The 56,258-nt window shown below is 67.0% G+C and carries 60 protein-coding genes and 1 other RNA gene (1 of these 61 only partly in view); 27 read left to right on the forward strand and 34 right to left on the reverse strand.

Annotated elements, in window-relative coordinates; all coding sequences use genetic code 11:
- Positions 1-123: 123 nt before the first annotated feature.
- Both K7711_RS42250 and K7711_RS42255 read left to right on the forward strand, forming a co-directional pair.
- A complete protein-coding gene (locus tag K7711_RS42250; RefSeq protein WP_222977883.1) occupies positions 124-1,101 on the forward strand; it encodes a zinc-dependent alcohol dehydrogenase family protein in 978 nt (325 codons plus the stop codon).
- Between the two features lie 86 nt (positions 1,102-1,187).
- Entirely contained in the window at positions 1,188-2,111 is a 924-nt protein-coding gene (locus K7711_RS42255; protein ID WP_222977884.1) for an alpha/beta hydrolase family protein, read from the forward strand.
- Between the two features lie 50 nt (positions 2,112-2,161).
- Here the strand turns inward: K7711_RS42255 and rpoB are convergent, their stop codons facing one another.
- The 3 genes from rpoB to K7711_RS42270 all read right to left on the reverse strand — a co-directional run bounded on the left by rpoB (position 2,162) and on the right by K7711_RS42270 (position 7,319).
- Positions 2,162-5,674, reverse strand: a complete 3,513-nt coding sequence (gene rpoB, locus K7711_RS42260) for a DNA-directed RNA polymerase subunit beta (RefSeq protein ID WP_222978049.1) — start codon at positions 5,672-5,674, stop codon at positions 2,162-2,164.
- Positions 5,675-5,998: 324 nt separating this feature from the next.
- The gene (locus K7711_RS42265) at positions 5,999-6,955 is read right to left on the reverse strand and encodes a slipin family protein (RefSeq protein ID WP_222977886.1); all 957 of its coding nucleotides are present in this window, start codon (positions 6,953-6,955) and stop codon (positions 5,999-6,001) included.
- Positions 6,956-7,091: 136 nt separating this feature from the next.
- Positions 7,092-7,319 (reverse strand): hypothetical protein, encoded by a 228-nt coding sequence (locus tag K7711_RS42270; protein ID WP_222977888.1) that lies wholly within the window; start codon positions 7,317-7,319, stop codon positions 7,092-7,094.
- A gap of 162 nt (positions 7,320-7,481) precedes the next feature.
- Here K7711_RS42270 and K7711_RS42275 point away from each other — a divergent pair, with 162 nt between their 5' ends.
- Positions 7,482-8,156, forward strand: coding sequence for a hypothetical protein (locus K7711_RS42275; RefSeq protein WP_222977890.1), 675 nt, complete (start codon positions 7,482-7,484; stop codon positions 8,154-8,156).
- Positions 8,157-8,231: 75 nt separating this feature from the next.
- A complete protein-coding gene (locus tag K7711_RS42280) occupies positions 8,232-9,137 on the forward strand; it encodes a D-alanyl-D-alanine carboxypeptidase family protein (RefSeq protein ID WP_222977892.1) in 906 nt (301 codons plus the stop codon).
- A gap of 39 nt (positions 9,138-9,176) precedes the next feature.
- Here K7711_RS42280 and K7711_RS42285 read toward each other — a convergent pair whose 3' ends face one another.
- Both K7711_RS42285 and K7711_RS42290 read right to left on the reverse strand, forming a co-directional pair.
- Positions 9,177-9,683, reverse strand: a complete 507-nt coding sequence (locus tag K7711_RS42285; RefSeq protein ID WP_308015198.1) for an HAD domain-containing protein — start codon at positions 9,681-9,683, stop codon at positions 9,177-9,179.
- 51 nt (positions 9,684-9,734) lie between these two features.
- Complete coding sequence (locus K7711_RS42290; RefSeq protein WP_222977894.1) at positions 9,735-10,706, reverse strand: SDR family NAD(P)-dependent oxidoreductase; 972 nt, start codon at positions 10,704-10,706, stop codon at positions 9,735-9,737.
- A 102-nt stretch (positions 10,707-10,808) separates the two neighbouring features.
- Here K7711_RS42290 and K7711_RS42295 point away from each other — a divergent pair, with 102 nt between their 5' ends.
- Both K7711_RS42295 and K7711_RS42300 read left to right on the forward strand, forming a co-directional pair.
- A complete protein-coding gene (locus K7711_RS42295) occupies positions 10,809-11,393 on the forward strand; it encodes a TetR/AcrR family transcriptional regulator (RefSeq protein WP_222977896.1) in 585 nt (194 codons plus the stop codon).
- Positions 11,394-11,407: 14 nt separating this feature from the next.
- Entirely contained in the window at positions 11,408-12,130 is a 723-nt protein-coding gene (locus K7711_RS42300; RefSeq protein ID WP_222977898.1) for a cutinase family protein, read from the forward strand.
- Positions 12,131-12,144: 14 nt separating this feature from the next.
- Here the strand turns inward: K7711_RS42300 and K7711_RS42305 are convergent, their stop codons facing one another.
- Both K7711_RS42305 and K7711_RS42310 read right to left on the reverse strand, forming a co-directional pair.
- Entirely contained in the window at positions 12,145-12,624 is a 480-nt protein-coding gene (locus K7711_RS42305) for a hypothetical protein (protein WP_222977900.1), read from the reverse strand.
- Between the two features lie 368 nt (positions 12,625-12,992).
- Positions 12,993-13,397 carry a pyridoxamine 5'-phosphate oxidase family protein gene (locus tag K7711_RS42310; RefSeq protein WP_222977902.1) on the reverse strand — a complete coding sequence of 135 codons (405 nt, stop codon included), beginning with the start codon at positions 13,395-13,397 and terminating at the stop codon, positions 12,993-12,995.
- Positions 13,398-13,591: 194 nt separating this feature from the next.
- On the opposite strand from K7711_RS42310, the gene K7711_RS42315 reads away from it, so the two are divergent.
- The gene (locus tag K7711_RS42315; RefSeq protein WP_222977904.1) at positions 13,592-13,927 is read left to right on the forward strand and encodes a hypothetical protein; all 336 of its coding nucleotides are present in this window, start codon (positions 13,592-13,594) and stop codon (positions 13,925-13,927) included.
- Positions 13,928-14,397: 470 nt separating this feature from the next.
- Positions 14,398-15,090, forward strand: coding sequence for a hypothetical protein (locus tag K7711_RS42320; RefSeq protein ID WP_222977905.1), 693 nt, complete (start codon positions 14,398-14,400; stop codon positions 15,088-15,090).
- Positions 15,091-15,188: 98 nt separating this feature from the next.
- On the opposite strand, the gene K7711_RS42325 is transcribed toward K7711_RS42320, so the two are convergent.
- Together K7711_RS42325 and rnpB are read right to left on the reverse strand one after the other, a co-directional pair.
- Positions 15,189-15,899 (reverse strand): hypothetical protein, encoded by a 711-nt coding sequence (locus K7711_RS42325; RefSeq protein WP_222977907.1) that lies wholly within the window; start codon positions 15,897-15,899, stop codon positions 15,189-15,191.
- A gap of 77 nt (positions 15,900-15,976) precedes the next feature.
- Positions 15,977-16,386: RNase P RNA component class A (gene rnpB / locus K7711_RS42330), an RNA gene on the reverse strand.
- A 137-nt stretch (positions 16,387-16,523) separates the two neighbouring features.
- Between rnpB and K7711_RS42335 the strand changes: the two genes are divergently transcribed.
- The 3 genes from K7711_RS42335 to K7711_RS42345 all read left to right on the forward strand — a co-directional run bounded on the left by K7711_RS42335 (position 16,524) and on the right by K7711_RS42345 (position 18,639).
- Entirely contained in the window at positions 16,524-17,411 is an 888-nt protein-coding gene (locus K7711_RS42335) for an alpha/beta hydrolase (RefSeq protein ID WP_222977909.1), read from the forward strand.
- Between the two features lie 73 nt (positions 17,412-17,484).
- Complete coding sequence (locus tag K7711_RS42340; protein WP_235748657.1) at positions 17,485-17,958, forward strand: GNAT family N-acetyltransferase; 474 nt, start codon at positions 17,485-17,487, stop codon at positions 17,956-17,958.
- Positions 17,959-18,120: 162 nt separating this feature from the next.
- Positions 18,121-18,639, forward strand: a complete 519-nt coding sequence (locus tag K7711_RS42345) for a TrmH family RNA methyltransferase (RefSeq protein ID WP_222977913.1) — start codon at positions 18,121-18,123, stop codon at positions 18,637-18,639.
- Here the strand turns inward: K7711_RS42345 and K7711_RS42350 are convergent, their stop codons facing one another.
- The 11 genes from K7711_RS42350 to K7711_RS42400 all read right to left on the reverse strand — a co-directional run bounded on the left by K7711_RS42350 (position 18,640) and on the right by K7711_RS42400 (position 28,537).
- Complete coding sequence (locus tag K7711_RS42350) at positions 18,640-19,827, reverse strand: bifunctional RNase H/acid phosphatase (protein ID WP_222977921.1); 1,188 nt, start codon at positions 19,825-19,827, stop codon at positions 18,640-18,642.
- Positions 19,828-19,834: 7 nt separating this feature from the next.
- Positions 19,835-20,572 (reverse strand): zinc ribbon domain-containing protein, encoded by a 738-nt coding sequence (locus K7711_RS42355; RefSeq protein ID WP_222977923.1) that lies wholly within the window; start codon positions 20,570-20,572, stop codon positions 19,835-19,837.
- Between the two features lie 203 nt (positions 20,573-20,775).
- Complete coding sequence (locus K7711_RS42360) at positions 20,776-21,546, reverse strand: ABC transporter permease (protein ID WP_222977925.1); 771 nt, start codon at positions 21,544-21,546, stop codon at positions 20,776-20,778.
- A 16-nt stretch (positions 21,547-21,562) separates the two neighbouring features.
- A complete protein-coding gene (locus K7711_RS42365; protein ID WP_222977929.1) occupies positions 21,563-22,342 on the reverse strand; it encodes an ABC transporter ATP-binding protein in 780 nt (259 codons plus the stop codon).
- A 13-nt stretch (positions 22,343-22,355) separates the two neighbouring features.
- The gene (locus tag K7711_RS42370) at positions 22,356-22,733 is read right to left on the reverse strand and encodes a DUF1048 domain-containing protein (RefSeq protein WP_222977931.1); all 378 of its coding nucleotides are present in this window, start codon (positions 22,731-22,733) and stop codon (positions 22,356-22,358) included.
- Positions 22,734-22,735: 2 nt separating this feature from the next.
- A complete protein-coding gene (locus tag K7711_RS42375; RefSeq protein WP_040820937.1) occupies positions 22,736-23,068 on the reverse strand; it encodes a PadR family transcriptional regulator in 333 nt (110 codons plus the stop codon).
- A 231-nt stretch (positions 23,069-23,299) separates the two neighbouring features.
- The gene (locus tag K7711_RS42380) at positions 23,300-24,424 is read right to left on the reverse strand and encodes a Nif3-like dinuclear metal center hexameric protein (protein WP_222977936.1); all 1,125 of its coding nucleotides are present in this window, start codon (positions 24,422-24,424) and stop codon (positions 23,300-23,302) included.
- Between the two features lie 106 nt (positions 24,425-24,530).
- A complete protein-coding gene (gene cobC / locus K7711_RS42385) occupies positions 24,531-25,580 on the reverse strand; it encodes an Rv2231c family histidinol phosphate aminotransferase CobC (protein ID WP_222978059.1) in 1,050 nt (349 codons plus the stop codon).
- 148 nt (positions 25,581-25,728) lie between these two features.
- Positions 25,729-26,742, reverse strand: a complete 1,014-nt coding sequence (gene dmpG, locus K7711_RS42390; protein WP_040820934.1) for a 4-hydroxy-2-oxovalerate aldolase — start codon at positions 26,740-26,742, stop codon at positions 25,729-25,731.
- Entirely contained in the window at positions 26,739-27,710 is a 972-nt protein-coding gene (locus K7711_RS42395) for an acetaldehyde dehydrogenase (acetylating) (RefSeq protein ID WP_222977938.1), read from the reverse strand. The genes dmpG and K7711_RS42395 overlap by 4 nt, the downstream gene beginning before the upstream one ends.
- Positions 27,707-28,537: a 2-keto-4-pentenoate hydratase gene (locus K7711_RS42400; RefSeq protein WP_222977947.1), complete on the reverse strand. Its 831-nt coding sequence runs from the start codon at positions 28,535-28,537 to the stop codon at positions 27,707-27,709. Before K7711_RS42400 ends, K7711_RS42395 begins: the two co-directional genes overlap by 4 nt.
- A gap of 95 nt (positions 28,538-28,632) precedes the next feature.
- On the opposite strand from K7711_RS42400, the gene K7711_RS42405 reads away from it, so the two are divergent.
- Positions 28,633-29,412 carry an IclR family transcriptional regulator gene (locus tag K7711_RS42405; RefSeq protein WP_222977949.1) on the forward strand — a complete coding sequence of 260 codons (780 nt, stop codon included), beginning with the start codon at positions 28,633-28,635 and terminating at the stop codon, positions 29,410-29,412.
- 36 nt (positions 29,413-29,448) lie between these two features.
- Here K7711_RS42405 and K7711_RS42410 read toward each other — a convergent pair whose 3' ends face one another.
- The gene (locus K7711_RS42410; RefSeq protein WP_222977951.1) at positions 29,449-30,408 is read right to left on the reverse strand and encodes an amidohydrolase family protein; all 960 of its coding nucleotides are present in this window, start codon (positions 30,406-30,408) and stop codon (positions 29,449-29,451) included.
- A 268-nt stretch (positions 30,409-30,676) separates the two neighbouring features.
- Between K7711_RS42410 and K7711_RS42415 the strand changes: the two genes are divergently transcribed.
- The 3 genes from K7711_RS42415 to K7711_RS42425 all read left to right on the forward strand — a co-directional run bounded on the left by K7711_RS42415 (position 30,677) and on the right by K7711_RS42425 (position 34,197).
- Complete coding sequence (locus K7711_RS42415; RefSeq protein WP_308015200.1) at positions 30,677-31,222, forward strand: low molecular weight protein-tyrosine-phosphatase; 546 nt, start codon at positions 30,677-30,679, stop codon at positions 31,220-31,222.
- A gap of 5 nt (positions 31,223-31,227) precedes the next feature.
- Positions 31,228-32,226: an SURF1 family cytochrome oxidase biogenesis protein gene (locus tag K7711_RS42420; RefSeq protein WP_372460253.1), complete on the forward strand. Its 999-nt coding sequence runs from the start codon at positions 31,228-31,230 to the stop codon at positions 32,224-32,226.
- Between the two features lie 489 nt (positions 32,227-32,715).
- A complete protein-coding gene (locus tag K7711_RS42425) occupies positions 32,716-34,197 on the forward strand; it encodes a cation:proton antiporter domain-containing protein (RefSeq protein ID WP_222977956.1) in 1,482 nt (493 codons plus the stop codon).
- A gap of 126 nt (positions 34,198-34,323) precedes the next feature.
- On the opposite strand, the gene K7711_RS42430 is transcribed toward K7711_RS42425, so the two are convergent.
- Both K7711_RS42430 and K7711_RS48745 read right to left on the reverse strand, forming a co-directional pair.
- A complete protein-coding gene (locus K7711_RS42430) occupies positions 34,324-35,259 on the reverse strand; it encodes a cobalamin biosynthesis protein (protein ID WP_235748680.1) in 936 nt (311 codons plus the stop codon).
- A gap of 73 nt (positions 35,260-35,332) precedes the next feature.
- Complete coding sequence (locus K7711_RS48745; protein WP_222977959.1) at positions 35,333-35,953, reverse strand: TetR/AcrR family transcriptional regulator; 621 nt, start codon at positions 35,951-35,953, stop codon at positions 35,333-35,335.
- Positions 35,954-36,016: 63 nt separating this feature from the next.
- Here K7711_RS48745 and K7711_RS42440 point away from each other — a divergent pair, with 63 nt between their 5' ends.
- A complete protein-coding gene (locus K7711_RS42440; protein WP_222977961.1) occupies positions 36,017-37,486 on the forward strand; it encodes a carboxylesterase/lipase family protein in 1,470 nt (489 codons plus the stop codon).
- A gap of 99 nt (positions 37,487-37,585) precedes the next feature.
- Complete coding sequence (gene sigJ / locus K7711_RS42445) at positions 37,586-38,515, forward strand: RNA polymerase sigma factor SigJ (protein WP_222977963.1); 930 nt, start codon at positions 37,586-37,588, stop codon at positions 38,513-38,515.
- 114 nt (positions 38,516-38,629) lie between these two features.
- Here sigJ and ald read toward each other — a convergent pair whose 3' ends face one another.
- A complete protein-coding gene (gene ald / locus K7711_RS42450) occupies positions 38,630-39,742 on the reverse strand; it encodes an alanine dehydrogenase (protein ID WP_222977965.1) in 1,113 nt (370 codons plus the stop codon).
- A gap of 429 nt (positions 39,743-40,171) precedes the next feature.
- Between ald and K7711_RS42455 the strand changes: the two genes are divergently transcribed.
- Positions 40,172-40,903: a helix-turn-helix domain-containing protein gene (locus K7711_RS42455; protein WP_222977967.1), complete on the forward strand. Its 732-nt coding sequence runs from the start codon at positions 40,172-40,174 to the stop codon at positions 40,901-40,903.
- A 10-nt stretch (positions 40,904-40,913) separates the two neighbouring features.
- Positions 40,914-41,396 (forward strand): NUDIX hydrolase, encoded by a 483-nt coding sequence (locus K7711_RS42460; RefSeq protein WP_222977968.1) that lies wholly within the window; start codon positions 40,914-40,916, stop codon positions 41,394-41,396.
- On the opposite strand, the gene K7711_RS42465 is transcribed toward K7711_RS42460, so the two are convergent.
- The 3 genes from K7711_RS42465 to K7711_RS42475 all read right to left on the reverse strand — a co-directional run bounded on the left by K7711_RS42465 (position 41,372) and on the right by K7711_RS42475 (position 44,135).
- A complete protein-coding gene (locus K7711_RS42465; RefSeq protein ID WP_222977972.1) occupies positions 41,372-41,899 on the reverse strand; it encodes an HD domain-containing protein in 528 nt (175 codons plus the stop codon). The two genes, K7711_RS42460 and K7711_RS42465, sit on opposite strands and share 25 nt — an antisense overlap.
- A gap of 198 nt (positions 41,900-42,097) precedes the next feature.
- Complete coding sequence (locus K7711_RS42470) at positions 42,098-43,309, reverse strand: hydroxymethylglutaryl-CoA reductase (RefSeq protein WP_222977974.1); 1,212 nt, start codon at positions 43,307-43,309, stop codon at positions 42,098-42,100.
- A gap of 193 nt (positions 43,310-43,502) precedes the next feature.
- A complete protein-coding gene (locus tag K7711_RS42475; protein ID WP_222977982.1) occupies positions 43,503-44,135 on the reverse strand; it encodes an LURP-one-related/scramblase family protein in 633 nt (210 codons plus the stop codon).
- Here K7711_RS42475 and K7711_RS42480 point away from each other — a divergent pair.
- From K7711_RS42480 to K7711_RS42490, 3 genes are all read left to right on the forward strand, one after another.
- Entirely contained in the window at positions 44,134-44,649 is a 516-nt protein-coding gene (locus tag K7711_RS42480) for a gamma carbonic anhydrase family protein (protein WP_222977984.1), read from the forward strand. The genes K7711_RS42475 and K7711_RS42480 overlap by 2 nt on opposite strands.
- Before the next feature lie 149 nt (positions 44,650-44,798).
- Entirely contained in the window at positions 44,799-44,978 is a 180-nt protein-coding gene (locus tag K7711_RS42485) for a hypothetical protein (protein ID WP_040820912.1), read from the forward strand.
- An 87-nt stretch (positions 44,979-45,065) separates the two neighbouring features.
- On the forward strand, positions 45,066-45,686 hold the full coding sequence (locus K7711_RS42490) for a TetR/AcrR family transcriptional regulator (RefSeq protein ID WP_222977986.1): 621 nt from the start codon (positions 45,066-45,068) through the stop codon (positions 45,684-45,686).
- 39 nt (positions 45,687-45,725) lie between these two features.
- Here the strand turns inward: K7711_RS42490 and K7711_RS42495 are convergent, their stop codons facing one another.
- The 4 genes from K7711_RS42495 to K7711_RS42510 all read right to left on the reverse strand — a co-directional run bounded on the left by K7711_RS42495 (position 45,726) and on the right by K7711_RS42510 (position 50,271).
- Positions 45,726-47,669 (reverse strand): Eco57I restriction-modification methylase domain-containing protein, encoded by a 1,944-nt coding sequence (locus K7711_RS42495; RefSeq protein ID WP_372460250.1) that lies wholly within the window; start codon positions 47,667-47,669, stop codon positions 45,726-45,728.
- A gap of 111 nt (positions 47,670-47,780) precedes the next feature.
- Complete coding sequence (locus K7711_RS42500) at positions 47,781-48,656, reverse strand: MspA family porin (RefSeq protein WP_222977988.1); 876 nt, start codon at positions 48,654-48,656, stop codon at positions 47,781-47,783.
- 5 nt (positions 48,657-48,661) lie between these two features.
- Complete coding sequence (locus tag K7711_RS42505) at positions 48,662-49,267, reverse strand: MspA family porin (RefSeq protein ID WP_222977990.1); 606 nt, start codon at positions 49,265-49,267, stop codon at positions 48,662-48,664.
- Between the two features lie 200 nt (positions 49,268-49,467).
- A complete protein-coding gene (locus tag K7711_RS42510) occupies positions 49,468-50,271 on the reverse strand; it encodes a nuclear transport factor 2 family protein (protein WP_235748659.1) in 804 nt (267 codons plus the stop codon).
- Positions 50,272-50,388: 117 nt separating this feature from the next.
- Here K7711_RS42510 and K7711_RS42515 point away from each other — a divergent pair, with 117 nt between their 5' ends.
- Positions 50,389-51,102: a SanA/YdcF family protein gene (locus tag K7711_RS42515; RefSeq protein ID WP_222977992.1), complete on the forward strand. Its 714-nt coding sequence runs from the start codon at positions 50,389-50,391 to the stop codon at positions 51,100-51,102.
- 24 nt (positions 51,103-51,126) lie between these two features.
- Here K7711_RS42515 and K7711_RS42520 read toward each other — a convergent pair whose 3' ends face one another.
- Complete coding sequence (locus K7711_RS42520; RefSeq protein ID WP_222977995.1) at positions 51,127-51,696, reverse strand: TetR/AcrR family transcriptional regulator; 570 nt, start codon at positions 51,694-51,696, stop codon at positions 51,127-51,129.
- Between the two features lie 156 nt (positions 51,697-51,852).
- Between K7711_RS42520 and K7711_RS42525 the strand changes: the two genes are divergently transcribed.
- Positions 51,853-52,695: an oxidoreductase gene (locus K7711_RS42525; RefSeq protein WP_222977996.1), complete on the forward strand. Its 843-nt coding sequence runs from the start codon at positions 51,853-51,855 to the stop codon at positions 52,693-52,695.
- Positions 52,696-52,747: 52 nt separating this feature from the next.
- Here the strand turns inward: K7711_RS42525 and K7711_RS42530 are convergent, their stop codons facing one another.
- Together K7711_RS42530 and K7711_RS42535 are read right to left on the reverse strand one after the other, a co-directional pair.
- The gene (locus K7711_RS42530) at positions 52,748-53,275 is read right to left on the reverse strand and encodes a hypothetical protein (protein WP_222977998.1); all 528 of its coding nucleotides are present in this window, start codon (positions 53,273-53,275) and stop codon (positions 52,748-52,750) included.
- A 369-nt stretch (positions 53,276-53,644) separates the two neighbouring features.
- Positions 53,645-54,025: a winged helix-turn-helix transcriptional regulator gene (locus K7711_RS42535; RefSeq protein ID WP_222978000.1), complete on the reverse strand. Its 381-nt coding sequence runs from the start codon at positions 54,023-54,025 to the stop codon at positions 53,645-53,647.
- A gap of 76 nt (positions 54,026-54,101) precedes the next feature.
- Between K7711_RS42535 and K7711_RS42540 the strand changes: the two genes are divergently transcribed.
- The 3 genes from K7711_RS42540 to K7711_RS42550 form a co-directional block, all read left to right on the forward strand.
- The gene (locus K7711_RS42540) at positions 54,102-55,028 is read left to right on the forward strand and encodes an NADP-dependent oxidoreductase (protein WP_222978002.1); all 927 of its coding nucleotides are present in this window, start codon (positions 54,102-54,104) and stop codon (positions 55,026-55,028) included.
- Positions 55,029-55,071: 43 nt separating this feature from the next.
- Complete coding sequence (locus K7711_RS42545; RefSeq protein ID WP_235748660.1) at positions 55,072-56,016, forward strand: ADP-ribosylglycohydrolase family protein; 945 nt, start codon at positions 55,072-55,074, stop codon at positions 56,014-56,016.
- 196 nt (positions 56,017-56,212) lie between these two features.
- A protein-coding gene (locus K7711_RS42550) for a VC0807 family protein (protein ID WP_222978004.1) crosses the window boundary here: on the forward strand, positions 56,213-56,258 show its start. The gene runs 629 nt beyond the window's last position; only the first 46 of its 675 coding nucleotides appear in the window; the start codon lies at positions 56,213-56,215; its stop codon lies off the right edge, out of view.

Consider the following 56,258-nt stretch of genomic DNA (forward strand, 5'->3'; position numbering starts at 1 on the left):
GCATTGCTAAACGGGACAGTGTCCCGTATCGTTAATCGGGACAGCGTCCCGCTTATTCATGATGCCAGAGCAGCACCGGGCAGCCAACCGTCGCCCGAAACAGCCTGTCGGGAAGGGAATCCCATGCCACGAGTCGTGATCTTCGACGAACCCGGCGATCCGGAAGTGCTACACATCGTCGAGGAACCGATCGCCGATCCCGGCCCGAACGAGGTACGGATCAGGATCGAAGCGTTCGCGGTCAACCGGCTCGACCAGATGGCGCGCTCGGGCGCATCGCCCCGGCCCATTCGGCTGCCGCACGCCCGGCTGGGCATCGAGGGCACCGGCGTGATCGACGCAATCGGGCCGCAGGTCGAGGGGATCGCGGTCGGCGACGCGGTGATGATCGCGGCGCTGCCCGATGCGGATGTGCGCGGCAGCTACGCCGAATACACCGTCGTGCCGGCCACCGCGGTCGTTCCCCGGCCCGCGGGAGCGAGCGTCATCGATGCGGCCGCGTTGTGGGTGTCCTATTCCACCGCCTACGGTGCGCTGGTGGAGAAGGCCGGAATGCGGCCGGGCGACAGCGTGCTGATCACCGCCGCTTCCAGTTCGGTGGGCCTGGCCGCCATCCAGATCGCCAATCAGATCGGAGCGGTGCCGATCGCGGTCACCAGCCATTCCGCCAAACGTGACGCCCTGCTCGCCGCCGGGGCCGCCGTCGTCATCGCGACCGAGGAGGAGAACGTCGCGGCGGCCGCGCGCCACCACACCGGCGGGGCCGGAGTGGACATCATCCTCGATTCGGTCATGGGGCCGGGCCTTGCCGAACTGGCCACCGCCGCCGAGCTCGGCGGGACGCTGATCACGGTGGGCTGGCTGGATCCGCGGCCCGCGTCGTTCCCGTCGAACGCCCTGACCATCCATCGGTACATGAGTTTCGAACACACCCTCGATCCGGTGGCGGTGCGCCGCATCGCCGCATTCCTCGGCGCGGGACTGCGTTTCGGCGCACTGAAACCCACTGTCGACACGGTGTTCGCTGTCGAGGACATCGTCGAGGCGCATCGCCATCTGGAAAAGGGACAGCAGGTCGGCAAGATCGTCGTCACGGTCTGAATCCGGCTGCGTCCCGAGCCATCACATCGGCGGATGCGGTGAATCCGTTGTCCGCGTTGCCGATCCATCGAAAGGATCACGGTCTCATGGCCGAATTCGATACTCCCCCGGCCGCACCGGTCGTCTCGGTGAAGCCGATAGTGCTGCCCGCCCCGGGCCGCGGCGAAGATCTCCGGGTCCGGGTGTCCGCCCCGGCGACCGGGTACGACCTGCCGATCATCGTGTTCTCGCACGGCTTCGGCTCGTCGCTGGACGGCTACGGACCGCTGACCGACTTCTGGGCCGCGCACGGTTTCGTGGTCGTTCAGCCCACCCATCTGGACTCCCGAACGCTGAGCCTGGCACCGAACGATCCACGCACACCACGGATCTGGCGCTATCGGGTGGAGGATGTGCAGCGCATCCTGGACAACCTCGACTTACTGGAAGCCGCAGTACCGGGCCTGGCCGGACGCCTCGATCGCACTCGCATCGCCGCGGCCGGACACTCCTTCGGCGGGCAGACCGCCGGGGTCCAACTGGGTCTGCGAGTGCGGGATCCGCAGACCGGAACGGGCGAAGACCTGTCCGACCCCCGGATCAGCGCAGGCGTTCTGCTGGCCACGGCCGGGAAGGGCGGCGAGGATCTGACTGCGTTCGCGGCCGAGCACTTTCCTTTCATGAACCCGGATTTCTCCGCTATGCGCACACCGGCTCTGATCGTCATGGGCGATCGAGACGAGTTGCCGTTGACCGTGCGAGGACCGGACTGGATGGCCGACCCGTATCTGCTGAGCCCCGGCGACAAGAGCCTGCTCACGCTGTTCGACGCGGAACACTCCCTCGGCGGAATCCCCGGCTACGAGGCCAAGGAGACCACCGACGAGAATCCGGAACGAGTTGCCCTGGTCCAACATCTCACGTGGGCCTACCTTCGCTACGCGCTCGATATCGAGAATTCCAGCTGGCCCGCGGCGCAGAAGGCGCTGGCGGACAGCCGTAATCCGCTGGGGCGCATCGAATCCAAGTGAGGACGGGGTGCTGCGCACAGGCGAACCGGTGCGCAGCACCCCTGTTGCGATCAGCTCGACAGATCGTCGATCGTTGCGGATTCGTTGCGGGACAGAGTGATTCCCAGATTCGCGGCAGTGCGATCGAGATCGTCGTCGTCATGGTTCAACTCGACCGCGGATCCATCGGTGGAGAGCACCTCGACGTTCAGGCACAACGCCTGCAGTTCCTTGAGCAGAACCTTGAACGACTCCGGGATACCCGGCTCGGGAATGTTCTCGCCCTTGACGATCGCCTCGTACACCTTCACACGACCCACCACGTCATCGGACTTGATGGTGAGCAACTCCTGCAGCGTGTACGCCGCACCGTAGGCCTGCATCGCCCAGCACTCCATCTCACCGAAGCGCTGACCACCGAACTGAGCCTTACCACCGAGGGGCTGCTGCGTGATCATCGAGTACGGACCCGTCGACCGCGCGTGGATCTTGTCGTCCACCAAGTGGTGCAGCTTCAGGATGTACATGTAACCCACAGCCACCGGGTACGGGAACGGCTCACCCGAACGACCGTCGAACAACGTGGCCTTACCGTCCGCGCCGACCATCACCTCACCGTCCCGGTTGGGCAGCGTCGAGGCCAGCAGTCCGGCCAGCTCCTCCTCCCGCGCACCGTCGAACACCGGGGTGGCGAGGTTGGTTTCCGGCTCCGCGGACAACAACTCCTCGGGCAACCGCTGCGCCCAGTCCGGACGATCGCCACCGTCGGCGAGCTGAATGTTCCAGCCCGTCTTGCCGATCCAGCCCAGATGCGTCTCCAGGATCTGGCCGATGTTCATCCGGCGCGGCACACCGTGCGTGTTCAGGATGATGTCGACCGGAGTCCCGTCGGGCATGAACGGCATGTCCTCCTTCGGGAGGATCTTGCCGATGACGCCCTTGTTACCGTGCCGACCCGCCAGCTTGTCGCCGTCCTGGATCTTGCGCTTCTGCGCCACGTAGACGCGGACCAGCTCGTTCACACCGGGAGGCAGATCGTCGTCGTCATCACGGGAGAACACCCGGATACCGATGACCTTGCCCGACTCACCGTGCGGCACCTTCAGCGACGTGTCACGAACCTCGCGCGCCTTCTCACCGAAGATCGCACGCAGCAACCGCTCCTCCGGAGTCAGCTCGGTCTCACCCTTCGGAGTGACCTTGCCGACCAGGATGTCACCGTCACGAACCTCCGCGCCGATGCGGACGATGCCGCGCTCGTCGAGATCGGCCAGGACTTCCTCGGAGATGTTCGGAATGTCGCGAGTGATCTCTTCCGCACCCAATTTCGTTTCCCGCGCGTCGACTTCGTGCTCCTCGATGTGGATCGAGGTGAGCACATCCTCTTCCACGAGACGCTGCGACAGGATGATCGCGTCCTCGTAGTTGTAACCCTCCCAAGGCATCACCGCGACGAGCAGATTCTTGCCCAGGGCCATCTCGCCGTTCTGGGTACTGGGTCCGTCGGCCAGGACCTGCCTCGGCTCCACGCGCTGCCCCTCGTCCACGATCGGACGCTGATTCGCGCAGGTGCCCTGGTTCGTCCGGCTGAACTTGTGCATCCGATACGAACGCCGGGTGCCGTCGTCGTGCATGACGGTGACGAAATCGGCCGAAACCTCTTCCACCACACCCGATTTCTCGTTCACCACGACATCACCGGCATCGATCGCCGCCCGCAGCTCCATACCGGTGCCGACCACCGGCGACTCCGAACGAATCAGCGGCACAGCCTGTTTCTGCATGTTCGCGCCCATCAGCGCGCGGTTCGCGTCGTCGTGCTCGAGGAACGGGATCATCGCCGTCGCGACCGACACCATCTGGCGCGGCGAGACATCCATGTAGTCGACCAGCGCGGGATCGACCAGCGCGACCTCGGAATCCTTGCGGCGCACCAGAACTCGAGAGGAGGTGAAACGCCCGTCGGCATCGAGCGGTTCGTTCGCCTGCGCGACGACGTGCCGGTCCTCCTGATCCGCGGACAGATAGTCGACCTGCTCGGTCACTGTGCCGTCGACCACCCGGCGGTACGGCGTCTCGATGAACCCGAACGGGTTGACCCGCGCGTACACCGACAGATAGCCGATCAGACCGATATTCGGGCCCTCGGGCGTTTCGATCGGGCACATCCGCCCGTAGTGGCTGTAGTGCACGTCGCGGACCTCGAGACCGGCGCGTTCTCGGGTCAGGCCACCCGGGCCCAGCGCCGAGAGACGACGTTTCTGGGTGAGGCTCGCGAGCGGATTGCGTTCGTCCAGGAACGTCGAAGACTGTGAGGTGCCGAAGAACTCCCGGATCGCCGCCACGACCGGACGGATGTTCATCAGGGTCTGCGGGGTGATCGCCTCGACGTCCTGCGTGGTCATGCGCTCGCGCACCACGCGCTCCATCCGGGACAGACCCAGCCGCACCTGGTTCTGGATGAGCTCGCCGATGGTCCGCAAGCGGCGGTTGCCGAAATGATCGATGTCGTCGACGTCGACCGGCACCTCCTCGCCACCGGGCACGGTCATCGTCGCATCGCCCGCATGCAGATGCACGAGATATTCGATGATCGCGACGATGTCCTCCTCGGTGAGCACCCGGTCGGCGTCCGCGGCGGGATCGACGCCGAGTTTGCGGGTGATCTTGTGCCGGCCGACGCGAGCCAGGTCGTACCGCTTCTCCTTGAAGAACAGGTTCTCCAACAGAACCTGCGCGGATTCCTTCGTGGGCGGCTCACCCGGACGCAGTTTGCGATGAATGTCCAGCAGCGCCTCGTCGGTGCCCGCCGTATTGTCCTTCTCCAGGGAGGTCATCATGATCTCCGAGAAGCCGAACCGCTCGGTGATCTGCTCGGCACTCCAGCCCAGCGCCTTGAGCAGAACGGTCACCGGTTGACGACGTTTGCGGTCGATACGCACGCCGATGGTGTCGCGTTTGTCGATATCGAATTCCAGCCACGCGCCGCGGCTCGGGATGACGCGGGCACTGTGCAGTGTCTTCTCGGTGGTCTTGTCGACGGACTCGTCGAAGTACACGCCCGGTGAACGCACCAGTTGCGAGACGATCACCCGCTCGGTGCCGTTGACCACGAACGTGCCGCGATCGGTCATCATCGGGAAATCACCCATGAAAACCGTCTGGGACTTGATCTCACCGGTGTTGTTGTTGATGAACTCGGCGGTGACGAACAGCGGGGCCGAGTAGGTCAGATCCTTGTCCTTGCATTCCTCGACCGAGGCCTTGACGTCCTCGAAACGGGGATCGGACAGGGACAGCGACATCGTGGCGGCGAAGTCCTCGATCGGGCTGAGCTCATCGAGCACCTCCTCCAGGCCACCCAGGACCGAATCCCCTGCGGCGCCCGCCCGTTCCCGCCACGTTCGCCCGCCGATCAGCCAGTCGAACGACTCGGTCTGAACGGCCAGCAAATCCGGAATCGCCAGGGGTTCACCGAGTTTGGCGAACGAAACCCGTTCGGGTGCACCCGGAATCCGGGCGGTCGAGCTGACGGTGTCCACCTCGGTCTGACTCGAGATTGCCAAGATACATCCTTCCAGCACCTCGCGGCGACCACGCCTGTACGCCGTCGTCGCGGTAGTAGCCGTCCTGTGGGTTGCATTGCTCATGGCGCACCGTGCCGGATACCGACCTGACCTGACTCGACACCAACGGACGAAAAGCGACACGCAGACAGTGCGACTTTCCGCAGTCAATTTCATTTTCGAGAGCTGGACAGCATGCGCCCCGGCGCGAAAACCAAAATTACACCCGAAACGACGAGATGTCGAGGGCAGAAACAAACAGACACCACAATCCGAAGTGCCTTTCCCCTTTCAATAATGACATCCGGATATACGGCTCGTCAAGGACGATTCGGCGGGTTATTACGGCAGGTCGAGCCGGGGCCGAACGGTCGCGTCCTCGCGCGCGGGTCCCGGCTGCAGTATCTCGATGGTGTCGGACCTGGTGCGGGACTTCGGTTCCAGCGCTGGGGAATCCGGTCCGTCCGTCTCGGCGCTCGCCGCCTGCGGGGACGAGTCGGGTTCCGCGGACTCGCCGGGCTCCGCGGCTGCTTCGCCCGGTGTCGAACGCTCCAGGAAACGCAGCAGCTCGACCGGGAAGGGCAGGACCAGCGTCGAATTCTTCTCCGCGGCGACCTCCACCACGGTCTGCAACAGGCGAAGCTGCAATGCGGCGGGGGCGGCCGCCATCGTCTTGCCCGCATCGGCCAGTTTCTGGGATGCCTGCAGTTCGCCCTCCGCGGTGATGACGCGGGCCCGGCGTTCACGTTCGGCCTCGGCCTGACGGGACATCGAGCGCTTCATCGATTCGGGCAGGGCCACATCCTTGATCTCCACCCGATCGATGTGCACGCCCCAGGACAGCGCCGGGCTGTCGATCATCAGCTCCAGGCCCCGATTGAGGTGCTCCCGGTTGGACAGCAGATCGTCCAGATCGCTCTTGCCGATGATCGACCGCAGCGAGGTCTGCGCCACCTGCGCGATCGCGAACAGGTAATCCTGCACGTCGACCACGGCCTGCACCGGATCGATGACCCGGAAGTACACCACGGCGTCCACCCGCACGGTCACGTTGTCCCGGGTGATGCCCTCCTGCCCCGGCACCGGCATGGTGACGATCTGCACCGGCACCTTGCGCATCCGGTCGACCACCGGAATCAACACCCGCAATCCGGGCTCGCGCACCTCACGCACCCGCCCGAACCGGAACACCACCCCGCGTTCGAACTGCTCCACCACTCGCATACTCGCCCCGAACGCGATCCCGGTCAGTACCGCTCCCGCCCCCACCAGGACGCCGAAGATGCCCAAGATATCCATATCGCACCACCACGCGAATCGCCCGGCGCACGGAAAACCGGGCCCTGCATCGATCATGGCACCGAGGCGTCGCGCGTGCGAGCACGATTATTCCGCGTTACCGGCCGCATCCGATCGGTGCGCACACGGCGTTGCACTACTGGTCATTTCGGTCGAACCATGCGTCGGGCGCTCGCGAGAACAACTCCGCGGGCAGGTCGTCGACGACGGGATGACGGCCGACGCTCACGTACACATCGCCGAGCCGGGTGGGCACGATCAGATTCGCGGACTGGTCCAATTCGGTGTCGCACCACCGTCGAAGCAGCCGCAGGAGCTCCCGGTGCTCGGCTTCGGTGAACGGAGTGTCGTCGGTGTCCGCCATGCGATCAGCCTAAGGACGAGGTCCATCGGATTTCCCGCCGATCGACGGCCGATCGTGTCGGGCCGCCACAAAGATCCGTTAAGCACGTTGGAAGGTCGTCCGCCCAGAATTCCGAGCAGACGAGGCGATCCCGCCACGTCGGAAATTTCCCGGAGAGGCACCGTGGTGTCGCTGATCTTCCTGATGGCGGTACTGGTACTGCCATTCGTGGTTCTCATCGTCGTGCTGACGACAGTGGCGCCGGCGGTGGCGCGCCGAGAGCGGGCTCGCACCGCCGCACTGCACCAGTGGGCGATGGCCAACGGATGGACCTTCACGCCGAGTTGTCAGCCGCCCTGGACCGCGCACCTGCCCGGCCGCAACCATCGCGGGCTGGGCGCCACCCTGATCGGGCAGATCGGTGGGCGACGGGTGATCGTGTCCGAATACTCCTACAGCACAACATCATCCAGCGGCGATACGACGACCACCTCGACGCATCACTTCATCGTGGTGGCGGTGCTGCTCGATCGGATGCACCCACCGGTGTCCGTGCGACGCACCCCCGGCGCGCTGGCCGTATTCGCCCGGAAACTGTTCGGACAGAGCCCGGCGCCGACCGGCGACCCGGTCTTCGACTCGTTCTTCCGCATCGACTCCGCCGATCCGAACCATGCCCGGTCGCTCGTCGGACCGCAGCTGATGCACGCACATGTCACCGGCGGGCTGCCGCCCTGGCAGATCGTCGGATCCGAACTGCTCACCTGCACACCGACTTCCGGCCGCATCCACGACCCGAACCTGGTCTTCGCGTACGCCGGGCCGACGGTGCACGTCGCGGAACTGCTCGGCCGCTGAGCCCGGTGGTCGGCAGGGTGCTCCACGGCCGGCGAAATCCCGCTCGCCAGGCTCATCGAACGGCACAATGTGGCGATGCGACCAATTGCCCGAGTGATGCTGGCTGCCGCTTCCGGACTATTTCTCGTGACCCCCGGCCCCGCCGTGGCCGCCCCCGCCGTCTCGCACGCTCAACTGCCCACCATGTCCGCCGAACCGAACGGCATACAGGCCCCGTTCGCCGAGCTCGCCGACGGGAACACCGGTGCGGTGCGCTGGTCGCGTCAGCCGAACACCCGGGCCCCGATGGGCAGCATCACGAAGGTGATGACCGCGCTGGTCGTCCTGGAGGCGGGCAATCTGGACCGGGCCATCACCGTGCCGCAGGCGATCATCGCCTACGACCGCAAGTACGACGGCAGCACCGCGGGCCTGGTCCCCGGCGAGGTACTCACAGCCAGACAGTTGCTGTACGCGATGATGCTCCCCTCCGGCTGCGATGCCGCCTACACCCTCGCCGAGGCGTACGGCCCCGGCCAGGCCGCCTTCATCGCCGAGATGAACGCCACCGCAGCACGTCTGGGCCTGACGAACACCCATTTCACCGACCCCAGCGGCCTGCCCGCGCCGACCGGCCACGCCACCTATTCCACCCCGGCGGACCTGGTGAAACTCGGCATGCACGCGATGGCCCAGCCGGTGTTCCGCGACATCGTCAGAGCGCAGAGCTATCACCAGCCGGCCGGGCCCGCCAACCGCGACCACGTCTGGCGCACAACGAATCTCCTGCTCCGCGACTATCCCGGCACCGTCGGCATCAAGACCGGCTCCACCGACGCCGCGGGCACCTGCCTGCTGTTCGAGACGGTCCGAGCGGGCCAACGGCTCATCGGCGTCGTCCTGCACAGCTCCCCCACCAGCGACGCCGTCGCCGAATCCGACGCCCGGAACATGCTCGACTGGGGCTTCGGGCCGATCCTGAGCCTCATCCCCATCCCCTGACATCCTCCGAAAGTGGTTCCGCCGCACTGTGTCACGACATCACGGTGCGGCGAGCCATTCGGCGAGAGCGGTGAAATCGGTGTCCAGCAGCCCGGACATACCATCGACCCGATGCAGCAGGGCCCGGCCAGGATGGTTCCCGCAGACCCATATCTCGTCGTGATCTCGGATCTCGTCATCGATCCAGATGAATGGGCGACCGGCGGCCAGATCGACCAAAGTCCTGGTCTTCCAATGTAATCCGTCCGAGTAGTAGTCCCCTTCGGGATACTCGGGCAATTGCACCACCGGCAGTTGCGGAAGCCCGAGAATCGGCGCGATGACGAGATTCGCATCCTCGGCCCACCCGGTGGCCCAGAGCAATTCACACCCCAGTGCGAGCAACCGCTCCCCCACGACCCGGCTGACCCGGGACAGCGCCGGATTGGTCGGCTGCTGCCATTCGGTCCAATCCGGCTGGCCCGCAGCCGAATCGGCCGCACTGTACGGAAGCACCGTCCCGTCGACGTCCAGGAACAACAACGCTCGATTCGCGCCGATAGTCACGAGCACCAGTCTGCGGCCGGACCGGCACAGCCCGCGTCGATTCGGCGAAGGTCACAGCTCGAGGGCTGCGAGTGATATCGACCAGAGCTCATGCGCGGCGTCCGGGTCGAGAGCCCATTGCTTGACGCCGTGGCTGTGGGCGGTGAGATCCGCATCGTCGGGGACGGTATACGCCTCGCGGCAGTCGTCGAGGTAATGCCCGCCGGTTTCCTCGAATTCCGGTGCGACGGCCGCCACCAGAGTGGTCGCGGCGCCTTGCTCGACGGATTTGTAGGTGAACACTCCAGCGACTTCGGCGGCGTCGAGTGATTCGCGCTGCCGCTGCGTGAAGTTCCGTTGCAGTCCGGTCCTGATCCCGCCGGGATTCACCGCGTTGGCCACGATGCGATCTGCGGCCCACCGTCTGGTCGCCTCGACGGCGAAGAGCGAATTCGCTGTCTTGGACTGGGCGTAGGCGATCTGCGGATCGTATGGCCGGTGTTCGAAGTGGATGTCGTCGAAGTCGACCGGGGCGCGCATATGGGCGGTGGAACTCACCGCCACGACTCGGGCTGCGCCGCGCTCCGCCGCACCGCGGACCAGGGCGTCGTGCAGCAAATGGGCGAGGGCGAAGTGGCCCAGGTGATTGGTCGCGAACTGCAGCTCCCAGCCCCGCTCGTTTCGTTCCAGGCCCGAGGTGACCAGCCCGGCGTTGTTGACCAGAAGGTGCAGCGGGCCGTGCCGGCCCCGCGCGAAACGCGCCACGCTGCCCGGATCGGCCAGGTCTACGGCGGCCACCGCAGGCCGCGAACGCGCACCGCGGGAAGCGATCCGGTCGGCCACACGTGCACCCGCCGAGATATCGCGTACAGCGAGGGTGACTTCCGCGCCCGCGACCGCGAGGACCCGGGCCGTCTCCGCACCGAGTCCCGAGGATGCACCGGTGACCACCGCCCGCAGCCCGCGTAGGTCGACGCCGGCGGCTACTTCGTCGGCGGTGCTCGAACCGTCGAAGCGGGTGGTGATGAGTGGACCTCGGGTCATCGGAATCCTCCTGATCGGGACACTTGTTTGCCAGCCCCTGAACGAACTTTACAACTTTTACCTATTTTGTATAGTACGTCCGTAACCAGGTACGGTGTGCCGATGGACGCCACCAACGTGGGCACGCCGGACCCGCATCCCACGGACGGCGGTCGGCGCGAGCAGGTGCTCGCCGCGGCTCTGGACACCTTCGTGCGGTACGGCTATCGGAAGACGTCGATGGAGGACGTCGCGCGCGCTGCCGACATCTCGCGCCCCGGCCTGTACCTGATGTTCGGCGCCAAACGAGAACTGTTCACCGCCGCCGTCACCCATGCACTGGACCGCAGCATCGCCGCGGTCACCGAGGTGCTCGCCGATCCGGCCCGGCCGATCCGCGACCGGCTCCTCGACGCGTTCGACCAGTGGACAGGTCGCTACATCGGCGCGATGAGCCGCGAGGTCAACACCATGGCCGAGGAATACTCGGACCTGCTCGGACCCGCCGCGACCGAGTACCCCTCGCGATTCGCCGCGCTCCTGGACACCGCCCTGACCGAATCGACGGACCCCGCCCTCGCGCCCCGATCAGCCGCGGTGGCACAGACTCTGATCAGCACGTCGATCGGAATCAAGCAGCAGGTCACCACCCGTGCGGCGTTCCTCGAGCGCCTGGCCGTCGCTATCGATCTGATCGTGGTGCGCTGAGGTACCCTCCGATAATGGAGCCACGGTGGTTGGTTCGTTTCGTGTGCGCTGCGATCCTGGCGGCCACCGTCTCGGTGGTCATGCCCGCGCGGCAGGCGTCCGCGGTCGCATGTCCGGACGTCGAAGTGGTCTTCGCCCGCGGCACCGCCGATGTTCCGCCGGACTTCGGCGCTGTCGGGGTCTCGTTCATCACCGCGCTGCGCACCCAGATCCCGGGCCGCTCGATCGCCACCTACCCGGTCGACTATCCGGCGAGCGCCGACTTCGCCGACCGTCTGGCCTTCGCGCGCACGGTCGTCAACGGTATCCGAAATGCGCAGTCGCACATCGAATCCACGGCCGCGAACTGCCCCCGGACGCGAATTGTGCTCGGCGGCTATTCCCAGGGCGCGGTCGTCGCCGGATTCGCCACGATGGCGGGCCTGCCCGCAGGCATCCCGTCCCAGTTCGCCCAGTACCAATCGAGCATCCCCCTGCCGATGCCGCCCGAGGTGGCCCCCCACGTCGCCGCGATCGTACTGTTCGGCAAACCCTCGGACCGCTTCATGCGAGACGTCGGCGCCCCGCCCATCGTCATCGGCCCCCTCTACACACCGAAAACCACCGAGTACTGCGTCCCCGGCGATACGGTATGCGACGGTTCCCCCTTCCCCGGCCGCCCCAACGCCCTGCACGCACTCTACAGCGTCAACGGAATGACCTTGGCCGCAGCAGGTTTCGCCGCGAGCCGACTCTGAGGTCGTTGCACCGTTCAGCCGCGTGCCGCGCCCTGCGGCCACACGATCGTCACCGGCACACCGCGCTCACGCGCCAGCGCAACCACACTGCCGGTGCCGCTACGCTCGCCGATCTCCCCGTCCCACACGGCGATCAGCCGATCACACGACTCCACCACAACCTCGTTCGCGGCCTCATATGCGTCAGCACCGGCTTCGTCGAAGTCCATCACCCGAACGCGTTCCGCTCGCTCCAGCAGCTCATCGAACAGCGGCGCGTGATCCGGCTTCACCTTCCGCTCCCGGTAGTTCCGCGAGGGCAGCACAGCCTCCAACCGGCCGCCTGCTTCGAGCACGGCCTGGGCGAACACCGAATCTGCTCCCCGCGCAAGGCAACTCACGCCGGTCACCTCGGCGGCCCGACCCGTTACCGTGATCTGGCGGCTGATCTCCGCGTACACCAGCTGCGCCGTGTCCGCGGTCAGGTTCATATGTCCGGTCACGCCGATTCGCACGGCTCGACTCCTCGATGTCGTTGCGTCACCCATGGGCCGGATCGAGCGATTCGGTCAGCGCGGTAGGTCACGTGAGCGAGAGTCGCGGGCGGCGTCATCGGTCTGCATGCCGATTATCGCCAGCGAACCCGATCCCCGGTGAGAGGCAAAGACTTCCCGATGGAAAAGACGAGGACCGGTGCGGCAGCCGCATCCGCCGCAGGGGCACACATGCCGCCCGATCCTCCGGATCGAGGCGGGGTTCGAGCGGTACTTCGTAGTCGATGGAGTCCATCGATCCGTTGGACGCTGGATGATTGCTGATGGTGTCGTAGGCGATCTGAATCGCCTGTGGTTGTCCTGTCCGACAAGGTGCTTGCGTGGTGATGTCAGGTGTTGCTGGAGTCGGTACGCCGCATGCCTGTGACGAGGTCGGGTTCGATCGCGATCAGAGCGTCGTTGACCGTGTGAGTCCAGGACTGCACGAGGGGGTCGTACAGGGCGATACGGTCCGGATCCTCGATGATCCGCCCGTAGCCGACCACCAGCACCGACCAGCCCTGACGGGAATGGAGGTCGATCTCGTCGGCCTGGTAGCCGAGCACGGTTTTCCCTCTCGTGCGCACCGCGTCGGTCAGCCAGGGCGACGCCCCGGCCCCGATGATGATCTTCCCGTCCCGCACGATGTGGTTGACCGGCCGCACGGCAGGCAGAACATCGCGGGTGTACGCCACCCTGCCCAGCGGCACCCCGGCCAGCAACGCCATGCACTCGCCCGGGTCGAGCGCGATCACCCCGGAGTCCGGAGGCTCGGGTGGACGCTGGGGTGAATCGCAGGCGTTTGGCATTACCGTGCAGTTCCCCTGCCGGTTCGAGCGGAAACGGGCCTCATTCGCGGACCGGACACACACCCTCTCGTCATGTTTGCTCGCCGCGCCGCGTCGGGCTCGCCGCCGACCGCGATACAGACCGACTAGTATTCGAAACTGTGTTCGAAGAGTGGCCACAGGAGTTCAGTCCGCCGCTGCGCCGCACCGTGACGCCGCCGGTGCCGGTCGTGGTCGACCTGAGCCAGGCCATGCCCACCCGGCAGCCGAACGGGTGGGGCCGCGACAAGATCGCCATCAAGGTGAAGCTCGGCGGCCTGGATCTCACCGGAAACGTCCCGGGCCTGCTGCACGCGTGGGCCCGCGTGAACGACGGCAGCTGGCTCGGCCTGGTCGAAATGGTGCTGTGGACCAATAACGGCAACGGGCAACTGTCGGTGACGCAGTGGTGCCCCGCACCCGCACTGTCACCACGCGACCAAGCAGCAGACCGGTGAGCAGGACCGGGGCAGCGATCTGCCAATGGTCGCCGGTTTCGCTCCGCGCCAGTCCCTTCCGCCGATGAACACGTCTGCGCTCGACGAGGTAGCGACGCACGCTCGCCCAGTACGCCGAACAGCAGGCCGGGCTCCAGCGTGCCGCCGGCGCGCGGGAGCTGGTCGCCACAGCTCGGGTCGTCGGCACCGGATTCTTGCCGACACGATCAGGGAATCGGCGGGACGCCGTGAGGTGCGCGTGCAGAGGTAGCCGCCCGACAGGGCAGGTCAGCCAGTTCGAAGCGGTCGGCATGGATGGCACCGAGTGCGGGCCGTTCCTGACCCAGCTCGAGGGAAAGATCAAACTCACCGAGATCGGCGGTGGAGTGTCGAGACGATCACGAAACATACAAAGATCAGTAGGCGGTCGCTGTATCGTTAATCCTACACATTGCCGACATTAATTATGAAAAAACATAAGGGGCGAGCCGGTGGCTCGGTTTGAAGTGAACACAGAGGGCACTACTACAGATGCAGAGAGTACCGTCATAGATACGGAAGAGTCCAGTACAGACACAGAACCCGACAAAGATCCTATCGGAAAGATATCCGACGATATCAAGAACATCGCCGATCAGCTCGCCGAAATACAGTCCAAAGAAGGCAATCGGAAATGGACCGACGGCATATCCCGGTGGGCAGCCTACCTAGCCTTTGTAGTGTTCTTCATCGGCGCCAGCACCTTCCCTGACCTCAAGGAGGATTTTACTCACCAAAAGCAGGTCGACCAGAACAGGCACACATACGACCTGGAAGTATACTTCAATTCTGTCAGTCGAACGTGCCCAGAGCTTCCGCCTCCAATAACCGCCCAACAATTGCGCGCCGAATCCGAGGAGCAGGAGACTGCGGCCGGAAAATGGGATGATTTGAACGGTGACAGTAAAACGCTGACCGAGTCTGAGAAAAACGATATGAAGACCGCAGTGGAATACCTGTTCAACGCCGAGCAAGACCTGTTCGCCATGGCTTCGGATCTAGATCGCGACGACATCGCCAGCTACAATATTCAGCTTGGCGAATATCTTCAATCGATCACTTCCATGAGATCTCTCACCCGCCCGCACAGCCCAATAAGCGTCCTCGGACCTTATTGCACAGCATTTTCCCCCAACATGCACTAGCCGCTCGACCGGAGGACCGGGGAGCGACACGTGAACTAGGTGGCGCCGCCGGAGCCGGCGGCGCCACAATCGTTTTCAGAGCTGACGAACGGCCGTCTCTACGTGCGGGAGATCTTGTCGATCTCTTTCCCGAGGTGGGTCAGGGACTCGTAGAACCCGTGCCGTCCGCGCACGAGCTGATAGGCGAGCACCTCGTCCTTGTTCAACGCGTCGATCTGCTGCAACTCACCGAGGTGCCGACGGAGGTCTCTGAGCCGGGGGGCATCGCCCCATCCGTTGTTTCCGGCGAAATCGATCCTCTCCAGGATCCTCTGATGCTCCTGCGAGCGATCGACAGCGTGGAACCGGCGCTCGACCATGTTGATCGCGCCGATCTCGTCAGCCCAGCGGGCGCACGAGAAAGATGAGTCTTCGACCACGGCGATCGGCTGGTCACCCGCGTACCTCATCGCCAGTTCCAGCTCCTTCAGCGCCGGCGCGTAGACCAACGTCGGACGTCCGAACGCGCCGCCGATCCGGTTGGAGTTCAACGGAGTCAGAACGGTGCGGTTCGTCGCGTACCGCTTCAGAGGCTGCGAGTATTCGATCGAGCTCTTCTGCGGAGCAAGGATGATCGCGGTCGTATGCGCGCCAATGCGATCCAGGAACGCGACACCCAGTTCAACCGCCGGATCGTACCCAGCTTCCGGGCGAAACGGGATGTACGCAGCGCGGAGAAGGCCACCTGCCATAACAACACCATCTTGCCGATCACCAGGATCGTTACCGGCCGGACTCGGATCGCACCGCAGCCGTTCGGGTGGTTCCACGTTCCGCAGAACCAACTCCATCATGTGTAGCGAACCCGATCCCCGGTGAGCGGCAAAGACTTCCGGGTGGAAGAGAAGGGACGAGTCGGTCTGTAAGCCGGATCCTGTTCCCGGCTTGCGCCGGGAGGCGACCATCCATCTGGATGCACCGTTGCCGGGCACCTCGAGCGGTCCACCCGCGGGCTCGGGCGAGCAGCCCTCGAACACCCGCGCAGCCGCACTCGCAGGGAGTGCGGCCTTCGACCTTGCTCCGGGCGGGGTTTACCTAGCCGCCCCGGTCACCCGGGGCGCTGGTGCGCTCTTACCGCACCGTTTCACCCTTACCGGCGCTTGCGCGCCGGCGGTCTGTTTTCTGTGGCACTGTCCCGCGGGTCACCCCGGGTTGCCGTTAACAACCGCCCTGCTCTGTGGAGTCCGGACTTTCCTCGGCGCCGGGCGGCGGCACAGCTGTGCCCGTTCCCGTCGCCGCAGTCGCCCGACCGACTCGTCCGAAGAGATTATGCCGCATGGGGTGTTCGGCGGCCCCGCCGGTGCTGCTGTCCGGATGCCCGGCGGCGAGATTTCCGGCCACGACCGGGGATCCAGCGCAGCGGGCCCGAACGAGAACAAGTACCGTATTTCGCCATGGAGCGTGTCGAGGTGGGGTTCCCTTCGGGAAACGAACAGTGTGCAGCGTGGCTCTACCGGCCCGATGGACCACCCAAACCGCGCCCGCTGGTCATCATGGGCCACGGGCTGGGGGCGAATCGGGAAATGGGGCTCGACCGATATGCGCGCCGGTTCACCGCGGCCGGAATGGGTTGCCTGGTCTTCGATTACCGCAACTTCGGGGCAAGCGGCGGCACCCCGCGCCAGCTGATCAGCATTCGCAAGCAGCGTGCGGACTGGCGTTCGGCGATCACCTACGCACGCACCATCAAGGGTTTCGACGCGACGCGAATTGCATTGTGGGGCAGCTCGTTCGGCGGCGGGCATGTGCTGTCGATCGCGCACGAGGACGATTACCTCGCCGCGGTGGTGGCCCAGTGCCCGTTCACCAGCGGCTGGTCCTCGGCGATGGCCAAGGGCCCGATCAGCCTCACCAGGACCGGCATCGTCGCCACGACCGACCTGCTGCTCGGCCCGATCGTGCGCAAGCCGATCAAGGTGCGGCTGGCCGGGCGCAAACGGTCCGCGGCATTGATGAGCGCCTCGGACGTGCCGGAGGGATTCGGCCGCCTGGCCGAGGAGAGCGAGCAGTACCAGCCGAAGGTCGCCGCCCGCTTCGGACTTCAGGTGCTGTTCGACTCACCGTGGCGGCGCACCAAGGGCATCAAGGTGCCCGTGCTGTATTCGCTGTGCGACAACGATTCCATCGCGCCGATCAAACCGACCCTCAAGGCCGCCGAGCGCACCAAGCACTCGATCGTCAAGCGATACCCGATCGGGCACTTCGACATCTACTTCGACGACTGGTTCGAGAAGGCCGTCTACGACCAGACCGACTTCCTGGTTTCGGTGCTGCGCCCCTGAACGCGCAGCCGGATTGCCTTCTCGGCGGCGAAATTCGATTGCCCGCCGCCGTGCCGAGGAGGACGATCACCGGATGACCGTGCGAGAGGTACCTCCGCAGGACTGGCAGACGGTCCGGACCGCGCGCCTGGCCGCGCTGGCCGGATCCGCACCGGGCACCTTCGCCACCCTGCTCGAGGAGGCGCAGGGGTGGGACGAGGAGCACTGGAAGCAGTGGTCCGCCCGCCGCACCATGTTCGTGGCCGAGTCGGGCACGGAGGTGATCGGTTGCGCGGGCGGCATCCGGGAACACGGTGTGCCGGTTCTGGTCTCGATGTTCGTGGAACCGGCCGCACGCGGGACCGGAGTCTCGCGTGCGCTGATCGAGGCGGTCGCCGACTGGGCGCGCGCCGACGGGCACGCCGAACTACGACTCTGGGTGCTCGACGGCAACACCCCGGCCGAGAAGCTCTATCGCAGAATGGGTTTCGCCTCTACCGGAGTTTCTCGCAGCACCGGGGTCCACGCGCCGGACACCGAATACGAGATGTCCCTCGCACTGCGCTGAGCTTCCCGCGCGGCAGCGGCGCGCGTATGATCGGTGACATCCGGTGGGCGAGTACGTCGTCCACCCCGACGATGGCCCCGGTGCGCCGACGAGCACCGTGTCGATGACATTGCTTCATGTGAATATCGTTGTCCCCCACGGGAAGGCATTTCCCGTTCGCCGATGAGCGCGGTGCGGGCGCGTACGCCCGCCGAGATCCACCGCCGGCGCCGCACCCGAGCGCACACCTGCTGGAATCACCTCGTCGTGGCCCCGCTGTGGCCCAAACACGGCGTCAACCTGGGCACTCTGCTGCGTACCTGTGATGCGGCCGGAGCCTGTCTGGCCGTACCGCGGTGGCCGTGGATTCCCGAGGCGCTCGAACGCGGAAACACCTTGCGGCACCGCACCTGTGTGCACTGGATCGACGGCCGCACCGACCGCTGGCTGGACCGGCAGCGGAGCGGCGGATCGGCGATCGTCGGGGTGGAACTCACCGACGAATCGATCCGCCTCGCGGATCTGCCCGTCGCGCGCGGACGCACCGTGATCGTCCTGGGCAACGAGGGCTCTGGCATTCCGCCCGAGGGCCTCGAACGCCTCGACGTGGCGGTGGAGATCCCGATGGTCGGCACCGGCCACAGCCTCAACGTCGCGGTCGCGGGCTCCCTGGTGCTCTACAAACTGGCCGGGCTGTGCTGATCAGAGATAGGACGTCTCGTTCACCAGGCGCACCGAGGAGCCGCCGTCGGGATAGAACTCGGCGATCGACAGCGAAGCCAGATCCAGATGCAGCCGGTACAGCAGCGACGGGCCCACGCCGAGGGCCAGTTGCAGCAGGGTCTTGATGGGCGTCACGTGACTGACCACGACGACGTTGCGGCCCGGATACAACCCCACCAGATCCGAACGCGCCGCCTCGATCCGCTCGCGCACCGCGGCGAAGCTCTCGCCGCCGGGCGGGGAGACCGTGGAATCGCCCAGCCAGCGCGCGTGCAGCTCCGGGTCGGCCTCGGCCGCCTCGGCGAACGTGAGTCCCTCCCAGTCGCCGAAATCGGTTTCGATGAGCCGATCCAGCACCCGCACCGGGACGTTCAGCGCGTCGCCGACCGCGCCCGCGGTCTCCTGCGCGCGACCCAGCGGAGAAGTCACGATCGCGGCGATATCACCTTTGGCCGCAAGGTATTTCGCCGCCCGCGCGGCCTGCTCGCGGCCCAGGGCGGTGAGCGGCGGATTCCCGCGGCCGGAATACCGGCGTTCCACCGACAGTTCGGTCTGACCGTGCCGCAACAGCAGCAGCCGGGTCGGACGGCCGCGCGCACCGGTCCAGCCGGGGGCGGTCTGGTCCGGCTTCTGTTGTGCCGCACGGGCGTCGGCGGCCTCGTCGATCCAGCTGGGTAGCGTGCGCTCCACACCGACTGCCGATTCCTGCTGTACTGCAGCGGTTTCCGAAGTCTGCGCCGAGCGAACCTCGTCGATCAGCGGCGCGTCGTCCATCGCCTCGTTGGCGAGCCGGTCGGCGTGGGAATTCTGCGCTCGCGGAATCCAGCTGAAATCGACCCGATCGAATTCCGTGACCAGCTGCCGCGCACGATCGTTGAGCGGAATCATGGCCGCGTGCTTGACCTTCCAGCGACCCGACATCTGCTCGACGACCAGTTTGGAGTCCATCCGCACGGCGACCTCGCGCGCGCCCAGCTCCGCCGCGGCCGCGAGTCCGGCGATCAGCCCGCGGTATTCGGCCACATTGTTGGTGGTGACCCCAAGCGACTCCTTGCGTTCGGCGAGCACGCGGGCATGGTCCGTATCCCAGACGACCGCACCGTATCCGGCCGGACCCGGATTGCCCCGCGAACCGCCGTCCGCTTCGACGATCACGCTATCGGTCACGGCCGCCTCACAACCCGGATTGCTTGGTGCGCACCATGATCGCGCCGCACTCCGGGCAGCGGACCACCGAATCCGGGGCCGCCTTCGCGATCCGCGCGATCTCACCGCGATCGAGTTCGATCCGGCACGCGCCGCACCGGCGAGCCTGCAACAGGGCCGCGCCCACACCGTGCTGAGCGCGCTGCTTGTCGTACACCGACAGCAGCTCCGCCGGGAACCGGGCCTGCAGCTGCTCGCGATCGCCCGCGCAGCGCTGTGCGGCGACCTCGAGATCGGCCAGCGCCTCGTCCCGATGACGCTGGGCTTCGGCGAGCTCCTCCTCGGCCTTGGTCAGATTCGCCCCGGTGTGCTCGTGATCGGCGACCGCGGCCTCGCGACGCTCCATCACCTCGAGCAGATCGTCTTCCAGCACCGAGCGGCGACGTTCCAGGCTGCCCAGCTCGTGCTGCAGCTCCGAGAGTTGCTTGGCCGCGACCGAGCCGCCCTCGAGCATGCCCCGATCGCGCTGCTCGCGTTTGCTGACGCCGTCGATCTCGGTCTCCAGCTTGCGGATGTCACGGTCGAGGTCGTCGAGCTGGATCTCGACCTTCACCGCCGCGTCCTTGCGAGAGGTGCGCTCACCCTCGAGCCGCTCGACCTCCTGCTGCTCCGGCAGCACCTTGCGCCGATGCGCGATACGCGTCAGCTCCGCATCGACCGCGGCGAGGTCGAGCAACTTGGCCTGGATCGTTGGTTCGACATTCAACGCGGGAGGTACTCCTCGACACTCTGGACCTATACGACAGCGCGCCGGACGGGCCGACGCCGAAGTTCTAACCGTACTCCGCACCCGGCAGCGCACACTCCAACCCCGCCGTTTTATCCGGTCCCGTACCCGGCAGCGGTCCCGCGCGCCGACGCCCGATGACGGCCTCGCGCCATCCGAGGCTCGAGGCCGCCTCCGGTGCGCTAGGAGATCTTGCGGCGGTAGGCAGCCATCGCGCCGAGATAGGCGACGACGAGGATGCCGAGACACCAGGCCAGCGCGGTCCAGACACCGGTGCCGACCGGCTGCTGCGCGAACAGATTGCGCAGGGTGTTCACGATCGAGGTCACCGGCTGGTGTTCGGCGAACGCCCGCACCGGTCCGGGCATCGTGTGCGTGGGCACGAACGCCGAACTCAGGAACGGCAGGAAGATCAGCGGATAGGAGAACGCGCTCGCACCGTCCGGGGTGCTCGCGGTCAGGCCGGGAATGATCGCGATCCAGGTCAGCGCGAGGGTGAACAGGATCAGGATGCCCGCCACCGCGAGCCACGCCGAAATGCCTGCGCTGGAACGGAATCCCATCAGCAACGCGACGGCCAGCACGACCGCCAGTGAGATCACGTTGGCCACGACCGAGGTCAGCACGTGCGCCCACAGCACCGACGAGCGGGCGATCGGCATGGATTGCAGACGCTCGAAGATGCCGTTGCTCTTGTCCTCGTAGAGCCGGAAGGCGGTGTAGGCGATGCCGGAGGCGACCGTCATGAGCAGAATGCCCGGCAGGAGGTATTTCACGTACGCGTGCGACCCCGAGGTGCCGGTATTGATCGCGCCGCCGAACACGTAGGTGAACAGCAGCAGGAATGCGATCGGCATGACGATGGTCGTGATGATGGTGTCCACGCTGCGGGTGATGTGGCGTAGCGACCGGCCCAGCAGCACGACGGTATCGCCGAAGAAATGCTTGTTCATCGAAATTCCCCGTCCGTCACGCGACGCCGCGCTGATCGCCGTCACCGGTGATCGCGAAGAAGATGTCCTCCAGGGTCGGCTGCTTCTCGACGTATTCGACCTTCGTCGGCGGGTGCAGCGCCTGGAGTTCGGCAAGGGTGCCGTTCACGATGATCCGGCCCTCGTGCAGGATCGCGATCCGGTCGGCGAGGTGTTCGGCCTCGTCGAGATACTGCGTGGTGAGCAGCACCGTGGTGCCGCGCGCGGCGAGTTCGGAAACCGCGTGCCACACCTCGATGCGCGCCTGCGGGTCCAGGCCGGTCGTCGGCTCGTCGAGGAAGATGACCGGCGGCTCGCCGATCAGGCTCATCGCGATGTCCAGGCGTCGGCGCATACCACCGGAATAGGTCGACACCTTGCGCGCTCCGGCCTCGGTCAACGAGAAGCGTTGCAGCAGATCGTCGGCGGTCCGGCCCGGGTTCGGCACATGCCGCAGGCGCGCGACCAATACGAGATTCTCACGGCCGCTGAGTATTTCATCGACGGCGGCGAATTGTCCGGTGAGACTGATGGATTCGCGCACCTGTGCCGGTTGCGCGGCGACGTCGAACCCGTCCACCTCGGCCGCCCCGGCGTCGGCCTTCAGCAGGGTGGCCAGGATTCTGATGATCGTGGTCTTGCCCGCACCGTTGGAACCCAGCAGTGCGAAGATGCTGCCCCGCGCCACCTCGAAATCGACGCCGCGCAACACGTCCAGTTGTTTGTAGGATTTCTCCAGCCCCCGCACGCGAATCGCCGGAACCTGATCTTTCGTCATCGGAAAGTCCCTTTCATCCTTCTTTTCCGACGTCTTCTCCGGCTGCGCGCGCAATGGCTTTGTTCAGCCGCTCGCGTTCGCGCTTGATCCAGGATTCGTCCTGATAATTACGCGCGAAGGTATCGATGAACTCCACCGGATCGTCCCCGACGATCTCGCGGATCGGCGTACGATCCGCCGCGCTCTGTTCGAACAGGTCGATCAGGTCCTCGAACATGGCGACACTCCCGCCCGACGCGTACATCAGGTAGCGCTGAAATGCCTCGATCGCGGTGTCGTAGGGCTCGGGGAGCTGTTTGGCGCGGGAGCGGTACTGCCGCCACCGCCGCTTCTCGCCGAGGTCACCGACCACCGTGGAGAGCAACTTTCCCGGCAATTTCGAATCGGACATGATCATTCTTCTCCTTCTGCACGAAGCTGTTCCAGCCGTTCCGAGAGGAAATCCCAGGTCCGCCAGAACTCGTCGAGATATTCGCGTCCCTGCGCGTTGAGTGAATACACCTTGCGCGGCGGCCCCTTTTCCGACGGAACCTTCTCCACATCGACCAGGCCGCGTTTCTCCACCCGCACGAGCAGCGCGTACACGGTGCCCTCGGCGATATCGGCGAAGCCCTGTTCCCGCAGCCATGCGGTGATCTCGTAGCCGTATGCGGTCCGCACGGCCAAGATCGCGAGGACGATGCCTTCCAATGTGCCCTTGAGCATTTCCGTGATCTGCTTGCCCACGGATCACCTCCTCGTATCCAGTGGCGGTACTCAGTTCTACTGAGTACCAGTAGATAGTAACACTGAATAGCGGTGGGACAAGTCCCTACCGCGGCACTCGGCGCGAGTTGGCGAGCAGGCCGTTCGGGTGAGTCGAATCAGTTGTCCGCCAGATGATGTGCGCCATCACCGGGCATGCGCGTCGGGCAGGTGCGTGAGCGCGAGAGACTTCGGCGGAACGCCCAGGACAGCTCAGCCGTCGAGCGAGCCGAGAGTCCAGGGATCGGTGCGGACGGCGCTGACGCGGGTTTCCAGGCCGGGCAGTGCGGTACGCACGATGCGTTCGGCCTGAGCGCACCAGGGGTATTCGGTGGCCCAGTGCGCGGCGTCGACGAGTGCGGGGCCGCCGGCGCGCAGATGTTCGTCGGCGGGGTGGTGGCGCAGATCGGCGGTGACATAGGCATCCACGCCGAGACGGGATACCTTGGCCAGGAAGGAATCTCCCGCGCCGCCGCAGACCGCGACCGAGGCGATGCGTCGCTCGGGATCACCCGCCGCGCGCACGCCCCAGGCGGTGGCGGGCAGCGCCGCGCGGACGCGAGCGGTGAACTCCCGCAAGGTTTCCGGCTCCGGGAGCTCACCCACGCGGCCCAGCCCCAGACCGGTGGGCAGGCTCGCCCGCTCGGTGACGAAATAGGCGGGCTCCTCGTACGGATGCGCCTGTCGCAGCGCGGCGAGCAGGGCCGCACGGGCCGACGGCGGCGCGACGACCTCGAGCCGGTCCTCGGCGACCTGTTCCAGTTCACCGACCGCGCCGAGTGCCGGATTCGCGCCCGCGACCGGCCGGAACTGCCCGATACCCGGTACCTGCCAACAGCATTCGCGATAGTTGCCCACGCCGCCCGCACCTGCCGCGAACAATGCGTCCAGCACCGCGGCGGAGTGTTCACGCGGGACGTTGATCGTCCATTCATCCAGGGCCGCAGTGGGTTTGGGATCGAGCGGCCCACTCACCCGCAGCCCCAGCGCGTCCGCCAGCGCATCGGAGACGCCCGGCGCGGCGGAATCGGCATTCGTGTGTGCGGTGAACAGCGCGCACCCGGCCCGAATCAGCCGGTGCAGCAGCGCACCCTTCGGCGTGCTCGCGGCCACGGTGTCCACCCCGCGCAGCAGCAGCGGATGGTGCACCACCAAAGCCTGTGCGCCCCAAGCGATCGCCTCGTCCACCACTGCCTCGGTCGCGTCCACGGCGAACAGCACCCGGGCCAGGTCCTCCCCCGGATCACCGCACACCAGCCCCACCGAATCCCACGATTCGGCCAGCCGCGGCGGATACGCCTCGTCCAGCACCCCCACGAGCTCACTCACCTGTGCCACCCTGGAACCTCCTCCACTGCGATCATCCCGCCGCGCTCTCGGCCGTCATCCGTCGCGACCCCATTCCGGTACCCCGCGCGAGAGGCGGGCCGAATTCGAGCGGCGCTCATATACCGACCTCGCGCAGCGCCGCGACCAAGCGGTCGACCTCGGCCTCCGGGCGGACCGCGAGACGCAGATGACCTGGTCCCAGCCCCGGAAAGGTGTCACCACGCCGGACCGCGACGCCCACACCGGCGAGACGTTTACGAAGCAGTTCGGCATCGGGCACCCGGATCAGCAGGAACGGGCCGCGCGCGGGTTCGTGGACCTCGATGCCGAGCGCGCGCAGTCGCGGGATCATCGCGGCACGGTGGGCGGCGATATGCTCCGCACGAACCTGCGATTCGGCGACCGCGGCCGGATCACCCGTTGCCGCAATGGCTTCCAGCTGCAGGGTGCTCAGCGGCCAGTGCGCACGACCGTGCCGTACCCGCGCCAGCAGATCCGGCGGTCCCAGGAAATATCCACACCGCAGGCCCGCCAGCGCCCAGGTCTTGGTGAGGCTGCGCAGCACCAGGACATCCGGGAACGATTGGGCAGCAAGCGATTCCGGCTCACCTGGGATCGCGTCGGCGAACGCCTCGTCGACCACGACCACCCGTCCGGGCCGCCGCAGCGCACGGATCGTCTCGGCGGGATGCAGCACCGAGGTCGGATTGGTCGGGTTGCCCAGCACCACCAGATCGGCAGCCTCGGGCACCAGCGCGGGATCGAGGGCGTAGGGCTCGCCCAGCACGACCCGGGTCACCGCCACCCCGGCCTCGCGCAACGCCAATTCGGGTTCGGTGAAGGACGGATGGATCACCGCGGCCAGGCGCGGCGCCAGACGCGGCAGCATCGCGAACCCCTCGGCCGCCCCCGCGAGCAACAGCACCTCGTCCGGAGTCCGCCCGTGCCGCGCCGCGACGATCTTGCGCGCCGCCAGATCCTCGGCCTCCCCCGGATATCTGCCCAAGGAGTCCAGCCGCGCCGCGAGCCGCTCACGCAACCACGCAGGCGGCCCCGCGCCCTGGACGTTCACCGCGAAATCCAGCATCCCGGGCCGCACGTCCACGTCGCCGTGATGGCGCAACTTGGCCGCGTCCACCTCCCCGGTCCCGGCGTCGGACGGCAGAGCCCGAACCGCCGCGGGCCCGGTGACGGGCCTCGACGGCGGTTCCGGTTCACGATCTGCCGTGACGTCCTCGGGCACAGCAATACACCCTACGTGGCCGCCCCCGCGCCGAATCGACCCAACGGCGGGGGTGCTGGATCCGGACGGATCACGCGCCCTGTTCGGCGACCATCGTGAGCGCGATATCGACGATCATGTCCTCCTGACCACCGACGAGCCGCCGACGACCGGCCTCCATGAGCAGGGTGCGCACGTCGATCCCGTAGCGCTCGCTCGCGGCCTCGGCGTGCCGCAGGAAGCTGGAGTAGACACCGGCGTAACCGAGGGTCAGCGTCTCCCGGTCGACCCGGACGGGGCGATCCTGGAGCGGGCGCACGAGATCGTCCGCGGCGTCCTGGAGGGCGAACACATCACAGCCGTGCTTCCACTCCAGCAGATCCGCCACGGCGATGAACGCCTCGATCGGGGTGTTGCCCGCACCCGCGCCGTGCCCGGCGAGCGAGGCGTCCACGCGGAACGCTCCGTTCTCCACGGCGACAACGGAATTGGCGACCGACAGCGACAGGTTCTCGTGCGCGTGGATACCGATCTCGGTGGTCTCGTCGAGAATGTCGCGGTAGGCGCTGATCCGGTCGCGCACGCCGTTCATGGTGAGCCGGCCACCCGAGTCGGTGACGTAAACGCAGTGCGCCCCATAACTTTCCATCAACTTCGCCTGCGCGGCGAGGTCGGCGGCCGGTGCCATGTGACTCATCATCAGGAAGCCGGAGACGTCCATGCCGATCTCCCGGGCCGTCGCGATGTGCTGCGCCGAGACGTCCGCCTCGGTGCAGTGCGTCGCGACGCGGACCGACCGGACGCCCAGATCGTAAGCGCGCCGGAGATCTTCGACCGTGCCGACGCCGGGCAGCAGCAGTGTGGTCAGGCGCGCGCGGCTCAGGTTCGCCGCGGCCGCCTCGATCCACGTCCAGTCGCTGTGCGAGCCGGGACCGTAGTTGACCGAACCACCCGCGAGCCCGTCCCCGTGGGCGACCTCGATGGCATCGACGCCGGCGGCGTCCAGCGCGGCCACGATCCGCCCGACGTTCTCGGGCGTGATCCGGTGCCGGATCGCGTGCATGCCGTCACGCAGCGTGACGTCCTGAACGAACAGTGTGGTCATCGCGCGTTCTCCTGCTCCTGGGCGTTCTGGGCGATCCGCTCGCCGACCTGCAGCGCGGCCGAGGTCATGATGTCGAGATTTCCGGCGTAGGCGGGCAGGTAGTGCGCGGCGCCCTCGACCTCGAGGAATACCGACACCCGATGCGTCGGGACCGGGTCCGCGCCGTCGGCCAGCAGCGTGTGCACCGGCTGATCGGCGGGGATCGGATCGATCTGGACCTGCTGCTTGAGCCGATAACCGGGCACGTACGCGGCCACGTCGCCGACCATCTTCGCGACCGAGGCGCGGATCTGTTCGTGTGTGTCCGCATCGGCGGCATCGACGAGGCAGAACACGGTGTCGCGCATGATCAGCGGCGGTTCGGCCGGGTTCAGGATGATCACCGCTTTACCGCGCGCGGCCCCGCCCACGGCCTGGATCGCGTGGGAGGTGGTCTCGGTGAATTCGTCGATGTTGGCGCGCGTGCCCGGCCCGGCGGACTTCGAGGCGATCGAGGCGACGATCTCGGCGTAGGCCACCGGCACGACCCGCGCGACCGCCGCGACGATGGGGATCGTCGCCTGTCCGCCGCAGGTCACCATGTTCACATTCGGTGCGTCGAGGTGATCGGCGAAGTTGACCGCCGGGACGACGAAGGGTCCGATCGCCGCGGGCGTCAGGTCGATCAACCGCTTGCCCAGCGGCGCCAGGCGAGCGTGGTTGACCTGATGCGCCTTGGCCGAGGTGGCGTCGAACACGATCTCGATCTCGTCGAAGCCCGGCATCGCCACCAGTCCCTCGACGCCCTCGTGGGTGGTCGGCACGTCCATCCCGGCCGCGCGCGCGAGCCCGTCGGAGTCCGGGTCGATGCCCACCATGGCCGCCATCTCGAGATGACGGGAATGGCGCATGACCTTGATCATCAGGTCGGTGCCGATATTGCCGGACCCGATGATCGCCACCTTGGTACGGGCGTTGTTCTCACTCATCGGATGACCTCCTGGTTGCTGAAGGACGCGGACAGACTGCCGAGTCCGCCGATGACGACCTCGACGACCGAGCCCGGACCCACCGAACGCATCGGACCGAGGGCGCCCGACAGGATCACCTGTCCGGCGCGCAGCGGGTCACCGAATTCGCGGGCCCGCAGCGCCAGCCACGACAGGGCGTTGAGCGGATCTCCCAGGCACGCCGCCCCGGTGCCGGTCGAGACCTCGGCACCGTCGATCCGCATGGACATGGTCACCTCGACGGGCTCGAACTGCGCGAGTGTGCGGCGCTCGGCGCCGAGCACGAAGACGCCGCTGGAGGCGTTGTCGGCCACCGTGTCCGCGAAGGAGATGTCCCAGTTGGTGATCCGGCTGTCCACGACTTCCAGGGCCGCGACCGCGTAATCGACCGCCGCCCGGCATTGCGCCACGTCCAGCGGGCCCTCGGCGAGGTCCTCGCTCAGCACGAAGGCGACCTCGGCCTCGGCCCGCGGCTGCAACAACCGGCCCGTCTCGATGACGTCGCCGTCGGCGTAGGCCATATCGGCGAACAGGACACCGAAGTCGGGCTGGCGCACACCCAACTGGGTCTGCACGGCTTCGGACGTCGCGCCGATCTTGCGGCCCACCACGACGTTGCCCCCGACGCGCAGGCTGTTGAAGTGTTCCTGGATCCGGTAGGCAGTGGCGACGTCGTCGGGGCCGATCAGATCTCGAATCGGTGCGCAGGGGTTGCCGGTGGCGGCGGCAGCGGCCAGGCGTTGCGCCGCCGCGGCGACGGTCGACTCGTCGACGGTCTCGGCGCGGCTGTCCGTGGTGGCGGACATGCCCACCTCCTTCCTTTCTCGGGTATTTCTCTTCGACGTCAGTGCACCCCACGCGACCAGTGCACGAACAGTAAAGTGGTCCACTGGATGGACCGATGGGAGCGACCGTGGACGAAGCCGCGCTGCAGGACAAGTCGGTGCTGGGCCGGATCATGCGGATTCTCGACGCGTTCGATGTCGGGGATCAGGCCGTCGGCCTGTCGGAACTGGCCCGCCGAACCGGGCTGGCGAAGGCGACCGTGCATCGGATCGCGCAGGATCTGGTGACCGCGCGACTGCTCGCGGCCTCACCGCAGGGCTATCGGCTCGGCCGCGGCCTGTTCGAATTGGGTATGCGCGCCGCCGCCGAACGCACCATGCTCGAGGTGGCCGTCCCGTTCCTGCAGGACCTGTTCGCCCGCACCCGGGAAACGGTGCATCTGGGCGTACTCGACGGTGACGAGGTGGTCTACATCAGCAAGATCGGCGGGCACCGGCAGGCTCGCTCACCGTCGCGCATCGGCGGGCGAATGCCGTTGTACTGCACCGCGATCGGCAAGACACTGCTGGCCAACTCGGACCAGGCCACCATCGCCCGGATCCTCGCCGGGCCGCTGCCCCGGCGCACTCCGCGCACGATCGTCGCGCCCGGTCTGCTGCGCGCTCATCTCGAGCAGGTCGCCGAACAGGGCGTGGCCTACGAGTACGAGGAGTCCACGCTCGGCATCGTGTGCGTCGCGGCGCCGGTCCTGAGCGCCGACGACCAGCCCCTGGCGGCCATCTCGGTCACCGGCCCCGCGACCCGGTTCCGTCCCGACGCACACGCCGCCTCGGTCCGGGCCGCAGCGGCCGGAGTCGCATCGATCCTGGCCCGCCGCTCGAGCGCCGCGGAGTAGGGCCGCCACCGGTCCGCGATCTTCGATCCTGCTGTCTCAGACCTTCAATCGCGGAAAGAGCGTTTCGCAATTGCCGCGGTCGATGTTCGCGCGCACCGCCTCGTCCAGCGGGTAGTTCTCGAACTCGCTGTCGATGAACGCGACCGCGGGTGGCGGCGCGAACGGGAAATCGCTGCCGTAGGTGATGTGGTCGGGTTCGGCGACCGCCAGCAGGCTCGGCAGCGCGGCGGGACCGGCCGACAGGGCGATGTCGTAGTAGAACTGCTTCAGCACCGCCTTGTACCCCGCACCGGGATCATCCGATTCCACCTGCGGCACAGTGGTATTCGCGGCGAACATGGTCAGCAGGATCCGGTTGGCGATATAGGGAACGAACCCGCCCGCGTGCGCGAGGATGAATCGGATCCCCGAGTATTTCGCCATCGCCCCCGACAGGATCAGGCTCAATGCGGTGCGGGTGGTGTCCAGCAGGAAATCCGCGGTGAAGGTGGGGATGCCGGGCACGGGCTCGGCGGGCAGCTCACCCGGGTGGATGAACACCACGGCCCGGCGCTCGTGCAGGAATTGCAGCAGCGGCGCGAATTCGGGGTCGCCCAGGTACCGGCCGTCGTTGTTGGCCAGCAGCACGATTCCGTCGGCATGCAGGGTGTGCAGCGCGTATTCGGCCTCGATGAGCGCGCCGGTCACATCGGGCAGGGTGAGAGTGGCGAAGAAGCCGAACCGATCCGGCCGCCTGCGCACCAGGTCGGCGGTGTATTCGTTGATCTCCCGTGCCCACCGCCCGGCCTCCGCGGCATCGCCGAGGTACACCCCGGGCGTGGACAGCGACAGTATCCCGGTCCGGATTCCGTGGCCGTCCATGAACTCCACCGCCGCCGTTTCCGACCAGGACGGCAGGTCGATCCCGCCGGGGCGAATCCCCTTGGCGCGCAACCACTCCGCATATTTCGGGGGAACGATGTGTTGATGGGTGTCGATACGCCGTGCACCGCTCATATGAGCCTCCTCCGCTGTCGCCACCTCCAGAACCGTTATTGATCAAATCATCAGTTACGATGCCCTAGCCTGTCAAGACGTTATTGATGAAAACATCAGAATTACCCGGACAGCGCTGTGGTGACCCCACCGCCGCACGACCCGGCGAGGTGAAGCCGCATTCGGGCCAAGCGATAGACTCGGCGCGCAGGCTTGGCGTGGCCGTGGATCGCCACATACCGGAAGACGAACGCGGCACAGAACGTAGGAGAGTTGCAGGATGGACCCCGTGACCACGCAAACATCCTGGTCACGAGACTTCTCCAGCGCGCAGTTGCACGTGACGTTCATCTGCACCGGCAATATCTGCCGGTCCCCGATGGCCGAGAAGATCTTCGCCGCGAACGTCGAGCGAGCCGGGCTCGCCGACCGGGTGCGGGTGAGCAGCGCCGGGACCACCCCGTGGCACGCCGGATCGGACGCCGATCCGCGCACCAACACGGTCCTGACCCGGCACGGCTACCCGACCGGCCACGTGGCCGCGATGATCGGGCCCGACCACCTGAGCGCCGATATGGTCATCGGCCTGGACGGCCAGCACGACCGGGAACTGACCAGGCTCGGGGTGCCCGCGGCCCGACGGCGGCTGCTGCGCAGCTTCGATCCGCACGCCCCCGCACCCGACGTCTCCGATCCGTACTACGGCGACGACCACGACTTCGAGATGGTCCGCGAGAAGATCGAGGCGGCCATGCCGGGGCTGCTGGACTGGGTGCGCGACCAGCTCGTCGAGGACCCCAGCGTCGACACACGTGGGCACGGCGATCCGCGATGAGCGTGCTGCGCCGCCTCACTTTCCTGCTCCGGCCGAGCTGGGCGATCCTGGCCGTGGTGGTCGTCGCGTTCGCGTACCTGTGCTTCACGGTGCTCGCACCCTGGCAGCTGGGGAAGAACATCTCGACCTCGCATCGGAACAATCTGATCGCCGACTCGGTCAACGCCGCATCCGTCCCGGTCGGGCAGTTCCTGGCCGATCCGAAGGCCAAGGACACCGAATGGCGGCAGATCACGGCCACCGGCAACTATGTGCCCGGCTCGACGGTGCTCGAGCGGCTGCAACGTCTGGACGACAAACCCGCCTACGGCGTCCTGGCCGAATTCCGCCTCGACGACGGCCGCAGCCTGCTGGTCGACCGCGGACTGGTCGGCGCACCCGACGGCTCCCACCTGCCGACCATCGCCGACCCACCGGCCGGACAGCAGCACATCCAGGGCCGAGTGCGGAAATCCGAGGGCGTCATTCCCGGTAAGGAGCCGATGACGCAGGACGGCTTCCGGCAGGTGTACTCCATCGACACCACCCAGCTCGCCACCCTGCTCGACGCGCCGCTCACCGCGATCCCGACCGGCGGTGCGGGCGGCTACCTGCAGTTGAGCGACAACCAGCCCGGTGTGTTCACCCCGCAGCCCCTGCCGCAGCTGGACGCGGGCCCGTACCTGTCCTACGGCCTGCAGTGGATCGCCTTCGGCGTCATGGCCCCGCTCGGCCTCGGGTATTTCGTCTACGCCGAGATCCGCGAGCGTCGGCGGGAACGTGCCGAAGCCCCGAAGGATTCTCTGCCCACACCCGAACCCACTACTGCGGCAACCACTTCCACCCCGCGGGGAGCCGAACCTGCCGCTACCGCGGTCCTTCCCGTCCCGACTCCCACCGCGGCAGCCGACGACGTTCCGGAACCGACCGAATCCGCCCCTGCCGCAACCGAACCGGTCGCTGTTCCGCAAGTCCGCACCAACGCTCAACGGCTCGCCGACCGATACGGCGGCATGCGGCGCTGAACAAGCCTTCCCAACACGACACCCGGGCCGGTCGGCGATGCACGATCATCGACGAACTCCACATCCGAATCGCGCACCGTGATAATCCGACGACACCAGCACGAGCAGCCCCAGCCACTCACACACCACCGGACCGGACCGAAGACGCGCCCAGTGCAGACTCGGCCGCACATACCTCCGGTAGCTCACGCGGCCGGCGTGCGGCATCGGTCTGTCCGGCCCAGCGGAGTTGCTGGTTCTCTCGGCACGCCAGTCGTTTCGCCTGCGCGATCACGACGCCCGCACAACCGGACCGCCGGGCGGATCGACACAATTCGGACAGGCGATGCGGGCGAAGATCAACGAACCGTTAAAGTTGTGCGCAGGTGCGTCGGGAAGTCTGGTCGACAGGATTCGTCAGTGGATTCCGGAGAGGACTTCTGTGCACACACCGGATAGCAACGCCGCCAAGCGATCTCGGTCCGGATTCGTCATCGGGGCTCGGTCGCGATGAACGATGTGACGCCCTTCGCGGTCGCGCTGTTGATCGCGGCGCTCGTGGGCCTGGCGGCGGTGCTGTCCAATCGGCTGGGCGAATGGTTCCCCGTTCCCGCGCCCGCGCTGTTCCTGGTCGGCGCCGCGGCGGCCTCGGACATCTGGCCCGCTCTGGGGAAGATTCCGATCACCCTGGTCGAGCAGATCGTCACCGTTGCGCTGCTGGTGATCCTGTTCGACGGCGGTATGCAGATCGGCTGGCGGCGTTTCCGGGCCAATGCGGGGGCCATCACCTGGATCGGCGTGGCCGGCACACTCGTGACCGCTGCCGCGGTCGCGCTGGCGGCGCATTCTCTCTTCGGTCTCGACTGGCGTATCGCTCTGCTACTGGGCACGGCGTTGTCGCCGACCGACCCCGCGGTGGTGTTCTCCGTACTGGGTCGGCGGCAGATCGGTGGCCGCGGCGGGATCATCGTGCAGGGCGAATCGGGAGCCAACGATCCGGTCGGCATCGCTCTGCTGGTGGTGCTGCTGGGCGCCGGCCGGATCGATATGCACTCGATCGGCTCGATACTGGGCGAGTTCGCGGTACAGATCGTCGTCGGCGCGGTGGCCGGGCTGGTCGGCGGGCTGGCGCTGCTGTGGTTCATGCGACGGGTGCCGCTTCCGGCCGCGGGACTGTATTCGCTGCGGGTGCTGATGTGCGTGGTCGCCCTCTACGGCGTGACGACGCTCGCACACGGTTCCGGGTTCTTGGCCGTTCTGGTGGCGGGTGTGGTCATCGGCGGCCAGCGCGCGCCCTATCGCGGCGATATCGAACGATTCCATTCGGCGCTGGCCAGCCTGGGTGAGATCGTGGCGTTCGTGATGCTCGGCTTCACCATCCATGTCACCGGCGATCACGGTGTGGTCGACGGCGGCGCGTGGTGGATCGGCTTGCTGCTGGCGGTCCTGCTGACCCTGGTGATCCGGCCCCTGCTGGTCGGCGCGCTGATCTGGCGAATGCGTCTGGCCCGCGGCGAGCGCCTGTTCGTACTGTGGACCGGACTCAAGGGCGCGGTGCCGATTCTGCTGGGCACCTACATTCTGCGGGCCGGGGTGCCCGATGCGCAGCGGGCCTACGAGATCATCTTCGTGGTGGTGGCCTTCTCGGTGATCGTGCAGGGCAGCGTGGTTCCCGTCCTGGCACGGCGGCTCGGAGTTCCGTTGCAGACGGTGAATCCGCGCCCGTGGACGATGAACGCCCGGTTCGAGGAGGAACCCGACAGTCTGCACCGTTTCACCGTCGCCGCGGGGTCGGTCGCCGACGGGAGGACCGTCGCGGAACTCCCCTCGGACGATCTGTGGGTCAGCGTCATCATCCGACGTGGCCGGCTGGTCACCGTCACCGCGGAGACTCTGCTGCACAGCGGTGACGAGGTGCTGATCCTCGCCGAACCCGATTCCCGGGCAATACTTTCCGAACTCTTCACCTCCGACACGTTGGGCCCACAGTAGCTTCAGCGAGCCGGAACTCCCGAATCACTGGTCCACAGCAGCTTCAGCGAGCTACGACTCCAGAGTCGCTGGTCCGCAGTAGCTTCAGCGAGCTGGGAGTCTGGAATCTCTGGCCCGCAGTAGCTTTCATTGTTTCGGCGAGAGGCTCACGATGGCAGCGGTGAGCGCGGCCGCGAACTGGACCGCTTCCGAAAGTCGTACGGCGCGACGGAGATCCGCGACGCGCGGCGCGGGACCGTCACCGAGGGTGGGACGCAGCTCCGGGCCGTAGCGGTACTGAGTGCGCCCACCCAGCGTGACGCCCAGAGCACCGGCCATCGCGGATTCGGCGACGCCCGCATTCGGACTCGGATGTTTCGCGGCATCACGACGCCAGGCACGCAGCGCGGCAGCGGGACCTCCGCCGATCAGCGGGGCAAATGCCACGGTCAGGACACCGCTCACCCGGGCCGGCAGCAGGTTGGCCAGATCGTCGGTGCGCGCGGCGGCCCAGCCGAAGTTCCGGTAACGATCGTTGCGGTAACCGACCATCGCATCCAAGGTGTTCACCGCGCGATAGACCAGCAGACCAGGGATTCCGGCCAGCGCACCCCACACCAGCGGTGCGACGGTCGCGTCCGAGGTGTTCTCGGCAATGGATTCGACTGCGGCACGGGCCAATCCGTCCGCATCGAGCACTTCCGGATCGCGCCCGCACAGCGACGGCAGCAGCGCGCGGGCCCCGTCCAGATCTTCCGTTTCCAGCCGATCGGCCATCGCCCGGCCGGTCCGCGCGAGCGTCGTCCCGCCCAGCACGGTCCAGGTCGTCAGCGCGGTCAGCGCCGTGGCGACCGCGAACCGTCCCCGCCCCACCCTGTCGACGGCCACGCCCAGCACAGCGGTCCCTCCGACGAGCACGACTTCGTGCACCACCCCGGCCACCCGCCCGTCCCGATAGGTCGCCGACTCCAATGCCGCAGCCGCCGAACCGAATCCGGCCACCGGATGCCACCGCCGCGGATCGCCCACCGCCCGGTCCAGACCGAACCCCAGCACCAACCCGACAGCCGTCGACATCCGCATACTCACCGATCGAGACTAACGCGGCAGGTCATCGACCAGTATCGACCGGGCTGCCCGGACGTCGTCGCCGATCTCAGCGGGTGAAGGCGACCGCCACGAAACGCTCGAGGGTCGCGGCGGCCTCGGCGGGGTCGATGTCGCGGCGCGCGAGTTGCAGGAGCAGGCCCTCGACGAGGGCGAGCAGACCGCGCGCATCACGTTGCGCTTGTTCCGGGGTGCGGTGGGCGCTCATGCGCAACGCGGCGGTGATCGCTCGCGCGAGCCGATCGGAACCGGCGGACAACCGCGCCGACATCACCGGGTTCTGCGCGGCCCGGCTCACCACGGTCAGCCAGGCCATCACCTGGACCTGCCAGAGGTCGTCCGGCGCCGGAGCGGTGGACGGGTCGGGGGTCGCACCGGGGATCATGCTCCGAAGCACCTGGCGCACAGTCGATTCGGCATGCTCCGGATCGGCGAGGGTGGTGAGCTGATCGACGAGTTGCTCGTCCAGGACGTCGAGCACACCGGCCACGGCGTAGTTGAGCAGATCGTCCATTCCGGCGAAATAGTGCTGGAGCGATCCGAGCGACAGACCCGCCTCGGCGGCGACCCTGCGCAGGCTCACCGCGCCCCAGCTGTCGCGGTGGGCCACTCGCCACAGGGCGGCCGCGACCTCGTCGCGCCGCTGTCGGGGGTCAACGATCTTCGGCACCGAACCTCGCTTTTTAGTACAGTGACTTATATAAGTATAGGTCCGATCTCCGAGGGGGCAGAAGTGGATGTGGTCGTTCGCGCACGGTGCGGCGCCGTACGCGGTGAATCGCGGCAGGGATGTGCGGTTTTCCTCGGCATCCCCTATGCCGCGCCACTGGAGGGCCCCCGCCGTTTCCAGGCGCCCGCTCCGGCGCACCGCTGGGACGGGGTGCGCGACGCGCGGACATTCGGTTCCTCGGTTCCCCAGCCGACCCTCTGGCATCCCGGTGACGATCCCGAGTGCCTGACGGTCAACGTGTGGACCCCCGACGTCGCGTCCTCGGGAATGCCGGTGCTGGTGTGGCTGCACGGTGGCGCGTGCCTGGGCGGCACCGCCGCCACCACCGATTTCGACGGTGCCGCGTTCGCCGCCGCGGGCATCGTCGTGGTCACGATGAACTACCGGGTGGGGTACGAGGGGTTCGGCTGGGTCGAGGACGCGCCGTGCAACCGCGGCGTCCTGGATCAGCTCGCCGCACTCCGGTGGGTGCACGAGAACATCGCAGCCTTCGGTGGAGATCCCGGCGCGGTGACGCTGATCGGCCAGTCGGCCGGTGCGTCGTCGGTGGTGGGCCTGATCGCCGATGACGTTGCGCCGGAACTATTTCGGCGCGGCATCGCGCAGAGTCCGGGAAAGATCTTCGTCCCCGCCGACGAGGCCCGCGCGGTGTCGGCGATGATCACCACACAACTGGGCGTTCGGGCGACGGCCGAGGCCCTGGCAGCGGTGCCGCCCGAGACGATCCACGCGATACAGATGACGCCGGTGGTGATCATGTCGCAGGAACCGGGCCGCTGGACTCATCCGAACGCCCCCTACTCGCTGATCGTCGACCACGACCTGTTCGACACGCCACCGTGGATCCCGCGGCGGCAGAAGACATTCGGCACTCGGGAACTCGTCTGCGGGTACACCACGGACGAGGCCCGGATGTTCACCGTCGATGCGGACCTGTCGGGCGCCGATCCGGTCGACACCGCTCGCGCGTGCGGCCTCGATGCCAAGGCGGTGCGCGCCTATCGAGCCGAGAATCCCGGCATCACCGACGCCGACCTGCACCCGGTGATCCTGTCCGACGCCCTGTTCCGGATGCCCGCTCTGTGGTGCGCCGAAGTGCTCGCCGACGCCGGAACCGACACCTACCTGTACGAGTTCGCGTGGCCGAGCCCGGCCCGCGACGGCGCACTGCGCGCCTGTCACGGCCTCGACGTGCCCTTCACCTTCGACACTCCGCACGGTCCCCTCGCCGCCGATCTCATCGGCCCGCGGATTCCACCGGACTTCGCGGTGCTCTCGACCGCGATGCGCAGCGCCTTCGCGGCATTCGCCGGCACCGGCGACCCCGGCTGGCCCCGGTTCGACAGGGCCACGAGAGTCCGCCGGATCTGGCAAACCCCGCCTGCGCTGGGCGAGGATTCGCTGTCGGCATCCGATCGGATCTGGCGGTCCGAACACCCTCGCGTGGCCGACAGTGAATCCAAGCTCGGGTGAGCCGCGATCCGGTCCTGTCACACCTCCGGTGGCAATTTCGTCCATCTTGCGACGGATAAGCTCACGCTGGAAGGCGCGGGACGGCAGTGAGGATGCACAGTGACGACCGACGAACGCCCCGACGACATCGACCGGGCCGAGCTGGCCCGGCAGTTCGAGGAGCATCGGCAGTATCTGCGGCGGCTGGCATACAGCACGCTGGGCAGTCTCAGCGACGCCGACGACGTGGTGCAGGAGGCGTGGCTGCGGTTGCAGCGCTGGCACGAGAATCGCGCGCCGGGTGAGCGGATCGACAATCTGCGGGCCTGGCTGTCCACCGTCACCGGCCGGCTGGCGCTCGATCAGCTCGGTTCCGCGCGCGCCCGCCGCGAACAGTACGTCGGCGAGTGGCTGCCGGAGCCGCAGGTGAGCACCGACGACGATCCCGCCGACCGCATCACCCAGGACGAACGCGTCACCACGGCGCTGCTGGTGGTGCTGGAGTCGCTCACCCCCGCCGAGCGCACCGCGTTCGTGTTGCAGGAGGTGTTCGGGATGACCGGTCCCGAGGTGGCCGAGGTGGTCGGCCGGACCCCGGCGGCGGTCCGGCAGCTGGCCTCGCGGGCACGCAAACACGTCGAGGAGGGCACCCCGCGCTTCCCGGCGAGCGCCGACGAACACGGCAAGGCGGTCTCCGCCTTCGCCCTGGCCTGGCGCACCGGCGATATGAGCGCGCTGCTGGGCGTGCTGGACCAGAACGTGGTGCTGACCGCCGACGGCGGCGGCAAGGTTCCGGCGGTCCGCCAGCCGGTGCGTGGGTCCGAGCTGATCGCCAAGCTGTTCCTCGGCTGGTATCGGGCCGCGTCCGGGGCGTGGGGCCGGGAGGTGCGGGTCAACGGACAACCCGGGCTGCTGTTCTTCGACGGCGCCTACCCCGGGGTGATGTCCTTCACCGTCGAGCAGGGCGCCATCACGGCCATCCACGTCGTGCGCAACCCCGACAAACTGCGTCACCTGCCGGAAGAGTCGGAGCCCGACTGGTACATGTAGGCGTCCGGGCAGCACACCTCGCCTGACCATGCACCTGCGCCATCGCTGAAAACGGTTGCCCCGCAACGCACGAACCACACACCCGACCGAGAGACAGCGACCAGAAGTCCGGGCTCACCGATCGGACGGTAAGTCGATCGCCGTCAAGCCGTGCGCCTGGGCGACTTCGGCCGAGAACAGCTGTCCCGAATCGGCGGTCAGTCCGTGCCTCAGGCCCGGATCGGCGCGGCAGGCGGCCTGCCAGCCGTGGTCCGCGATCGCGCGCACATACGGGAGTGTGGCGTTGGTCAGCGCGACGGTCGCGGTGTGCGGCACCGCGCCGGGCATGTTCGCCACGCAGTAGAACAGCGTGTCGGCCACCCGGAAGGTCGGTTCGGCATGCGTTGTGGGATGGGAACTTTCGAAGCAGCCACCCTGATCGATCGCGATGTCGACCAGCACCGCGCCGGGCCGCATCCGCGCCACCAACGTATCCGGAACCAGTTGCGGCGCACGGGCTCCCGGCACCAGGACCGATCCGATCACCAGATCCGCGTCGGTCACGGCCCGGTCGACCTCGGCGGCATTTGACCCGACCGTCTCGAGCCGTCCGTCGAAACGCGCGTCGAGCTCGCGCAGCCGCACCAAATTCGTATCGAGCACCGTGACCTGCGCGCCCATCCCCACGGCGACGGCAGCGGCATGAGATCCGGCCACACCGCCGCCCAGCACCGTCACCTCGGCCGCCCGCACCCCAGGCACACCACCCAGCAATACTCCAGCACCGCCGTTGGGTGACATCAGGTGCTGCGCACCGACCTGCGCGCCGAGCTTGCCCGCGACCTCACTCATCGGCGCCAGCAGCGGCAGCGATCCCCCGGCGCCACGCACCGTCTCATAGGCGATCGCGGTGATCCCGGATCGCAGAATCGCCTCGGTGCACTCCCACGAGGCAGCCAGATGCAGAAACGTGAACAGCACCTGCCCGGACCGCATCCGCGAATACTCCCGCGCAACAGGCTCTTTCACCTTCAAAACCAGATCCGCGTCGCCCCACACCACCTCCGCCGCCATCACGACCCGCGCCCCCGCATCCCGATACTCCACATCCGAGAACCCCGACTCCACCCCGGCCCCCGCCTCCACGAGCACCTCATGCCCGTACCGCCGCAACTCCCCCGCCCCCGCCGGCGTCAACGCCACCCGCGTCTCCTGCGGTTTGATCTCGCGCGGAACACCGATTCGCATAACGTCATCGTCACCCACGACCAGCCTCGACGCCACGACCCCGCCCGCGCGATTCACAAAATGGCAACTATTCAGCAACTCTGCGTCACTATTCGTGGACACCACCCTGCCATGAACACGCCGCAAGATCCGACCCCGAGTTGGCGCGCGGACGGTTTCACACAAACTTCCGAACACAGCTCGAGACCGCTGCGAAAGATTTCGATCGTGCGCTTCTGGTCTCGAGTAATCCGCCATACAACTTCGACCCCGTTTCCCTCGGTCCGATACACGGCATTCAACAAGTTCACCGAAACTCCCTGTCCTACTTCTCGATTCAAGGTCGTTGGGCTGCTGCACCCCCTGCCGGATCAAGAGTCTCGCGACACATGGGGACGAATTAACCCGAAAATCGGGACACCCGGGGACACTTGTTCATAGGCTGACAGCATGACCAATGAGCGACTCAGAGGAGCGATGGCGGCTGCGAACCTCACGAAACATGCTCTGGCCGAACGACTCGAAGTCAGCACGAAGACCGTCGAACGATGGATCACCCAGGATCGCTGTCCGCATCCCGGCCTCCGACTGGCGGTAGCAAGGGCATTGGGCCGCGACGAGACGTACCTCTGGCCCCAACTGCTCGTAGGCAGCCGATCTGCCGCCGCATCGCTATCGGAACTGGTTCAGATCTGGCCGACTCGTCCCGAAGTGCCTCATGAGGTTTGGCGAACCGTCATGCGACAGACCATGGATGAGATCGATGTCCTGGTGTACGCGGGCGGGTTCCTGGTCGAATCCCTCGACTTCGTCAACGTTGTTCGCGCAAAGGCGAGTACTGGTGTGCAGATTCGCATTCTGCTGGGAGAAAGCGATTCGCCGGAAGTCCTTGCTCGCGGCCGCGAAGAGGGTCTGCCGTCACTTCCGCAACGGCGTCTGTCAACACTGGAGTATCTCCGCGAAACGATGGACCTGCCGATGGTCGACATCAGGACTCACCGAACTCCTCTGTACAACAGCATTTATCGGTTCGATGACACGATGCTGGTCAACACTCATAGTTATGGTGCCTACGCTGCGAAGTCTCCAGTTCAGCATCTGCAGAACGTGTCAGGCGGTCGTCTGTTCTCGTACTACCGCGACTCCTTCGAAGCGGTCTGGAAGACAGGACGCCCAGCGTAGTCTGACGCGTATGGGACGCCGAATCGACCATCACCAGGACCCTGCCGCACCGACCGCGAACAGCGTACGGCCCAGTGCGGCCGCATTCGTCCGCCGTGCCGACGCAGTGCTTCTGATATGTCGATCCGACAACGGAAACTGGTCGATGCCGGGAGGGGCACACGATCCTGGAGAGTCCCTGACACACACGGCAGTCCGCGAGACGTTGGAAGAGACCGGCGTCGACATTCATGTGACCGGGCTGGTCGGAATCTTCACCGATCCGACCCACGTCATCCATTACACCAGCAACGACGAGGTTCGGCAGGAGTTCACGGTCGTATACCGAGGTGAACCAACCGGCGGAAATCCCACGACGAGCGAGGAAAGTACGCGAGTCGAATGGGTGCCCATCGAACGAATTCCCTCATTGACAATGGACAGGAGCCAGCGCAATCGCATCGAATGGGCACTGAGCGAGAGCGATCCCTACATAGATCCCGAGACTCGCTGAAATGCCTCTCGCAGTTGCGATTCCGCTCGGATGATCGCTCTGTACACGACGCTCCCCGGCTCATAACGCTCGAGAATCTCGGACAACCGCTCGTCCAGGGTGAATTCTTCACCTTTCGGCCCCGTGGAGAGATCAGCCCACCAGAGGAAATCATCGGCGGCATCGATTCCGTCGACGTCGACAAGCCGAAACTCATCGAATATCTGCTGGTCCAGACCGCGCACTGTCGCCTCGGTTTGCGCGGCAGTATGGAACGCCACCATGTGACACACGACCGGCGGATATCCGCAAGAGCGCAAGAGTCGAGCGCCATCGATTGGATGGAACCCGAGATCCGGGTGGCCGTAGCCCACGTCGTGCAAATAGGCTGCGGTTACCGCATCGGTACGAAGCTCGGCAGGCAGATGGCCCACCACACTCTCCATCCGTCGCCCGACTGCCAACGAATGAGCGCGTCGCGACTCCGTCAGCGGGGATAGTAATTCGGCCATGGCCTCGTTCACCGCTGCCATGTTACCCGCCGACAGCACCCGAAACGTCTGTGTCGACGCAGTCATTCACCACAAGCCGTCGAGGGCGGTGCTGCCGAATTATGCCTGACCCCAACGCATTCCGCGATGAAGCGGATACCTGGAACCGGCCGGGAGCGAACCCCCGGCCGGTGAACCACAGCTGCCGAGTCGGCGCCCGGCACGCACTACTCAGAGTCGCTTGTTACGGCCGAGTTGTTCGTGGGCGGCGACGAATTGGCCGGCGGCGATCGCTGAGACGGTCGAAATATCAAGTGCCAGACAGAATCCGGTGACGATCTCGGCCAGGCGACGGGCCTTTCCCGGGCCGGCGCAGCCGAGCGCCTCCAGGAACGCCTGCTGCTGCGGCAGGCCGGTGCCGCCGCCGACCGTGGCGACCAGCAGGCTCGGCAGGGTCAGGGTGATCAGCAGGTCGTCACCCTCGAAGCGGCTGGAGATCATCGCCGTACCGGATTCGAAGACGCTCGCCGCATCCTGGCCGGTCGCGATGAACATCGCCGCGAGCACGTTCGCCGCGTCGACGTCGGGGCCGAGCGCGCCGCTGTGCCAGGCGGCGTCGTCGAACACCTGCAGCGTGCGGTGCAGCATCTCCGGGGTGGTCTTCAACACGCGTTCGACCACGTCCCGGGTGAGCAGGGTCTCGGCCACGACCCGGTAGCCCCGGCCGCCGATCGTGTTGAGGCTCGCGGCCTTCTTGTCGCAGGCCATGTTGGCCTCGATGATGAACCACAGCACGTCCACCCCGGACAGCTCGCCGACGTGGTCCAGAATCCACTGGCAGGCGTGCCAGGTGGTCGCCGAGGTCATGTTCTGACCGGTGGCGTCGGCGGTTTCGTAGCAGAACCGGACGTGCACGTCCCGCCCGATCTGCACGGCCTCGACATCGAGCAGCAGCGCATGCCGGGAGGCTTCCCGCACCCGCGCGCTGAGCTGGTCGAACTGCAACGGGACCCAGCGAGCGAACCGGGCGGCCTGCTCGAGCGAACCGAATCCGAATCCGGGCACCCGCGTCATCCGCTGCCGAAGCACCCTGGTCACCACACCGCCCGAGTCGGTCATGGCACGCGCGCCGCGGGCGGTCGACGCGAGCACCGCGCCCTCCACCGTGGCCATCGGCGCGATGATCGGGCCCCGGGCGTGCTCGCCGTCGAACAGCAGCGGTCCGGCCAGGCCGACCGGCACGTCGATGGTCCCGACGAAGTTCTCGATATTGCCGCGCACCAGTTCCGCGGGCACCCCTGGTTCACGCAACGCGTCGAGAGAGGCCCCGGTCGCCGACCGATACCACGCCAGCCGTTGCGCGCGAGCCTGTTCCGTGTATTCCCCGAGCCCTGGCATCTTCTCGATGACGGGCGTTTCGTCGACCACCGGATTGATCGTCATCACAAATCTCCACTCGGATCGCTGCCCCATCAGGGCAGGTACTGGGACAAGCTCCCGCACGGAGAGTATCCGCCCGATCCACCGAGCGCATTGCGAGCAATCACCTACTGCCGCAGCAGAATTCGATCGACACAAATAATTAACGGACAGGAAATCCTGCGCGGCGCAACGGCATGGTTACCGTGAACAATCCCTAATCACTTTCGCGCTGCGCGGCGACCATCTCGTCGACACAGACGACGATCGCCAGCGCCAACGGAACGTCGGGGTGATAGATCTCGACTCCGTAGCTGTCCCGGATGCGGAACCACTTGCGCGAGGTCTCGGCGACGATGCCCTGCGGACCCTCGAGGGTGTAGTTCTTCTCGATCAGGTCGCCGTGCGCGTTCCACCGCTCACCGTCGGCCAGCGCGATGGTGAAGCTGTGCCGCAGCGGACTGAACAGCTTCTTGCGCACGGTGGCCACATGCCTGCCGCCCGAGCTCACGACCATGGCGGTGCGCAGCGCGAACACCTTCCTGCGCCCCACCGCGTACACCTCCCCCTGCGGCCCGCGCAGCTCGAAGGTCCGCCGGAACGTGAGCACCTTGCCGTCGACGAGAAAAGCCTTGTTACCCGAATCGTCGGTGACCCAATAGTCCTGGCCCAGACCTAATACACGCTGCCGCATCACATATCGCACGAATCCAGTCTGCCCGAATACGCCGCACGCGAACCCCGCCCGCAGGACGGCGACCACACCCCACCGACGCACCCCACCGATCTCGAGTACCGATGACGGATCACAGCGAACCCGCGCAAACCCGCCCGGTAGGTTGACGATCATGATGATCAAGCTGGGTGAGCATGCACCGCAGGTCGAGGACACCGCGTGGGTGGCGCCGAATGCCACGGTGATCGGGCGGGTGCGACTGGGCGCGGAGGTCGGCATCTGGTATTCGGCGGTGCTGCGCGGCGATCTCGAGGACATCAGCGTCGGCCCGCGCACCAATATCCAGGACGGCTGTGTGCTGCATGCCGATCCGGGCTTCCCGCTGACGGTCGGCGAGGGAGTCTCGGTGGGGCACAACGCGATCCTGCACGGCTGCACGATCGGCGACAACGTCCTGGTCGGCATGGGTGCAACCGTGTTGAACGGCGCGGTGATCGGCGAGGGCAGCCTGATCGCGGCGAACGCGCTGATTCCCGAGGGCGCGCAGATCCCGCCCGGATCACTGGTGGCCGGGGTGCCCGGCAAGGTGCGCCGCGAACTCGGCGAGGCGGAGCTGGACAGGATTCGCCTGAACGCCACTGTGTACCTGCACAATCTGGCCGTACACCGGGACGCCGTCGAGGTGTGACACATCACACAGGGCTCGAATCCGGGTTGCCGAGTCTTGCTAGCATCGTGGCAGCGAGCTCGGAGTCCGGGTGGTGCCGCCGAGACGGCTGGCAGCACAAGGGATATCACCCTGGCGGCGGGCACGTGGTTTGGCAAGGAGGTTTCACGGTGTCGTGCGAGCAGTCCGGTATGCACCGATCCAGCGGGCGAATCAGTGTGGCCGATATCGCGGCCCAGCCGGGGGGCATCGAGGCGTTACAGCGCCGGGTCCACGAATTACGTTCCAGCGGAATCGACTTCGCTGCGAACGCCATCGAGCGAGAGATGGATGCACTGAATCTCCGGTGAGCGCGGACGGCGTCCGTCGGCGGCGATGAGACAATGAGAGATGTCCACCCGCATCGACGCGGTATCCGCCGACCGACTGGAGGCTCGATGCCCACCGTTCACTCGATCCTGGCCCGCATCCTGGAAAAGCCCCGGGCCGAGGGTGAGCATCTGCTCGAAAGCGCGTTGTCGGCATTCCTGGACTTCGGCATCAAGCGCACCAGCATGGGTGAGGTCGCGCGCCGCGCCGGGATCAGCCCGGCCACCCTGTACCGCCGATACGAGTCCAAGAACGATCTGGTCCAGGCCGTCGGGGTGCGCGAGGCGCAGCGATTCGTCGCCGATATCGACGACCGCGTGCAGGCCATCACCGACGGCGAGGACCAGCTGGCGGAGATCTTCGTCGCGTTCATCACCTCACTGGCCCGCAACGAGCTGCTGCAGCGGCTGCTGCGCACCGAGCCGGATCTGATCCTGCCGCGACTGACCACCCAGGCCGGACCGATCCTCGCCGTCGGACGCGCCTATCTGGCCGGCAAGCTGCGCGCACTCCACAAGGACGACACCGAACCGGATTTCGACGCCGACCTGGTCGCGGAGATCATGGCGCGACTGGCCCAGTCCCTGGCGCTGACCCCCGACGGGCTGATCCCGCTCGGCGACGAGACGGCCGCACGGGAGTTCGCCCGCCGCACCCTGCTGCCGATGATGGGCGGACATCGTCCCTGAACCGCCGGTGCGCCCGCCCGCGTCGAACTGAGGCGAATCTCATGCGGGCGAACTGAATTCGTCGTCGAGGTGGGCCGAGCCCAAGCCGAACGCGGCCGCGACCCACTCGTCCAGTTCCCGCGGATCCGGCACCGCGCCCTCCTCCACCACGGCACGAACACCACGGACGAGCGCGTCCGCCGCCGCAGTCGACGGGTCCGGAACCGGAAGGCGCGCAACGTACTGCGTGATCCACCGCCGTCGCGCGGCATAGAGCCGATTACCGCACACCGCATCGTAGAAACGCAGGCCCAGCGCCGAATTCGCCACTCCCATCAACAGATACGCCAGGGTTTCGCTGCCGATGTCGGGCACCGAGATCCAGTAGCAGTCACCGTTGACGATCGCACCGCTGCGATCGAGCGCGAAACGCGGTGCGACACTGATATCGGGAAAGACGAGCTTGGGATGCCGCCACAGATGCGGACGCTGCGGCACCCAGATCTCGAACCATTCCCGCCCGCTCGCGGTGAGATAGGCCCGCGCGGCCAGCACATCCTTGTGTTCGGCGAGATAGGCTGCGGCGCAAGGGAATCCGTCCAGATCCACCGGAGTGCGCCGCGGGCAGCTCACATCGTACGGATACAGCACACGGGTCGGCCGCTCCCGGGAGATCTGCCAGGGCACCAGATCGTGGTGGGTGATCAGATCGAACAGCAACTCCGGCTCCGGCGGCGAGGGCCGATGCTCCCACCGATCGGAGATGAACACCCGGTCCGCAGTCGTCTTGATCCCCACGCGAATGCGCGCCACCTCGCCGAACGTCCGCCACGTGCCGACACGCACCCGCCGCAGCCATTCGTCCACACTCGGCCGCGACATCCGCCACGGCGTCGCCACATCCGCCACCGGACGCGTGATCGTCTCCGGGTCCGCCGATCCGGCCACACGATCCGATTCTTGTTGCCGGGCAGCAGAACCCGAGTCCCCTCCGGCATCACCCGCGACTCGGTGAACCGTGGCGATGCCGGATTCGTTCGATTTCGCGAACTCGACCGAATCCTCGAGCGGCGCAGCGGTACCCGGGTCGAGGGTGCCCGCCTCGATCGCGATGTGCCGACCTTCGTGCCGCAGCGAACATTCCCGGGCAGCGGCCAGGGCGGTGAAAAGGTCCAGGGTTTCGGCGGATTCACCGTCGGGGATCTCGTAGGCCGAGACGTAGCGGCAGGGAGTCGCGAGCGGTGCGCGCACCGCGACGGTGACGGCCGGTAGTACCGCGGCGTCGAAGAGTTTGGTGTCGCCCAGGTCGTAGAGTTCGACCGGGGTGAGATCGGCGCGTAACAGCGCGCGCAGGTTCGCGCCCGCCTTGGTGGTGAGAAATCGGTTGGCACACAACAAGCCCAGGACACCCCCGGGCCGTAGTAATCGAGGCACGCTGGCGACGAACGGATGGGTCAGATCGATCCGGCCGCGCAGTCCGAAGCGCACGCTCAACAGTCGCGCGGTCGCCCCGCCCAGCTGCTGGGTCCGCACATAGGGCGGATTGGTGATGACCGCGTCGAAACTGCTCTCCGCCAATTCCTCCGCAGCACAGAGGAAATCGCCCACACGCCAGGTGACCGGCAGCCCCGCGGCGCGCTCCCGCGCGAGCGCGACCGCCGCCGCGTCCAGGTCGAAGCCGGTGAGCTGAACCGGGATCCCGGGAAACCGCCGCACCGCGGCCCGATACACCGCCAACAGCAATTCCCCGTCTCCGCAGGCCGGGTCCAGAATTCGCAGCCGCCCCTGCGGCACAACATGTTCCAACAGGCGCTCGGCCAGGAACTCGGCCAGCCGAACCGGTGTGTAGTGCCGCCCGTGCCGCTTGCGCACCCGAGCCCCGGCGGACGCGCTCGCCCGCCGGTCCGCCGCTGCCCGCCCCACCCGGCCGTCCATACCGGACCATTCTGCCCGGGTGAACCGGCAAATATCGGGTGACGAGCCGATCGACTCGATCGAATTCACGACCGGGAACACCCCGCACACGACAGTGGGCTCGCGGGGATGCTCTCCCGCGAGCCCACTCGGCTCGTTCTCATCGCACCGGCCCGGTCCGCAGCACCGCACCGGAACCACTCAGCCGAGGCTGAAAGGCTTGCCCCACAACGTCTCGGTCGAATCCATGACGTTGTCGTGCAGTACGACCGTGGTGTACGCACGCGCCTCGGCGTATCCGGCGCAACCGTCCACCGAGATCGTGTGGTCGATGTACTGGGTGGTACCGGAGGTCCCGGTGAAGTTGTAGACCTGGATCACCTTGCTGGCGACGTTGCCCGGCTTGAGCTTGATCGACATCGACGGATCGGCGTACGGAGTGATGCCCGAACTGCTCAGACCCGCACCACTGTCGCCGGGCGAGACCGAGAGTCCGCCGCCACCTCCCCCGCCGCCACCACCGCCGTTGCCGCCACCGCCGCCGCTGTTGCCGCCACCGGAGCTCTGATCCGAGGAGGAGGCATCGCCGCCGCCGTTGCCATCCGACGGATTGGCGCCGCCGTTGCCGGACTGGGAGTTGTTCTGATCGGCGGTGTTACCGCTGCCGTTGGCGTGTACGGCACTGCCCAGGTCGATCTGACAACCCACCAGGTAGCCGGTCTCGATCCGCCCGCCGGTGATCTTCACCCCGCCGGGTGCGGTGGCCTGCACCGTGGCCACCGCCGAGACCATCGCGTTGCGGGACAGCGGACTCGCGGCCATCGATCCCGACAGTGTGGCGCTCTCCCCGGTGCGGTCGACGTGCACGGTCACGCCGTCGTGCGTGGTGTAGGACGCGTGCCCGTCCGGCAGCGGCACGTGGGTGTCCGCACCGGCCGACCCGCCGACGCCCAGTACGAGCGGTACGCACACGCCCGCCACGATCGCGCTGCCCAGCGCACCGCGCACGACGCGATTGCGTTCCGGCTGGCCGAATGTCGTTGCGGCACTGCTGTTCATCGAAAGTTTCGCCCTCATCGCCCTCATCCGATGCTGAACGGGTTGCCGTACAGGGTGACCTCGGAGGTGCCCCGGCTGTTGGTGACCGTCAGCGTGCTGAACGATCGCGCTTGCGCATATCCGGCGCACCCGTCGACCTGGATGCCGCGGTCGTGGTACTCCACGCCGATGGCACCGGCTTTCGGATCCATCTTCTTGGTGCCGAATTTCACCTGCGTCACACCGCCGGGCACCAGATCGATGCTGGGGACGACCTCCGGCCACGCCGAATCGGGCTCGATATAGACATCACCGCCGAGCGAGAGCCCACCGGACAGATCGACCTGACATCCGACCAGATAGCCGGTGACCAGCGTGCCGCCGGTCACGCCCGGCGCGGTCGCAAAGACCGTGGCCGACATGGTGGCCGTGCGAGAGAGGCCGTTGTAGGCCAGGGACGGGGAAACCACCGCTTTCTCACCGGTCCGGCTGAAATCGACCGCGACACCGGTCGCGGTGGTGAAATTCTGTCGGCCATCGGGTAGCGGTACAACCGTATCTGCTTGCGCCACACCACATCCGAGCATCAGAACGGCGAGCCCCGCCCCACCGCGAATGAGCCAGCGACCGGCTCCTGAAACCAATCTCATATTTCCTTCATCGTTTGTGTTCGGGCAAGCGCAGCCAACGGTTGTTGATCTAGGTAAGAGTTAGCTGTGAGCCCACGGGGAATCTGCCGGGAATCGCCGTGCGACAGCACAGTTCCGCACGGCGCCCTGCTCGAGATGTTCCGGCGACAGTACTCCCGCGTACCGGATGGTCGGAACCGGGACGTACCGGACAGTTCGGATCAGTCGGACACGTAGACCCGGACCGCCGACACCCGTCCACCGCGCACAACCACGATCTCGGCGATCCCACGCCCGGCGGTCGTCTCCACCGATGCGGTCACATATCGTCCTGCCGCGATCGACTTGGCGACCTCGGTTCCGGCGGCCTGGGCGACGAAAGTGGCCGGGTCCACCGCGATTCCGGCCGGCCATTCGAGCACCGCGTCCGGCGTCAGGGCCGCGCGCACCCCGTCGACGTCCCCACGCGCGGCGTCCTCGATCACTCCCGCCGCTGCCCGCTTACCCGCGGCCCCGACCCGGACGAACCCGCGCGCGAAGCCCAACGCACCACCGATGCCCTGATTGCCGAGCAACTGCGGGGCGAGTCGCACCGCCGCGGCGAGCCCGCGCACACCGGCGGCCAGCAACTGCACGATCATCACCGGCAGTTCCCAATGCGCGTGCAGCTCACGAATTCTCAGCGTCTCGCCCTCGCGCTCGAGGTCGTAGCGCAGATGCATGGGCACCCGCAGGGTGACGCCCGTGGACATGGTCGTCTCGATCACCAGATCGCGGAATACCGTCGCACCGCACACCACGTCGTGCTCGACCCGGAAGGCGATGCCGTTGGGCGCGATGAACGTGTCGTAGAAGCGCTCGATCGCCGCCTGCCCGATGTGCGGACGCGATCCGACCGGATCCTCGACCCGGGCTCCGGATGCGAACAATCCGATCCAGGCGGCGCGATCGTGCACGGCGACCGCCCGCGGCGACGCCTCGACGGCGGCGAGCAGTTCGGCGGCTGATCCAGTTGCGGACATCATTTCCCTTCGTGACGTGGGGCGATGAGCCCACCACTAACCTATAACGTGTTCTACTTCATGTCACGGGGCAGGAAAATGGATTCCGGATCGAGTGCCCGACCGGGCAGACTTTCGCGCATGAGTGCGCGTGATACTCCCTCCGGGGTGGGAGCTTTCCTCAGGCCCTGGCTGCGGCCGAAGGTTCTGCTCCCAGTGGCGGTGGTGGCCGCACTCACGGTGATGGTGCTCGTCGGTGTCTGCATCGGCGTCGTCCGGTGGCGTGCGAGCGGTCTGGAGTACTCCGCGACCTCGGTGCCGCCCGCCGACGTCGCGTTGGTGCCGGGCGCGGAGATCTACCCGAACGGCCAACCCTCCCCCTATGTGGCCGGTCGGCTCGACCTGGCTCGCACCCTGCTGAGTACGGGCAAGGTCAAGGCGCTGCTGCTGACCGGCGATTTCGGCACGCCGACCTACGACGAACCCGACGCGATGCGCAGATATCTGATCGACAAGGGCGTGCCCGCGAACAAGATCGCCCTGGACTACGCCGGTTTCGACACCTATCAGTCTTGCGCTCGCGCCTATCGAATCTTCGGGGTGCGCAACGCGATCGTGGTCACCCAGGATTTCAGCGTCCCACGCACAATCGCCCTGTGCCGGTCGGTGGGCATCCGGACCAGCGCGGTCGGCGATCACAGCCAGGCACACAACGCCACCTACGACAAGTGCTGGGTGCGCGATCAGATCGCCGCGATCAAGGCGGTGTATTCGATGCTGGTCCAACCCGATCCGAAATTCCTCGGCCGCCAGGAGACCTCGGTCCGCGACGCGATCGCGGCGAGCCCGCACTGATATCGCCCTGCGCCGCAGCACCTTTCACCGGAACGCGGCACGGCGATCGGGTGCACCGACGCCGAATCCGTTGATCAGCGTGTCCACCAGGACGTCGGCGGCCTGAGCGGCACTGAGCTCAGGGAGGTCCTCGGCGGCCCGCAGCAGCAGCGACGGCAGCACCGCGCCGATCCAGCCCTGCGGCAGATCCTCGCGCAGCAGTCCCTCCTCGGTGGCGCGGCGCAGGAAGTCCTCGACCTCCGCGATGAAACCCTCGCGACGGTCTCGAATCGTCTTCTCGGACAACATGCGAAACGTCTCGACGGGCCAGCGGCGATTCACCTCGATGATGCCCTCCACATAGCGGTGCAGTGCGACACCGACAGGCGCCTCCCGCAATCTCGCCGCGGCGATCACCTCCTCGACCGCGTCGTAGCGGGCGCGGTACACCGCGGCGAGCAGATCCTCCCGGGAGGCGAAGCGGCGGTACACGGTGCGCCGGTCCACCCCGGCGGCTGCGGCGATGGCGGCGATGCTGACCGAGGGATCGTCGGCGAGCAGCCGCGCGCCGGTGCGCAGGACGAGTTCCAGGTTGTGCGCCGCATCCGCTCTCATCGCTCCAAGGTATCCGGCAGTGCCGCTCATCGCCGAACATCAGCCACATTCAGATGGAATAAACTTCGATAACTGCTACGTTGATGTGACAGTTAGCGCGTACGGTTACCACCCACCACCCGACGCGGACAGTGAATCGGAACGGAGAAACCGCTCATGACCAGAACATGGTTGATCACCGGAGCATCTCGCGGCTTCGGCCGTCACCTCGCCGAAGCGGTCCTCGCGGCCGGAGACCAGGTCGTCGCCACCGCACGCCGACCCGAGCAACTCGACGATCTGGTGACCGCCCACGGCGAGCAGATCCGGTCCGTGGCGCTGGACGTCACCGATGCGGCCGCCGCCGAACACGCGGTCCAGCAGGCGATCGACGCGTTCGGCCACCTCGACGTCGTGGTCAACAACGCCGGTTACGCCAACAGCGCACCCATCGAGGAGATGGCCGAACAGGATTTCCGCACCCAGGTCGAAACCAATCTGTTCGGCGTCGTCAACGTCACCCGCGCCGCACTGCCGGTGCTGCGCGCCCAGCGGTCCGGCGTATTCGTCCAGTTCTCCTCGATCGGCGGAAGGGTCGGCGGCACACCGGGAATGGGCGCGTACCAGACCGCCAAATTCGCGGTGGAAGGATTCTCCGAGGTGCTCGCGAGCGAGGTCGCACCGTTCGGTGTGCGGGTCGTCATCGTCGAACCCGGCGGCTTCCGCACCGACTGGCAGGGCTCGTCGATGACCCTGCACACCGTCGGCCCCGACTACGAGCAGACCGTCGGCGCGATCAACCGGTACCGGCAGGACAGCCACGGCACCCAGCCCGGCGACCCCGCCCGCGCGGCGCGGGTCCTCATCGACGTCATCGCCGGCGAGAACCCGCCCCGCCGCCTACTGCTCGGCAGCGACGCCCTCGCCGCGGCACGCGACGCGGGCAGAATCCGCGCCGCGGAAACCGAGCAGTGGGCGGCGGTGAGCACCTCCACCGATTTCCCCGCCGACGAACAATGACGCTGCCGCAACGTCTTTCGCTCGGACGGTCAGCGGGTGGCGCTGCGGGGCGTCACGGCGACGGCGGCATCAGCATCGGGACCGGTTCGCGCACGGTCACCAGCACGACGACGTCGCCGTAGGGCGCCGCACCCCGCGCCACGCGATGTGCCATGCGCGCCACGGAGGTTCGCCACCGGTACTTGGCGTCGATCTCCGATTGCACGAACGGCAGCAGGGTGCCTCCGGTCACGACCTGGGCCTGCCCGTGCCACTGATGTGAACCGAGGGCCGGGTTGCCGCGCCAGTCGCCGGGTTGCACGATCACCCGGCCGTCCTGGGCGAGCTGCTCTGCCTCCTCGGCGTAGGAGGAGACGCGAAATGCCAGCTGGTTGTGCCCGATCGGCACGACCAGCCGGGGCACCGTCACCAACTGCTGCGGGCCGGCGACGCGCGTGACCAGGGCTGTCTTCGCCTCCTGCCACATCATCGCGAGCTGGGATCTTTCGGAGCGAGCCGGTACCCGCCGCGAATTCGCCGCAGGATCCGGCTGGGCGATCTGTCGGTAGTTGGTAGGGACATCCACCAGGGTTCCTGCCATCACATTCGTCCTCTCCGGTGACACAATCCAGCGCTGGTTCGGTGTCGGATCCACCGGTCCCGCCCGGTCGGCGGGCCGTCCGCCGCCCTGTGATCGCTCGCCGGTTCGGCAGCATTACAGACCGACCAGTCGGCCCTCCCAGGGGGAGTGCGAACCCCCTTTCCCGCCCGGATTCGGTCGTGCATCCGGCCGAGCGCGAGCCCGACATGCCGGGCATCCTCGGCCGACCACCCTCGATAGTCCATTCCCCGCGTCAGGATGGCAACGACGCAGGTCACATCTGTCTCAGACGCGCACCGTGGCGAGTTCGCGACGGTCCGCCGCGAGGGTCCGATCCGGTCACCGGGCAACCCTCGAAGCGGTTCGGACTCAACCGTTCTCGGCGACCGGATCGGAATCGGCGTCGAGCGCCTCGAGGACCGCGTCACCGTTCTCCCGCGCCCACTCGGTCAGGATGTGGATCGGATCGATCAGCGTCGCTCCGAGCGGAGTGAGTTCGTACTCGACGCGGGGCGGCACTTCGGCATACGCGTGGCGGCGCACGAGTCCGTGCGCCTCGAGCCGTCGGAGTGTCTGGGTGAGCACCTTGCGGGAGATGCCGCCGATCAGCTCGATCAGCTCGCCGTGCCGCACCGGGCCCCGACTGAGGCCGTAGAGCACCACCACCGTCCACTTGTCGGCGATCAGCTCGACCGCCAGACGCCCCGGACAGTCGGCGAGAAAGGGCGTACCGGGGCCGAAACCGCTCATGGTGCCAAAGGTACCTGGGGGTTCCCATGCGGAAACCTAGCCTGGATTTCCTTGCCCCACCCGAGCCAGGAGAGTCATGCGAGTCATCACCCAGCAGGAGATCGGCGGTCCCGAGGTACTCACCATCGTGGACGCGCCCGCGCCCCGGCCGCTGCCGACCGAGGTCCTCGTCCGAGTCGAGGCGATCGGGCTGAACCCACTGGAGGCGCGACTGCGCGCCGGCGAATTCCCGCTGATCGGCAAGCCGCCGTTCGTTCTCGGCTGGGATATCAGCGGCGTGGTCGAACAGGCGCAGACGTGGCGGTTCAGGCCCGGCGACGAGGTTTTCGGAATGCCGCTGTTCCCGCGGGCGGCCGGTGCGTATGCCGAACTCGTGGCTGCTCCGGCATTGCACCTGACGCGCAAACCGGCGTCGCTCTCACACGTCGAGGCGGCCGCATTGCCGGTCGTCGGGCTGACGGCGTGGCAGGGCCTCGTCGACCTCGGCGGCGTGCGCGCGGGCGACCGCGTCCTGGTCCACGGTGGTGGCGGCGGGGTCGGCCACGTCGCGATCCAGATCGCGAAATCGCTCGGCGCGCACGTCATCGCGACAGCAAGCGGGAGCAAACGAGAGTTCGTCGAAGGGCTCGGCGCCGACGAGGTGATCGACTACAGGACAGTCGATTTCACCGAGGCGGTCCGCGACATCGATGTGGTGCTCGACACGCTCGGCGGCGACACCGTCGAGCGGTCGCTCGCCGTGCTCCGCCCGGGAGGGCACCTGGTGACGGCGGTCGCCGAGGAGGATTCGGAGCTCGCCGAGAAGTTCGAGGCGGCCGGAATGCGCTTCAGCGGCATCGCGGTCGACCCCGATCCGGTTGCCCTGCAACGCCTCGTCGAACTCGTCGAACAGGGCAGGCTCCGGGTCCACGTGCAGGAGACGTTCCCTTTCGAGCGCGTCGCCGACGCGCACCGGCTGCTCGACGGCGGTCACCTCCAAGGCAAGCTCGTGCTCACCGTCTGATCCCGTCGACGAGCTCGCAGGCGCGGCATTAAACTGGGCCGCAATGTATGTCGAGATGATGTTCGACTCGCTCGAGGGCCTGTCGGTGGGGGATGCACTCGGCCAGCAATTCCCCGTCATGCGCACGTCGGTCGATGCGCTGCGCGCCGGGGGCGTCCCGGGCGGGCAGTGGCGATGGACCGACGACACCGAGATGGCCTGCAGTGTGGTCGCCGAACTGTGCACGCGCGGCGCGATCGATCAGGATCGTCTCGCCGAGGTCTTCGCACGGCGGTGCGATCCGGATCGTGACTACGGCTTCGCCACGGTCGGGAACCTGAGCCGCATCCGCAAGGGCGCGCCGTGGCGCGAGGTGTCCGCCGCGGCGTTCGACCACCAGGGCTCGTGCGGCAACGGTGCGGCCATGCGGGTTGCGGCGCTCGGGGCCTACTTCGCCGGTGATCCGGAAAAGATTGTCGCCCAGGCGATCCGGTCGGCCCAGGTGACGCACATGCATCCCGAAGGAATCAGCGGCGCGGTCGCGGTGGCGCTCGCGGCCGGGCAGGCGGCGCACGCCCGGACGGCCGGAATACGGCCCGTGCCGGAGGAATTCATCACCACCGTGCTCGATCGTCTCGGCGACGGCGAGACCGGTCGCGGAATCCGCCGCGCCCGAACGCTACTCGGCGCTTCGGTCCAGCAGGTCGCCGACGAACTCGGCAACGGCTCCCACGTCACCGCACAGGACACCGTGCCACTCACCCTGTGGATCGCGGCGACGCATCTGCAGGACTATCCGACTGCGATCACCACATGCCTTGCCGCGGGCGGAGATATCGACACCACCGCGGCGATCGTGGGCGGCATCGTCGCCGCCCACACCGGGAGCGAGGCGGTCCCCCGCGAATGGCTCGCCGCGCGAGAACCGTTGCCCGGCTGGCTGGATCGAGCTCGCCCGGCCAAGGCTCGCCCGGGTCGCCTTCGTCGGTGGTTCACGGGCGCTCGGTGAAATCTCTTATCCGCGTTACGAAATCGACCGGGACGAGGCGGCGACTCCCGCGTGCTCGTAGGTATATCCGGTCAACAGCGCGCCACCACCCATGACAACCGTCATGGGTGGTTCGTGACGAACGAGCCGGGTGCGGCGCACTCGGCGACCGTAATTTGGGAGTCGACACAGCCACCTCCGTTCACGGGAGTCCGAGATGACCGCCACCCAGGCAGCGCCCACACCCGACCGCCGAGCGATGG

Origin of the sequence: Nocardia coffeae, from assembly GCF_019890715.1 — a bacterium.
GTDB lineage: Bacteria > Actinomycetota > Actinomycetes > Mycobacteriales > Mycobacteriaceae > Nocardia > Nocardia jiangxiensis.

Excerpts from the sequence above, each read along its gene's own strand:
- K7711_RS42250 (WP_222977883.1), top strand. The coding sequence starts at position 124 with ATGCCACGAGTCGTGATCTTCGACGAACCCGGCGATCCGGAAGTGCTA.
- K7711_RS42255 (WP_222977884.1), top strand. The coding sequence starts at position 1,188 with ATGGCCGAATTCGATACTCCCCCGGCCGCACCGGTCGTCTCGGTGAAG.
- K7711_RS42265 (WP_222977886.1), bottom strand. The coding sequence starts at position 6,955 with ATGGATATCTTGGGCATCTTCGGCGTCCTGGTGGGGGCGGGAGCGGTA.
- K7711_RS42270 (WP_222977888.1), bottom strand. The coding sequence starts at position 7,319 with ATGGCGGACACCGACGACACTCCGTTCACCGAAGCCGAGCACCGGGAG.
- K7711_RS42280 (WP_222977892.1), top strand. The coding sequence starts at position 8,232 with ATGCGACCAATTGCCCGAGTGATGCTGGCTGCCGCTTCCGGACTATTT.
- K7711_RS42290 (WP_222977894.1), bottom strand. The coding sequence starts at position 10,706 with ATGACCCGAGGTCCACTCATCACCACCCGCTTCGACGGTTCGAGCACC.
- K7711_RS42295 (WP_222977896.1), top strand. The coding sequence starts at position 10,809 with ATGGACGCCACCAACGTGGGCACGCCGGACCCGCATCCCACGGACGGC.
- K7711_RS42300 (WP_222977898.1), top strand. The coding sequence starts at position 11,408 with ATGGAGCCACGGTGGTTGGTTCGTTTCGTGTGCGCTGCGATCCTGGCG.
- K7711_RS42335 (WP_222977909.1), top strand. The coding sequence starts at position 16,524 with ATGGAGCGTGTCGAGGTGGGGTTCCCTTCGGGAAACGAACAGTGTGCA.
- K7711_RS42340 (WP_235748657.1), top strand. The coding sequence starts at position 17,485 with ATGACCGTGCGAGAGGTACCTCCGCAGGACTGGCAGACGGTCCGGACC.
- K7711_RS42345 (WP_222977913.1), top strand. The coding sequence starts at position 18,121 with ATGAGCGCGGTGCGGGCGCGTACGCCCGCCGAGATCCACCGCCGGCGC.
- K7711_RS42360 (WP_222977925.1), bottom strand. The coding sequence starts at position 21,546 with ATGAACAAGCATTTCTTCGGCGATACCGTCGTGCTGCTGGGCCGGTCG.
- K7711_RS42365 (WP_222977929.1), bottom strand. The coding sequence starts at position 22,342 with ATGACGAAAGATCAGGTTCCGGCGATTCGCGTGCGGGGGCTGGAGAAA.
- K7711_RS42370 (WP_222977931.1), bottom strand. The coding sequence starts at position 22,733 with ATGTCCGATTCGAAATTGCCGGGAAAGTTGCTCTCCACGGTGGTCGGT.
- dmpG (WP_040820934.1), bottom strand. The coding sequence starts at position 26,742 with ATGACCACACTGTTCGTTCAGGACGTCACGCTGCGTGACGGCATGCAC.
- K7711_RS42395 (WP_222977938.1), bottom strand. The coding sequence starts at position 27,710 with ATGAGTGAGAACAACGCCCGTACCAAGGTGGCGATCATCGGGTCCGGC.
- K7711_RS42400 (WP_222977947.1), bottom strand. The coding sequence starts at position 28,537 with ATGTCCGCCACCACGGACAGCCGCGCCGAGACCGTCGACGAGTCGACC.
- K7711_RS42405 (WP_222977949.1), top strand. The coding sequence starts at position 28,633 with ATGGGAGCGACCGTGGACGAAGCCGCGCTGCAGGACAAGTCGGTGCTG.
- K7711_RS42410 (WP_222977951.1), bottom strand. The coding sequence starts at position 30,408 with ATGAGCGGTGCACGGCGTATCGACACCCATCAACACATCGTTCCCCCG.
- K7711_RS42425 (WP_222977956.1), top strand. The coding sequence starts at position 32,716 with ATGAACGATGTGACGCCCTTCGCGGTCGCGCTGTTGATCGCGGCGCTC.
- K7711_RS42430 (WP_235748680.1), bottom strand. The coding sequence starts at position 35,259 with ATGCGGATGTCGACGGCTGTCGGGTTGGTGCTGGGGTTCGGTCTGGAC.
- ald (WP_222977965.1), bottom strand. The coding sequence starts at position 39,742 with ATGCGAATCGGTGTTCCGCGCGAGATCAAACCGCAGGAGACGCGGGTG.
- K7711_RS42455 (WP_222977967.1), top strand. The coding sequence starts at position 40,172 with ATGACCAATGAGCGACTCAGAGGAGCGATGGCGGCTGCGAACCTCACG.
- K7711_RS42460 (WP_222977968.1), top strand. The coding sequence starts at position 40,914 with ATGGGACGCCGAATCGACCATCACCAGGACCCTGCCGCACCGACCGCG.
- K7711_RS42470 (WP_222977974.1), bottom strand. The coding sequence starts at position 43,309 with ATGACGATCAATCCGGTGGTCGACGAAACGCCCGTCATCGAGAAGATG.
- K7711_RS42480 (WP_222977984.1), top strand. The coding sequence starts at position 44,134 with ATGATGATCAAGCTGGGTGAGCATGCACCGCAGGTCGAGGACACCGCG.
- K7711_RS42475 (WP_222977982.1), bottom strand. The coding sequence starts at position 44,135 with ATGATCGTCAACCTACCGGGCGGGTTTGCGCGGGTTCGCTGTGATCCG.
- K7711_RS42490 (WP_222977986.1), top strand. The coding sequence starts at position 45,066 with ATGCCCACCGTTCACTCGATCCTGGCCCGCATCCTGGAAAAGCCCCGG.
- K7711_RS42500 (WP_222977988.1), bottom strand. The coding sequence starts at position 48,656 with ATGAGGGCGAAACTTTCGATGAACAGCAGTGCCGCAACGACATTCGGC.
- K7711_RS42505 (WP_222977990.1), bottom strand. The coding sequence starts at position 49,267 with ATGAGATTGGTTTCAGGAGCCGGTCGCTGGCTCATTCGCGGTGGGGCG.
- K7711_RS42510 (WP_235748659.1), bottom strand. The coding sequence starts at position 50,271 with ATGATGTCCGCAACTGGATCAGCCGCCGAACTGCTCGCCGCCGTCGAG.
- K7711_RS42515 (WP_222977992.1), top strand. The coding sequence starts at position 50,389 with ATGAGTGCGCGTGATACTCCCTCCGGGGTGGGAGCTTTCCTCAGGCCC.
- K7711_RS42520 (WP_222977995.1), bottom strand. The coding sequence starts at position 51,696 with ATGAGAGCGGATGCGGCGCACAACCTGGAACTCGTCCTGCGCACCGGC.
- K7711_RS42525 (WP_222977996.1), top strand. The coding sequence starts at position 51,853 with ATGACCAGAACATGGTTGATCACCGGAGCATCTCGCGGCTTCGGCCGT.
- K7711_RS42530 (WP_222977998.1), bottom strand. The coding sequence starts at position 53,275 with ATGGCAGGAACCCTGGTGGATGTCCCTACCAACTACCGACAGATCGCC.
- K7711_RS42535 (WP_222978000.1), bottom strand. The coding sequence starts at position 54,025 with ATGAGCGGTTTCGGCCCCGGTACGCCCTTTCTCGCCGACTGTCCGGGG.
- K7711_RS42540 (WP_222978002.1), top strand. The coding sequence starts at position 54,102 with ATGCGAGTCATCACCCAGCAGGAGATCGGCGGTCCCGAGGTACTCACC.
- K7711_RS42545 (WP_235748660.1), top strand. The coding sequence starts at position 55,072 with ATGTATGTCGAGATGATGTTCGACTCGCTCGAGGGCCTGTCGGTGGGG.